Genomic DNA, 42,923 nt, shown 5'->3' with positions numbered 1-42,923 from the left:
GACCATGCTGCCGAACAACTTAAAAAAGGATTATTATAATGGATAGAAGAGTAGCATTAAAAAATATGGGGTTGGCGCTGGGATATACTGTGGCCACTCCTACACTATTAAGCCTTGTTCAGGGATGTAAAAATGCAGAAACAGTTAACTGGACTCCTGACTTTTTTACCAAAGAACAGGGCAACGTACTTCATAAACTAGTTGATATCATCCTTCCGAAAACGGACACGCCTTCTGCCTCGGAAGTTAATGTGCATATTTTCATAGATCGTTTTATTAACGAGATCATGGAAGATGTAGAACAAAGCATAACAAAATTATCTTTTGAAAAATTTATTGCTAAAGCCCTTAAAGATTCAGGGAAAGACGAAGCGAATGATTTAACTTCTGAAGACCTGGAACCCGTCTTGGCAGAAGCTCTTCAATTAAGTGAGGAAGAGGAGATCTTGAATGAGGAACTGGTTATTAAAAATCCCTCAGCCATGATTAAAGGGGAAAATGATGCGGTAGCAGATGAACCAGTTAGCTATAACTTTGCAAAGAATCTCCGCGATATGACAATTTGGGGCTACAAAACTTCAGAATATGTTGGAGAGGAAGTGCTCGCATACCTGCCGGTTCCCGGAGAATATATCGGTTGTGGTGATCTTAATGAACTCACAGGGGGCAAAGATTGGTCCCTATAACTAATTTAATTGAAAAGAAGAAGTTTTATAACTAAATCAGCTTGCGCTGCAAGCACCTTGTCCCTGACTGGGTTTTCTGCCTTAGGCTCTATTTCTAAAACACCTTTAAAGCATTCCTTTCATCTGAAATATGCACCTCATCTTGGTATGTTTAAACATAGTGCTGGTGAAGACCCAATAGCTCAACTTAATTTCATCGCAGACCAGGGCTTTACGGCTTTTGAGGACAATGGAATGATGGAGCGTTCGGTTACTTTACAGGAAGAAATGGCAAAGACCATGGCAGCCCGGAGCATTGAAATGGGTGTTTTTGTAGCGCATAAAATCTATTGGACTGAACCAAATCTGGCATCCGGAGAAACGGAGAAACGGGAAGAGTTTTTAGACTATATAAAGAAAGCCATTAGTGTAGCCAAGCGTGTAAACGCGAAATGGATGACTGTTGTGCCCGGACATTTAGACTTAGGCTTATCTATGGGATACCAAACCGCTCATGTTATTGAATCCCTGAAACAAGCCAGTGCCTTATTAGAACCACATAATTTAACTATGGTACTTGAACCCCTGAACTTCCGAAACCATCCCGGATTATTTCTTACAGGTTCTTCTCAGGCCTATGAAATTTGTAAGGCGGTTAATTCTCCTTCGTGCAAAATACTTTTTGATATTTATCATCAACAAATCCAGGAAGGTAACCTAATTCCTAATATTGAGGCCTGCTGGGATGAAATTGCGTATTTTCAAATTGGGGATAACCCTGGAAGAAATGAACCTACCACGGGTGAAATAAATTATAAAAATGTTTTTAAGTTCATTCATGCAAAAGGGTATAATGGGGTTATGGGGATGGAACACGGAAATTCCCGACCAGATCAAGAAGGTGAACTAGCTGTAATAAATGCCTATAAAACGGTGGATGCTTTTATTTAATCTTTCCTGCTTTTTTTGTTATTTCTATTAATTGTACTGCTGGAGTAAGTCTCTTTATAAAACGAATATGTGAATTGATTGTTTTTAGGGAATCAAATTGCTGATTTTAACATTTTTTATATGTTTTTTTTACAATTTGGTAATCTGAATATGATTTTGATGCGTATATCATATTGTTGAAAGTTTTATTTTTTCCCTAGCAATGGACAATTATTTTATCCTTTTATTGATTTACACAGCATTGATTATTGTTTCGTACAACGTTGTGAGACCTATTTTCAAAAAATAGAACAAAAGCCCTATTAAGATATTATTACTTAGGCTTAGAAGGGCGACTTACCCCAAAAAACAACTATTATTTATTAACTAGAGTATTGTTTCAGATCTATTGATATGGCTCTTATGCACTTTTCATATTGATATTCTGATTATTCTATATTCTTTAGTTCAGAAGTAATTTTATATACCTGGTAAATCCCGTTAAGCCCAAAATATAAAACATAAAAAACACCTGCTGATAGGTCCTTGAAATGGGGTAGACCTACCCGAGGTGTCTTTTAAACAATAAACACTATTACACTATAACTGAAACGATATAGTATAGTCAGCCAATTGCATTTCAGTATAGGTTACGTTCATGAACCGCACATCAGACAATCATCATCTGCTAGTCCTTCTTTGGAACGGGCGATCAATTCTTTCATTTCAGCTGCTGACATTGGTTTTACATCTGTTTCCTGTTGCTGAACAGGTGTGGTTTCAACCGGTAATGCCACGGCGGCTTCTGGCGATGCAGCCGCAACCTCCGCCTCTGCAGCTACGCTAATTGGGATCTCTTTTTTCTTTGTATTATCAAGAGTAAACTTAATAGCATCTACCGCAGCCTTTGTGCGCAGGTAATACATTCCTGTTTTAAGGCCACTCTTCCAGGCATAAAAATGCATAGAAGTAAGTTTTCCATAATTGGCATTCTCCATAAAGAGGTTTAGAGATTGGCTTTGGTCTATGAAATAGCCACGTTGCCTGGACATATCAATAATGTCTTTCATACTTAGTTCCCAAACGGTTTTATAAAGCTCTTTAATATCCTCCGGAATATTATCAATATGTTGAATGGAACCGTTGGCACGCATCAAGTCCTGTTTGAGATTTTCATTCCATAATCCTAGTTTAACAAGGTCTTCTAAAAGATGTTTATTAACGACAATAAATTCGCCCGAAAGTACTCTTCGGGTATAAATATTAGACGTATAGGGTTCAAAACACTCATTATTCCCTAAGATCTGTGAAGTAGAAGCAGTAGGCATTGGAGCAACTAAAAGTGAATTGCGCACACCGTGCTTTTCTATTTTCTTTCTCAATTTGTCCCAATCCCATCTGCCGGATAATTCTTCGTCCTGAATACCCCAAAGATTGTGTTGAAACTGACCCTGGGAAATAGGTGATCCGGCGTAGGTTGAATAAGATCCCTCTTCTATTGCCTGTTCCATTGAAGCAGTAACGGCGGCATAGTAAAGAGTTTCAAAAATATCCTGATTGAGTTGCTTGGCTTCATCACTTGTAAAAGGTAATCGTAACATTATAAAAGCGTCTGCTAATCCTTGTACACCTAAACCTATAGGCCGGTGTCGCATATTTGAATTTCTGGCCTCTTCTACCGGATAATAGTTTCGATCAATTACTCTATTGAGGTTTTTGGTGACTCGTTTCGTAACTTTAAAGAGTTCCTTATGGTCAAACTCTCCATTTTTTATAAACATTGGTAATGCAATAGACGCCAGGTTACAAACCGCAACTTCATCAGGGGAAGTGTATTCCAATATTTCTGTGCACAAATTGGAAGAGCGGATGGTACCTAAATTCTTTTGATTGCTCTTCCTGTTCGCTGCATCCTTATACAGCATATAAGGGGTTCCTGTCTCTATCTGTGATTCCAGGATTTTTTCCCATAATTCCCTTGCTCTAATTGTTTTTCTGCCTTTTCCTGCCGCTTCATAACCAGTGTATAATGTTTCAAATTCCTCACTGTGATGGGTAAATAAACCAGGGCATTCATTCGGACACATTAATGTCCATTCCGCATCGGCTTCTACTCTTTTCATAAAAAGATCGGGGATCCACATCGCATAGAAAAGGTCTCTTGCCCTCATTTCTTCTTTCCCATGATTCTTTTTAAGGTCTAAAAAATCAAAAATATCTGCATGCCATGGTTCAACATATATTGCAAAACTCCCTTTGCGCTTTCCACCTCCCTGGTCAACATAACGAGCCGTATCGTTAAATACTTGCAACATGGGTACAATTCCATTGGATGTGCCATTTGTCCCAGCAATATAAGATCCTGTTGCTCGTACATTGTGTATTGATAATCCTATACCACCTGCAGACTGAGAAATTTTGGCGGTTTGCTTTAGTGTATCGTAAATACCATCTATGCTGTCATCTTTCATAGCCAGTAAGAAACATGAAGACATTTGTGGCTTAGGAGTACCTGAATTAAATAATGTAGGAGTAGCATGTGTAAAGTACTTCTTGGACATGAGCTCATAAGTCTCTATTGCAGATTCCAAATCATCAAGATGAATCCCAACGGCAACACGCATTAACATATGCTGGGGCCTTTCGGCTATTTTCCCATTTAATTTTAAGAGGTAAGAGCGTTCCAAGGTTTTAAAGCCAAAATAATCATACCCAAAATCCCTGTTATAAATTATAGTAGAATCCAGCTCATCCGCATTTTCAGATATAACCTTAAAGACCTCATCAGATAATAATGGGGCTTTTTTTCCGGTTCTAGGATTTACATATTCATATAAATCCTTCATTGTTTCATAAAAAGACTTTTTTGTGTTCTTATGTAAGTTAGAGACAGAAATTCGCGCAGCCAATTTGGCATAATCCGGGTGTGCAGTAGTCAATGTGGCTGCAATTTCAGCTGCCAGATTATCCAGCTCGGATGTAGTTACACCATCATAAAGACCTTCAATTACCCTCATGGCAACTTTTACAGGATCTACCAGGTCGTTTAGACCATAACAAAGCTTGCGTACTCTGGCCGTGATCTTATCGAACATCATCGGCTCTTTTCTTCCATCTCTTTTTACTACATACATGTGGTTCTAATTGTTTTAAGTGCTATACTGGTTATTGAAAAGCTTATATAAGCGAAATACTCTAATTAAATGAACTAACAACCCCTATAGAAATAAGGTATAATACGTTATTCTATACTTTAGAAATCTGCGTCGAAACTGATTTTTTGCGCATCTACGTCTTTGTCTTTGTTAAGGACACCTGCTTTTTGGTATTCGGACACACGTTTCTCAAAGAAATTGGTTTTTCCCTGCAGAGAAATCATGTCCATAAAATCAAACGGATTTGTAGCGTTGTAAACCTTATCACATTCCAATTCAACCAATAATCTATCGGTAACAAATTCCAGATACTGCGTCATGAGTTTTGCATTCATGCCAATTAGGCTTACTGGTAGTGATTCAGTAATAAATTCCCGTTCAATATTCAAGGCATCTACAAGTATTTCTGTGATTCGTTTTTTTGGAACCTTATTAACCAGGTGTTTATTGTGGAGATGTACGGCATAATCACAATGCATTCCCTCATCTCTTGATATTAGTTCGTTAGAGAACGTAAGACCCGGCATTAACCCTCTCTTTTTCAACCAAAATATAGAACAAAAAGCCCCGGAAAAAAAGATCCCTTCAACCGCCGCAAAAGCAATTAACCTCTCTGCAAAACTTGGAGAATCAATCCATTTTAAAGCCCAATCAGCCTTTTTCTTGATGGCCGGAAAATTTTCAATTGCTTTGAACAAAATTCCCTTTTCCTTTTCATCTTTAACATAAGTATCTATTAATAAAGAATAGGTTTCAGAATGAATGTTTTCCATCATAATCTGAAAACCATAAAAGAATTTAGCTTCCGAATACTGAACTTCGTTCACAAAATTCTCCGCAAGATTTTCATTTACTATTCCGTCTGAAGCTGCAAAAAACGCCAGGATATGCTTAACGAAATACTTCTCATCATCACTAAGTTTATTATTCCAATCTGTTAAGTCTTCATGAAGATCTATTTCCTCGGCAGTCCAAAAACAAGCCTCACATTTTTTGTACCATTCCCATAAATCATGATGTTGTATGGGAAATATCACAAATCGATCGTCGTTTTCCTGTAAAATAGGCTCAAAGGCTGCAGTCATTTCTTTTCTTTTAATAGTGTTAATGTAGGATAGATTTTCCTAAGTGTTGGGGCTAACAAAGATTCAAAAATGTTATCAGATTTTAAAGGAGGTTTTATTAAATACTACCCAAAGTTTTTAACACCGTATGTTGAAATCTAGGTTCGCCAGTGATGTTTGCTGCCTTTTTAGAAAAGTAAATTTTTGTATAAAATTATGTCATAATGATGTGATAAAAATTAAACCAAAAAGTATAAAAAAACATACTTCTTGGTTTATTAAAGAAAGTAAAATCAAGCTTTACTTATTTAAACCCCTGCTCCCGGGCTAACTTGTACTAGAAATCCGTTTTTAATTTTCTGATATTGACATTCCGATATGTTATGATTCAATTTTGCATATCATAAATCTCAAAATTGTTGATTTCAATGACCCCTTCCATAGGGAATTGTTCTTCATCGCGTTTATTTACTTCGGTGTCTCCATTTACTCCTGAGCCTTTAAAGAACACAACAATTTTATGGTCAGATGCCTCTTTTAAAGTTATACTTCCCTTATATAGCATTTTTATATCTTGCATTGAAGCTTTTTTTTTAGGCAATAATATTTCTAATTTACCTTTGGTTTTACTATTACTTGCTTCTTCGGTAGAGAGCGATTCAATAATGCTATTTATAGTAAAAGGGAACTTATCCAGAAGCCCGGGTGCATACATGTTTACTAATACCGACCTATTGTTATTATCCAGGATCTTGAACTGTAGTCCATCTTTTAAAAAGACCACGGAGGTACTGTTTTTGGCATTAAACTCAGTAATTAAAAATTGTGTGTCGCCAATAACGGCTTCCACTTTACCATTTAAAACATTTGAATAGGTTTCAATTTTGCTATCATTAGCTTTATCCATATTGTATTTTGTCTCTCCCTTGCATGAAATTAATGCAGTGACAAACATGGCGATAACTGTAGCTATCATAGCTAAAAACACCAGGTTACTAGCTTTTATTCTTTGAGGTGTCATTTTGTTATTTTGTTAGTTAATAAGGTGATTTACTGAAAATCCATTTGGCATCATCCGGTATATCATTAACCACTGTGATTTTTTCTTCCTTATAATAGGAATGCTTATTGTTTTCTCCGTCTCCCCAGTCTACAAAAATACGAGGGCCCTCAAATTCACTTTTTACCAAGTTCCATCCAGGTTTTAATTGCACATCGTATCCGGTGGTTATATCAAAGTCTTTACCTTCCCCATATCTGTTTTCCTTAACACACCTACCATTAGCCGAAGTTTCTTCACTGGCATAGAACCATTCCAGTCGATATCCAGGAATATCATGATAATGATACTGCAATGGATTCCATCCCTCAATGAGCTCAATAGCCGACGCCATGTAAAGTCGACCAATAAGCTGATCATCTATCTCTATACTGATGTAACCAAGCATAACACCAGTATTAGAATTGCTATAGTCAATCTTGCCCTTACCCCCAAAATAGCCGCAACCCAACCATCTGTCATCTTTTATGCTGGAATGCGTTACAACTTTAACCGGTAGTTGTATGTCAAAACTTCCATCGGCTTTTACGATACCAATCTTTTGTTTATTTCCAGGATCATTTTGGTCACGAGTTAAACCTGTCATTACAATATCTGCTTCCCCAAAGGACCAATTAGCTAATTTTTTTATGTTGCTTTTACTTGTGATGTATTTATTGAAATCATTTTTTGGATTATTTGGTTGCTGGTTCTTTTTCTGATTTTCAGCCGTTCTTTTATCCCTGTCTATTTTAGCTTGTGCTTCGAATGCTTTAGTCTGCTCTGCTATTTTTTTCATCTGGGGAGTATTCACAATACTATCGTATTGCCGCTGGGCTTCCATGCCATTTTTCTGTATCTCTTCCATCATTTTTTTCTGTTCCGGGGTTTGGCCCTTACAACCCACACTGATTATTAAAAAGAGTAATCCTAAATAGAAATATGTTCTCATCTTACTGTGTTTTTAAAATTAATTCTCCTTTTTTATTGGAAATCACTTTCGCCATGGTCTTACCGAGCTCCAGACGATCTCCTGGAACAAAATGCTCTTGGAAAACAAAGCTGTCCCGTGGAAAAAATCGCCTGTTGGTATATATGGTAATAATGGCTCCCTTACCCAGCATCACATTTTTTTCCTTCAGGGTATAACTACCCTCCAAAAGACCGATATAGAATTTGGCGTCAGCATATTTTGTATAAACCTCTTTCTGTTTCATTTTTTGAAAAGTATTAAAGAGTTCTATATGCGTTATTTTTTCTGAATCTCCATTGACCACCAATACCACTTTGGTTTCTGTTGTAGTCAGGGATTGGGCACTGCCTAAAAATATACTCGCCATAAAAAACACCACTACCCTGGGTATTGACTTCATTGATTGCTGTTTATGGGAACAAACGGGATCATTCCCCCAATTCTTCCATTTTTAGTTGGTCTATAAAATGCCAGATTTCCGCAGCCGTTTCGGCGTTCGATTTTACCGATACTCCATAGTACTCCCTGAGCATAAACTTGATCATATATTGCCCAGCGGGCGGACTCAGGTATTCTTCCTTGGCCTTTATTCCTTTGCGTTCCAGAGTTTTTTCATAGCCGTATTCACTGGAATGGTCGCGTTGCAATCCGGCTATCTCCAAATGGTCACGGATCTCGGCCGTTCCTTTTTCGGTGCTGCCGTCAATAAGTTGAACATCCATCCATTTTTCGCCCTTTTCATAGCGTGCATTGGCCGAATACAATCCGGTTAATTTAAAGGGGTCTGTGACAAATCGTTGTAGCTTATAGCCCAAAAGCGCTTTGGGAGGTGACCAGTTTCGCCACGAATCCGCTTCCAAATAAACATCCGAATACTCGCTGGTGCTGACAACCGTACCACTTTTATTCTTAGAACGCTCATGCTTTTTTTCATTTGTGCCCATATTGCAGGCTACGGCAATACTCAGCAGCAATAGGCTAAAAAAAAGGCTTGTGATTGTCTCTCTGTGTTTTTTCATGGTGTTATAATTTCTTGGTAACTCTAGCCACTGCAACCCATAGCTTCCATTTCCTGTCCGATTTTTAGGGTCTGTGGAATGATATATCGCGGCCTAAAAAATTCAATCATATATTTTATAACATGGACCGGTGTATCAGGTGAGCCATCAAAAACCGATAGATCCCCGGCATCCTGTTGTTCCACCCCATCAAAAAATTTACTTATAATATAATATAGCTTTGTAAGAATTGGATGATGTTTGTCACCAATCCATGGGTTGTCACTAACCTCTGTAAATTGGTCAATGGCGGCCCAAAAATCATCGCCTATAGATTTCAATTCCTCGTCGCTAAGTTGTGCCATCTCCTCCGGGCAATACATAATGGTGGTAGAGCTTGCCATGGCCAACGCCTGCATTCCATACGCATCGCATGCTGACATCGAAATATCGCCAATTTTATGCTCATTTACTAGCTTCAAATATGCTTCAACATACAAAACCATAAGTGCTGTGCATTTCAGGTATTTGGTGTCCAGTGCATCCATTAGCTCCGCATTTTCTTCCTTTTTTTTCTCCCATTCGTCCATCCATTCTTGCTGTTCTTCCGTAAGTTCTTCCCCGTTTCCTTCAGCTTGCCCTTCATCCCCGGCATTTTCAAGGGCTGCAGCCGCTTCGATAAGAGCCCTTAGTGGGTTATCCTGGGCCAGGGCCAGACCGTTACAAAACAGGACCAGTAGTACTGCTAACTTAAATGTTGTTTTTTTCATGATTTTGGCTTCAAAGTTTCTTCACCTAAACCAAAACTATTTAATCATTGTGGAACATAATGCCACATATGTAACAATCTATGCAAGAGATGTAACAGGGTATTTAATCTACTATACGCCAGTAGATTGAAGGTATTCCGATGGGGTTTTTTTGTAGGCTTCCTTAAAACACTTTATAAAATAGGAGGGTGTATTAAAGCCTACCTCATAAGCCACCTCATTTATAGAGGCATCAGAGGTCTGCAATATATGAATGGCTTGTTTCAGGCGTTGCGAACGCAAAAATGCGGTAGTACTGAGACCGGTGTAAGCCAATAATTTTCTGTGCAGTTGCATACGGCTCATGCCCAACTCCCGGCAGAAGGCGGCCGCATTGAAAGCTGCATCGGATAAATGCTTGTCGAGTACTTTTTGCATCCGGTTTAAAAATACCTCGTCGGTTGGGGTAATGGCAATATCCTTTGCCCGTAGAACAACCTCCTGGCTATACCGGTTTCGCAGCGCCCTTCTGGTAGCAATAAGGTTCTCTACCCTTTTTTCCAGGATCCGCAGTTTGAACGGTTTTGTAATAAAATCATCAGCCCCGGACCTAAGTCCTTCCAGTTCATTTTCTTCCCCAATATGAGCGGTTAACAAAATAATTGGAATATGACTGGTTCGCTCGTCATTTTTTAAAGTGTTACAAAGTTCAATCCCATCACATAAGGGCATCCGCACATCGGAAATAATGACGTCAGGGACCTGTTCCAAAGCTTTTTCTATCCCCTGCAAGCCATTTTCTGCGGTATGGATCTGATTTTTTTTACCCAATTCAGTGGCAATAAATTGCCTTACATCTGCATTATCCTCCACAATCAGGATAATCGGGAGGTCAGCATTTTGTAAAGGAGCATTATTATTGGTTACCAGCTCCCCGTTTTCAGAAGCAGGAGCATCTAGTTTAGCATGCTGGTTTTCCAGGACCGGGATATTCCGACTTATAAAAAATTCCTTGTTAACAGGAAGACGTACCTTAAATACGATTTCGTCCCCGCTACCTTGTTCAACATCGATTTCACCTCCATACAATTTCACCAATTCTTTTACCAGGGATAGGCCCACCCCGGCGCCCGACGAAAATTCATCTTGCTGATAAAACCTGGAAAACAAATTTTCCATGGGGATGTCCGCAAGGTTGTTGACCGAATTTGCGACAATAATGGATACTGTATTATCCCCATTTTGGGCCTTAAAGTAGCAATCCCCATTTTCAGGGCAATACTTCATGGCATTGGAGAGCAGGTTCATCGTTATTTTTTCAATTACATCCTCGTCATACCAAAGCCCTTCCATTGGTCCAACTTCCGAAGTATAGGTTATTTTCTTTGATTCTGCCTGGTATTCAAAAGATGCGGAAATATTTCTCAAAAACAGGTCTAAATTACCCTGGATCAACTTAAATTTTAGTTTGCCTTCATCTACCTTAGCCAAATCCAATAATTGATCTACAAGTGATAACATCCGGTTAGTATTTCGCCTAATCATTGAAAAATTGGTTAGATCGGAATTTGTTAAACCCCCTTCGCTTAATTTAGATTCTATTGGTCCTGAAATCAAAGTCAGAGGGGTTCGGAATTCGTGTGATATGTCTGTATATAATTTTGATTTAAGCCTATTGAGTTCCTGTAACTTTTTTGTCTCGTCTCCTTTTAGGCGCAAGTTCAATTGCATTCGCCATCGCCATCTGAGATAGAGGATAACGCCATACACCAGGCCTGAAAATAGCAGTCCGTATATAATTTTTGCCCAAATAGTCCAATACCAAGGTTGAGCGATCGTAAAGGAAAAAGAGGTGGGATGCTCATTCCAAACCCCATCATAGTTGCTTGATTTTACTTGAAAAATATAATCATTTGGGGGTAATTGTGCATAACGCACAGTGTTGATATTCCCTGAATATACCCAATCCTCATCATGGTTGACCAATTTATATTGGTACTCATTTTTTTCCGGCAATGAATATTGTAAACTTGTAAAACTAAATGAAAGGGTATTTTGGTTATGCTTCAATCTTGTTCCGGAAAGCAAGGGATTTGATTCTCCCAAGACCTCAAAACCAGTAATCGATGTTTTAGGTAATATCTGATTTTCCCTAATGTCTTCAGGGCGAAACCAATAAAAGCCATCCAATCCCCCAAAATATAATGTGCCGTCATTATCTATATGATATGCCCCGGTATTGAACTCTGTGGCCAAACCATCATAATTGCTGTAATTCACAACCATCGGTACGGTGGACCTATTTTGGTTGGGTGTAAATTTGGTGATCCCTTTATTGCTACTTAACCAAAGATTACCTTGAACATCCGGTAAAATGGCATAAATTACATTGTTGGCTAATCCGTCGTCTGTTGTGTACATATAAAATATTTCCTCGGAAATATCCAATGCGTTCAGTCCACCTCCATTGGTCCCAATCCATAGGATGTCGTTAGGCGAAAAATATAAAGCTTTAATGCTATTCCTTATGTAAGAATTGCCGCTGGAGTCCTGATAAAAGCGTTTAAAAGTATTTGATGTTGGGTTATACCGTGCAACCCCATTTGCCTCCGTGCCGATCCATAAATTGCTCCTTGTATCTTCAGTGATTACTCGAATATTATTGCTGGGGGGTGAGTTAGTGTCTTGAGGGTCGAAAATAAACTTGTTGATTTCTCCCATATTTTTGTCAAATTGTATAAGGCCATTTTCCCTTGTGCCCAGCCAAATATTGTTTTTGCTATCTTTAAAAATGTTCCATATCGTATTGGCAGAGAGCGGTATTTTTGAGGTTGAATTATATTGATGAAAATCCCCTTTTGTATTTCTAAGGATTAGACCATCATCTTGGGTTCCTATCCAAAGATCGTCATCCCCATCAACCAATAAACTCATTATTCTATTTGAAGTAATGCCATTTTTACTCGCTGTACTGGCCGTAAATGTTTGCCAACTATTGTTTTCAGGTTCATATTGTGTAAGACCCTTGCCTGAAGTCCCTATCCAGACAGCACCTTTATTGTCTGTAGTGATCGAACGTACAACATCGATATTGATTCCCTCAGGAGTCTGGTTGTTGGTAAAAGAGTTAAACTTTTCCAGGAATTCATCAAAATAACTTATGCCTCCACCATCTGTTCCAAACCAAAGCGTACCGGAATTATCCTCGTAAATACACAAAATATCATTGTAATGAATGGCCCTTGGGTTATTTTTATCTGCATTGAAATGTGAAATTGAATTTTTCTCAAAATCCAACATATACAATCCTCGGCCATATGTGGCAAGCCATAGTCTCCCCTTTTTATCCAGATGGATATCCAATATATTAAGGTTTTCGGGAAGGGGATCGGTAAACGTCGAAATTGACACCCGTTGTAGTATTTTTTCCGATGCATCCCTAAAATAAAGACCGTCCCCAAAAGTGGAAATCCACAGCTTTCCTTGACTATCAGCTACCATGTCACTAAAATTTTCATCTATTTTATCACCATGGTAATTCTTGAAACTTAAATATGAAAAACTCTGTGATTTTTTATTGAATTCAATGATAAGTCCATTGGTGGCCAAAACAATGTTCCCTTTTTGAGCATCAAAAATGTTATATATGGGTCCGTTGATTTCTTTCTCTGAAAGCACTTTTTTCGGACTGCCTAGTTCAGGATTAAACTGATATAGCCCATTGGAATACGTACCAATCCAATAAACAAGGTCTTTGTCCTGAAATATTACACTAGCATCCTCTATACCGGGGAAAATTTCAAATGTATTTTCTTGGGGATTTAGTTTATACAGCTTTTTGTCTATCGGTATCGTCCAAAGGCCTCCTATTTCATCTTGATATATTTTACCCAAATTACTGTATTTGGTTTTAGTGATATCCAGAAATTTAAAAGGGTAAATATTGAACGCTCTTCCATCATATTTATTAAGACCATCCTGAGTAGCTATCCAAAGATATCCTGTACTGTCTTGAGCAATACTTACTGCACTATTCTGGGACATTCCGTCTTTTACGGATAATTGTCTGAAAGTTACTTGAGATTGGGAAAATATTGTGCCAGTATAAAGCACGCAGAAGAGCACATATAGCAATAAATTCTCAAAAAAAAATTATTTTTTAGGCGTATCATATGTCTTGCTAAAATCTTTCCGTATTTCTACCAAATAAGTTAGAAAAATGATAATGTCAAACCGTACGACTCAATAGATGTTTAAACTTTTAATTACCGCTTGGGTCTGCTGATCTAGGTAGTTCCCCCGAAACCTAAAAATCGAGCAAATTTCATGACCAACATGATTGGTATGGTTATCCAATTAGCAATTACACCTATGGGACTGCATTAAAGCAGTAGTATTTCTATAAAGACATACCCCCTTAGAGTCGTACATAATGGTTTGACAGTTTCATTTGTTCTTTAAAAATTAAAACTGTTATTCTTCTTCAATGAACCTAATATTGATAAACAAATTTATATCAATAAAATAATTAGTTCCAAATATTATTTTTTTAAGGCATTGAAATTACCATTAATTTCAATACTGCCTTTATTTGGATTTTCAAAAACAACATTTATACCCCCTTGTAATATATTATCATCAACTTTGTCGATAGTAATTGCACCATTTTTGGCGAAAAATGGTGATTCCCCAAATTGATTTATATTGGCAAACCCAAAAACCCCGTCAAAATAATTAAGAAATCCTTCAATATTCCCAGAGATTTTATGGCGACCATCTGCTATTTTCAATGATTGGTATGGTTTAGAAAGAAAAAATCCCAGCGAATGTCCGGGAAACTCCTGACCATCACTTAGGTTTAATTTTAATATGGTATACTCCTTACCTTTTGAAGAACGCTTTATCGCAGTTTCAAAATTAATTATCCCATGAAGCTGAAACGCACTTTCACCGACAACATTTAGCACATAACTGCCGCCTGCCAACACCATCTTATCAGACTTTAATTCCGTCGAATTATTAGAGGTGAAAATTAGGCACAAAATAACCAATAGACCAACCTTGAGGGATTTGATTAAAACATGTGGCATGGCAGATTATCTTATATTTTTATTCTGTACATAATTCTTCTATTTGGCCCTGTTCTTCCGCCAAAAGACTATCAATGTTATTCTCCATTAACACTACTTCATCTAACAGCTCAAAGCGTTCCTTATTATCCGTCAAAACTGCGAGCAGTAATGCTAAGATTAAAAGGGTAAAAAATAGAACACATTTTTTCATTGTTTGACATACACTTTACAAGCGTTCAGCAGTACTCTTTCTTCCAAATTATACTAGCACCAAATTATGTAGTAACAAATGATCTGCACAGTTCATTTGTATAGTTGGTATGGAATTATGTATAAATTGCCTTGCTAATTCTGCTTTTGAATGAAAATTTTTTGCCTTTTTAATATCAAATTGTTATAATTCTAACAATCTAATTTTTTTCTCAAAAAATGAAGACCACAATCGGAGAATATTTTCTTTGTAATGTAAACTTTAAGTGTTTAAGCACTAGTCATACACCAATTTAATCTATCTATACATATTTCAATAAGTCTTAATAGTAGTAATGCTAATTTTGTAACTTACGACTATATACTAAGGTAATGTTACAAGCTGTTATTGTAGATGATGAAATAAAAGCACTTCAAAGTCTTTCATGGGAATTGACTAATTTCAGTGATGAAATAAATGTAGTTGCTTCTTTTACGGACCCTTTTGAAGCCTTAAGTTATCTTAGCCAAAACACCCCGGACTGCTTGTTTTTGGATATTGAAATGCCTACCATGGATGGGTTTCAATTCATTCAAAAATTAAGCAATAAGGATTTTCCAGTTGTGATTACAACAGCCTATAATCAATATGCAATAAAAGCACTTAAGAACGAAGCTATTGATTATCTACTAAAACCAATTGATACGGACGACTTAAAAGATACTATTGTAAAAATTAAAAAGTTTAACGCAAAAAATTATACTGCAGATAGACTGGAAAAAATTCTGCTGAATTTTAATGCTAACGAAAAGCAAAAAAAAATTACTTTCAATACGGACGGGAAATTAGTATTCCTTGAAAGTGAACAGATACTATATGCCGAATCGGACGGCAATTACAGTACTATTTATCTTGTAGATGGACACAAGATTGTTCTTACCAAAAAATTAAAAGAAGTTAATGAATTGTTGCCAAGCGATTCCTTTTTCAGGATTCACAACTCTTATATAATTAACCTTACAAAAATTAAGGAGTTTCTCAAAACAGACGGATATGTGGTGCTTCAATCCAATCATAAAATACCTGTATCCCGTCAAAAAAAGTCTGATTTTTTGGATTTGTTATAATCAATTCGAAAATTACCTATGCTAAAGAGTTATAAAATCCCCCAAAGTCCTTCTATTATAGCTAATTATTTCTTGCTTTTTTGGGTTATTACAATGCTCTTTTTGCATAAGGCGAATGCGCAGGTGAGCGACAAAAGTTTCAAGGAAATAACGGGAAGCCTTATATCCAAGGCTCCTGAGACATACAATGATTTGGACATTGTGCTTAAGCCAATACAGAGAGATACCAGTTTGATGCGTTATTTTGCAAATGCTTCAGTTAAGGAAAACTACTATGCGGGTGCCTCCTACGCTTTAAATAAATTAGGTGTTTCTTACCGGGATTATGCACTATATAGTAAAGCCATCAAACTACACGAAATGGCTTTAGAGGCCGCCAAGGTAAATGACAATAAAGAATTTCAAATTTATAGTTTAACTATGTTAAGTACCGTCTATCGGCAAACAGAGGCTATCCCCTCAGCTTTAGACTGTGCCCAAAAGGTAATAGATCTAGCTCAGTCCCTAGAACAGCCTGATGAAAATATAAAAAGGAACCTAAATTTATCTCTGAGCAGTATTGCCCATATTTATAGAACTCTAGGCCAATACGATCTTGCTATTGCCAATTTCAAGAAATCAATAGCGCTAGAGGCCGAATTGGACAATTCCTACGGGCTTGCGATGAATTATATGGGAATTGCAGAATGCCTTGAAGCCCAGAGTAAGCTTGAAGAATCGCTTCAAAATTATGAAAAATCCAAGGTCTTTAATGAAAAGGTTGGATCAAAAAGAATCAACGTCATGTCAAATCTCGGAATTGCACATATATATGTTCATCAGGGGAAAAACAATGAAGCGCTTCAAATTTTTGAATCCATTCTTGAACTATCTAAAGATTTGGGCGACATGAGGATTGTTTCCGCAATTTATATAAATATAGGCTGGGCACAAATGCAAAATAATCAGTTTGAGGAGGCTCAACACAATCTAAATAAAGGGCTGGAAATAGCAAAGAAATATAACCTGCTTAGTGAGATGGAAGAGGCATACTCCTTCTTAGCCGATTTATGGGAATATAAAGATGATTTCAAAAAATCTAAAGAATTCTTTTTAGAAGCGGTAAGTGTAGAGGAAATAATTTCAAATGATCGTAATAGGCGATATTTAGCCGATTTAATTTCTCGTTCAGAGGCAGAAAAAAAGAACAATCAGATAGAAGTACTTGCCAAAGAGAATGAAATAATGAATTTAAAACTGCGCAGAAATCAAAACACCTTATTGATTGGCGCCTTATTATTGGCCTTGTTTACGCTAATGTTATATGTTTTATACAGACAAGCCCAGCTCAAAAACGATAAGAAGATGCTTACTCTTGAACAATCTATGCTCCGTAGCCAGATGAATCCTCATTTTTTATTTAATTCGCTAAATTCTATAAAGCTCTATATCATAAACAATGAAAAAAAGAACGCGGTCCATTATCTAAATAAGTTTTCGAAACTAGTGCGTAAAATACTTGAGGCCTCTTCTCTTAAGGAAATACCTCTGGCTGAAGAGTTAGAAACCGTAGAGTTATACATGAATATTGAAAATATCCGATTTTCCAATGAAATTCAGTTTAAAATAATGGTAGATGAAGGTATTGATACTCATATAGTTAAAATCCCTTCTCTTATTCTTCAACCTTTTTTGGAAAATGCATTATGGCATGGCCTTTCTTCAAAGGATGGTGACAAATCTATTTTATTACAGATAAGCAGAAAGAAAGACGGCTATATAGATATTTCTATAACCGATAATGGCGTGGGAAGAGAAGTTGCAGAAAAACTCAAGGAAAGCAAGATTTTAAAAAGAAAATCAGTCGGAATCAATATTACAAAAGAACGTTTGGAGAATTTTTCTAAAGATTATCAAAATACATTTAAGTTAGAAATTGTCGACCTTTTTAATAAGCAGGGTGCAGCCTCGGGCACCAAGGTAATATTGCATATTCCTACTATTTAGAGTTCTCCACCGCTATTTTTTCCAATTCCTGATACCATTCTTTCCCAAATTTTCTAATTAGTGCCTCTTTTACAAACTTATAAATGGGGATTTTCAATTCTTCTCCCAAAGAACATGCTGGATCGCAAATTTCCCATTTATGATAATTCACAGCTGTAAGCTCCTCATATTCGGTAATTCTTACCGGATATAAATGACAGGATACGGGTTTTTTCCATTTTATCGCTCCATTATTATAAGCTTCTTCCAGGCCACATTTCGCAATCCCTCTTTCTGAATAAATTACATATGCACATTCTTCTTTATTAATCAATGGGGTTTCCCATTCACCATCTGCACCCTTTATAAAGGCACCTTGTTCTTCTATAGCCGAAACCCCTTCCGCCCTAAGGAAAGGCTTAACATCCGCGTAAATATCCACTAGAATTTCAGTCTCTTTATCCTCCAAAGGAGCTCCTGCCTCTCCATCTATACAACAAGCACCCTTGCATGCAGATAAATTACATACAAATTCCTTTTCCAAAATATCGTCAGAGATTATGGCTTTACCGATTTCAAACATCTTGTAAAATTAAGGTCGTAAAGGTAATTATTGAAATTTACATATATAAAATATTTGTCCTTCTGTGATCTAAAAACCTTTGGTATGCGTAAATTTGCCAGCTTATTTAATTCAATAGTCCAATGAATTTTAACTTAAGAGAAATAGCCTCGGCAAGTATGATCCTTTTTGCCGTAATAGACATTATAGGCAGCGTCCCTATAATTATCAGTCTTCGAAATAAAGTTGGTCATATACAATCCGGGAAAGCCACTATTGTAGCAGCTTGTATTATGATAGCTTTTCTATTTATTGGCGAGGAAATTCTAAAGCTAATAGGGATAGATGTAAATTCATTTGCGGTGGCCGGAGCCTTTGTTTTGTTTTTTTTAGCTATTGAAATGATTTTGGGGATAGCACTTTATAAAGATGATGCGCCTGAAAGCGCATCTATAGTTCCCATTGCCTTTCCTCTTATTGCCGGTGCAGGTACTATGACCGCTCTCCTTTCTTTAAGGGCAGAATTTCATGTAGAGAACATTATTGTGGCTATTATTATAAATATTATTTTTGTTTATATAGTTCTAAAATCGTCAAAGGCAATTGAAAGGATACTTGGAAAGAACGGGATTAATATAATTCGGAAAGTTTTTGGAGTCATCTTATTAGCTATAGCAGTTAAGTTATTTACTTCAAATATTAACCAACTTTTTTAGAATAGATTGTTGAGAGGAAACAGGGTGAAAAACTAGAAACCACTAAAATGAATAAAACATTATCTATTGTACTTATAATCCTGGCACTTGTACTTATCACTTACAATGTTACTCTTATTGATTTTGATGAGCCCCTGAAAGGAAATAGTGTTGTTGCTTTAATTGGGATTGTGGCCTCTCTATGCGCAATTTTACTGCTATTAATATATCTGACTTCTAAAAAAATTCAGAAAAAAATAGAGGATAATTAGTTGTTGAATTCAATCTGCTTTTTTTCTTTTTGATGAATTGTGGGTAGATCCAATTCCATAACTTTTTGTAGCATGCTGTCTGAAGTTGCCTTTATTTTTGCATTGAGGTTTGAGGTAAATAACTGCTCTGCCAAAGCGCCTTTCAAGTAGAGTTTTATCTTATCTTCAAAATCATAATAATTAATTTTAATATTTCGATCTATTGAGTAGTCTACGAATTTTTCAAAAACTATGTCATCCACATTAAAATCCCGGAGAAACTCTGCTTCGGTATAATTGGTATATCTGTTTCTGTCTTCTTCTAAATGCTCAAATATAAACCTGGACATAAAACCAAGACTTTCCAGGCTTTCAACAGCTTCTTCTTCATTACTGCCAATCGGCACAAAAACATCAGGAATTATCCCGCCCCCTCCGTAAACCACTTTCCCCTTAGGCGTGGTGAACTTCAAAGAATCTGCTACTTTGATGCTATCAACAGAAATCAGCTCTCCGTTATGATAGCGATCTGTGAATTTTTGATAATAGTCCTTATTTCCATTTTTATAAGTCTTTTGAATTGAACGACCCGTAGGTGTGTAATATCTCGATACTGTCAGGCGAACGGCTGAGCCGTCTCCCAGTTCCATTTCTCGCTGAACCAATCCTTTGCCAAAAGATCTGCGTCCAACTATTGTTCCTATATCGTTGTCTTGCAAGGCTCCTGCTATTATTTCACTGGCGGACGCAGAGCGTTCATTTATTAGAACATAGACTGGTTTATCTTCGAAATTACCCTTTTTTGTAGCAAAGGTTTTTTCTATTTTCCCTTTTTTATTTTTAGTATATAAGATTAACTTCCCATCCTGCAAAAATTCGTCAGCTAACTGTTCTGCAATTCCCAGATAACCTCCGGGATTATCTCTCAGATCAAGAGTTAGCTTTTTTGCCCCCTGACGCTGCAATATCCGCAGTGCCATGTTGAATTCTTTATAAGTAGATTCGGCAAATCTGTTTATTTTAATATATCCTATATCAGGGGTAAGCATATAATATGCCTGAACGCTTTTTATTGGTATGCGGTCTCGCTTAAGATTTACCTTAAATAGTTTATCCTCAGATTTACGATAAACCTGAAGTTGAACTGACGAACCATTTTGTCCTTTCAATCTATCTACAATAACGTCACTTGGCAATCTCTTGCCATAAAGGGTATCATTTCCTGCCATCAGTATTCGATCTCCTGCCTTAATCCCTTTAAGAAAACTAGGCCCTTTTTCTACAGTTCGTATTACCGTGATAGTATCCTTATACATATAAAAATTTATCCCTATGCCAACAAAATCACCTTTCATATTTTCAGCAACCCGAGTCATTTCACTTTTGGGAATATAAACGGAATGAGGATCCAATTTATCCAGAATATTATTTACGGTAACATCTACTATACTATCCGTATTAATGTCATCAACATACTCATAATCAATATAATCTATAAGTCTGTTAAGCTTATCTTTTTTAGAATTGGTTGTAAATAATTTCTCTGGAGTATCATTAAAGTGAAGTTTCCCACCCACAAAGATTCCGAGGGACAAAGCCAGAGCTATGATTGTTGGCCATATATAATAACGTTTCTTCATTTAGTCTAATTATAATTTAAACAGCGCCTTCAATAACAGGAAGGTGCTGCAATTCCACCCCTGCCCTTTTTAGAAATTCTAATCCTGAATTATCTTTATACTCAATTTGATATACCACACGTTTTATGCCAGATTGGTGAATAAGCTTACTACATTCACGACAGGGTGATAGCGTTATGTACAAAGTAGCACCTTCACAAGACTGAGTTGAAGCAGCTACCTTGGAAAGAGCATTAGCTTCAGCATGTAAAACATACCATTTGGTATATCCTTCATCATCCTCACAAAAATTTTCAAATCCCGTAGGTGTGCCATTATACCCATCTGAGATAATCATCCTATTCTTAACCACAATAGCTCCCACCTGTTTGCGTTTACAATAGGACAATTTACCCCATTCATGAGCCATTCTTAAATAAGCTTTATCGTATTTTTCCTGTTTACTTTGTCTCACCAAAAAGAATCTTTGTATGCGCCATTTTATTCAGGTAAAGCACTAAGATACCTGCTTTGGGAAAGTCCCACAACCTTATATGGTTAATTTTTAATTAAAACCGTTGTCTGGTATATCTAATCTGTTAAAACATTTCTCCTCCAAACCAAAGTTGATTTAATAGATGAATTATTTTACCAGAGCCAACTATTTATCAGCATAGGTATTGTAAGTAATACTATAACCGAGGAAAATAATACCGTAAATACTACCCTTTTCATACCCAGCTTATTTTGCATTATAAAGGCCAGTATTAATATTGAAAATATTACAATGACCTGCGAAATTTCTATTCCGCCGGCAAAACCCAGTAGAGGTCCTATCTTTTCATCTTCATCACTCATTAACATATTGAAGTAATTAGAAAATCCAAACCCGTGTATTAAGCCAAAAAAAGTCGTGGCAAATTCAAGCAGGTATCCTTTGCTTTTAGCCTGGAACACAATAGTCCGCACTATGTTAAACAATGCAGTTAACAATATGGTTAACGGAATTAAAAATTCAACTAACTGGACGTCAACCTTAACAAATGAATAGGCAGATAAGAGTAAAGAAAGACAATGAGCGATGGTAAATAATGTCGCTAATACAATTACTTTCTTCCAGTGCTTAAATGTAAAAGGAGCCGTAAGGGCGGTCAGAAATAACACATGATCATAAGCCCCCCAATCTAAGACGTGGTGAATTCCAAGCTTGCAATAGAACCAAAAATCATACATGAATATTCTTTTTAAAAATAAAAGAGTTCAGCAATTAAACGTTAATGGACATGAACATCATTACAGGATTCCAAAATCTCATTAAATACCTCTTTCCTTTTGTATCTGTTCATAGGCTCTCTGAACTTCCTTGAACTTTTCCTCTGCCCCTTTTTTAATCGCCTCATTATCTGTAATCACCTTATCCGGGTGATACTTTTTGGCCATTTTCCGATATGCTTTTTTAACTTCATCATCTGAAACCGCCTTTTCTATTTCCAATATCTTATAAGCATTGTCAGCAGATTTTATAAACATTGCCTTAATACTTTCAAAATCATGGCTTCCCACCCTCAGGTAACCGGCTATTTCCTTTATTTTTTCGATTTCTAGATTACTCACCGCTCCATCAGCCTGTGCAATCCCAAAAAGAAAATGCAATAATTGCAACCGCACTTCATAGCGCGTGCGCTGATTCAGGTACGTACAGATTCGTTGAGCAGATATCTCTCTGTTTTTAATAACCTCATTAAATGTTCTAAAAATAGCATTGGCTTTTTCCTTTCCGTATGTGCTTAGAAAGTATTGTCTGACATAGTCTAATTCTCGCTGACTTACTTGTCCATCTGCTTTAATCACAATAGAACAAAGTGAAAGGAGGTTTAGTTCAAAATCTGCCGGGGACACCTTCTGTCTTGTAAAATCACTAAAGACTGTTCTTCCGCCAGAACTGCTATTTAAATTATCTATAAAACTGCCAACTAAAAAACCCAAAATAGCTCCAGGTAAACGGAAAAGAAAATAACCCAAAATTGCGGCGAACCACCTAATCATAACAGTAGTAAAATTTGCGCAAATATAGGATAATATGAATGAATCCGTTACTTAAAGAATGGTTAAGCTTTTGGTTAAGGATATTACAATTTCACTATCTTTGCCAATAATTTAATAAAAAAATGCTTATGTATCCTGAAGAATTAGTAAGACCAATGAGAGCAGACCTGGCTTCAGCCGGATTTGAAGAATTATATACCGCAGAGGCAGTTGAAAAGTCCATAAAACAGGAAGGTACTACCTTGGTAGTTGTGAATTCTGTATGTGGCTGTGCTGCTGCGAATGCCAGACCTGCTGCGAAATTAAGCCTGGAAAATGGCAAAAAACCAGACCATCTTATCACTGTTTTTGCAGGTGTAGATACGGAAGCCGTAGATGCGGCAAGAAATCTGATGATTCCATTTCCTCCCTCATCACCAAGTATGGCCTTGTTTAAAAATGGGGAATTGGTACATATGATAGAAAGACATCATATCGAAGGAAGACCTGCAGAATTGATTTCAGAGAACTTAATGCAGGCATACGAGGAATTCTGCTAACATTAGATGTGCCAGTTCTATAAATTCCCTGGAATTTATGGTAGGTTCATTGAGGTTCAAAGACTTCATTTAGAACAAATGTTTATTAGATAACATAAAAAATGGTAAAAAACCGCTTCTATAAAAGCGGTTTTTTATTTTTGTGTCATGCAAAAAATATTGGCTTATCCACTTACCGTAATATATTTTATCTTTTTTGGATTAGTCTTGGTAATATTTCATCCCATTCAATGGGTTTGCTTCAATCTTTTTGGTTATAATGCCCATAAAAAAAGTGTAAGCATCCTCAATTTATCACTGATAAGATGCACACATGTTCTGGGAACCAGGTATACCTTTACCAATCCCTACAAAATACCTAAAGACAGGCCCCTTATTATAGTTGCAAATCATCAAAGCATGAATGATATCCCTCCTATAATATGGTTTATGCGCGCACATCATCCCAAATTTGTGAGCAAAATTGAACTTGGGAAAGGTATCCCCAGCGTTTCATATAACCTTAGACATGGCGGATCTGTACTTATTGACAGAAAGGATGCCAAACAGGCCCTGATGGAAATATCCAAACTTGGTCGGTATATTGAAAAATACAACAGAAGTGCGGTTATTTTTCCGGAAGGAACCAGAAGTCGGAACGGACATCCGAAAAAGTTTCAAAGAACGGGCTTAAAAATTCTTATGAAACAAGCGCCCTCTGCATTAATTGTTCCTATAAGTATCAATAATTCATGGAAAATGCTTCGTTATGGTAAATTTCCATATGGGATTGGATCACATTTAACCTTTAAAATTCATCAGCCGCTTAATAATAGTGGAAATCCGGATGAATTAATTGATAAGGTAGAACAAGAGATAACTAACGGAGTAACTTCATTTTAATGAACCGGAAGGCCATTTTAAAAAAGACAAAAAAATTTGTCAAACAAAGGTTTAAAGGCGCTGAAGGAGGCCATGATTGGTTTCATACAAAAAGAGTTTTAGCCAATTCTGTTCATATAGCTAAAAAAGAAAACGCCAATCTATTTGTAGTTCAACTGGCCGCGCTATTGCATGATATTGCGGATGCCAAATTCCATGATGGTGACGAAACTGTGGGTCCTAAGGTAGCTTCTGAATTTATGATAGAACACAATGTGGATCAATTAAGCAGGGAACACATTGTTAAAATTATTGAATCTGTATCATTTAAGAATAGCTTTTCCAACACAGATAATCCTTTTAATTCTATTGAATTGCAGATAGTACAGGATGCGGACAGGTTAGATGCCATTGGTGCCATTGGTATAGCCCGGGCGTTTAACTATGGTGGTTTTAAAAACAGGGAACTTTATAATCCAAAAATTACCCCAAATAGGTCAATGAGCAAGGAAGAATATAAGAAGTCTGATTCCCCTACAATCAATCACTTTTATGAAAAATTGCTGCTTTTAAAAGAAAAGATGAATACGTCTACCGGTAAAAAGCTGGCAGAAAAGCGTCATGCCTTTATGCTCAGTTATCTGGACCAATTCTATCAGGAATGGGAGGGTATAAAATAACTTAATTTTGATTTCAATACATACGTTTATCTGAATTAACGAAACACATTCACTTTAAAGGGATACGTCCTATTTTTTTGTATATTCTGTCCTTATTTTAAAATCTACTCCACTATGAAAAGAAGAATATTTGTCAAAAAAGTAGCAGCATCTTCTACTGCTTTTTCAATTGTCCCCAGCTTTGTTTTAGGGAAAGGTCATGTGCCTCCCAGTGATACATTATATGTCTCAGCCTTTGGTGTGGGTGGCCGTGGTGCCGGGGTTATGAGGGGTCTTGATATGACAAATAAGGTAAAGTATGTTTCTTTATGTGATGTAGACGATCGCAGAGCGAAAAGTAGTTATGATAAATATCCAGAAGCAAAACGATATAAAGATTTCAGAAAGGTATTTGACAACCATTTAAATGATATAGATGCCATTATGGTGGCTACCCCAGATCATACACACGCGACTATTGCTTTGCCTTTTATGCGCGAAAAAAAACATGCCTATGTAGAAAAACCACTAACCCACAATATTAGGGAGGCCCGATTAATGACAGAAGTTGCCCGGGAAAATGGAATTGTTACTCAGATGGGTAATCAGGGGGCTTCCAGTGATGGAAGCCGGGAGGCGAAAGAATGGATAAAATCCGGGGTAATTGGCAAAATAGAAAGAGTTGATTGCTGGACGAACAGGCCTGTTTGGCCCCAGGGAGTTCCGGTACCTACCCAAATAGATCCCATTCCACAAGGACTCGATTGGGATTTATGGTTGGGTCCTGCGGCAATGCGTGATTATAATGATTCCTATCTCCCCTTTAAATGGCGAGGCTGGTGGGATTTTGGAACCGGAGCATTAGGTGATATGGGTTGTCATATCATGGAAACTCCTTTTGGAGTGCTGGACCTTGGATATCCTACAGAGGCTGAAGCTAGCTGTACTACAAATTGGGTAGGCGATTTTATTGAAGCTGATTATAGTGAATCCTGTCCTTCTTCTTCTTTGGTCAGGCTTAAATTTAATACGGCTGAGCATGGTGATATTGCCTTAAACTGGTATGATGGGGGTTTAATGCCTGATCTGCCTGATGAATTAAAAGATGATGAAAAAATTGGAGATACTGGTGGAGGTACAGTGTTTTACGGATCTAAAGGAATTTTAGTTTGTGATACATATTCCAGAAATGCCCGGTTGTTACCTTCTGAGAGGATGCAACAGATAAATGCACCTGAACCTTATTTGAAAAGAATAGCAGGGGATACCGGCGGGCATCAAAGTAATTGGGTGGAAGCTTGTTTAAATGGCTCTGAGACTTCCTCGGATTTTAAGCGTTCAGGACCTTTGACAGAGGCTGTTTTAATGGGTAACCTGGCTATCAAGTCTTTTCAGTATAAAGAACCAAATGAAAATGGCCGTGGATTTATATATCCGGGGAGACGCAAAATACTATGGGATGGTGAGAATATGAGGGTTACTAATTACGAAAAAGCCAACGAATGGGTAAAGGGGACTTATCGTAAGGGCTGGGAACTTAGTTAAGATGTAATTTTTCTTATCTTCTTTAATAAAACACAACACAAACCAGGTTTAGGTGAATAGTTTCCATTGACCCTGTTTATATTGTTCGTGTAATTCTCTGTTTAACTTGGAAAATGATCTTCCCTTGTAATATCTCAATTTAGCTAATTTGGCCATTTCCTGTATTTGATAAGCAATATGGCCTTCACCCTTGCTTCGCAAACCAAATCTGCTATCATTTAATGTGCCCCCATGACAAGATGCTATAAGGCCTAATACCTTTTCTGCCCTATCAGGCATGACTTTCCTGATCCAATCTGTAAAAATAAGGCCAATGGCGCCATTCAATCTAACTATAGTATAAGCAAAAGAAGACGCGCCATGGTCAGCTGCCGCCTTTGCTAAATTTATAATTTCATGACTGTTTATGCCCGGAATAATTGGAGCCAGCATGGCATTAACCGGGATTTTATTCTCAGCTAAAATGGCAATTGTTTCAAGACGTTTCTTAATAGTTGTTGTTCTGGGTTCTAAAATTCTTCGAGTATTTTCCGAAAGCGAAGTAATTGAGATATTTACTCCAATCAACCCGTGATAATTCAATTCCTTCAACAGGTCCATATCCCTTAAAATCAAAGAATTCTTGGTGATGATACCTACAGGATGGCGGTACCTCAAAAATACCTCAAGGCAAGCTCTCGTTATTTTAAATTCCTGCTCTGCGGGCTGGTAACAATCTGTATTTCCCGAAAGCACAATGGTAGCAGCTTTCCATTTATCACTTTTTAATTTAGCCTCAAGGAGCCTTGCAGCATCTTTCTTTACTAAAATCTTTTGTTCAAAATCTAAACCCGCACTTAAGCCCCAGTATTCATGGGTATTTCTGGCGTAGCAATATATACACCCGTGTTCACAGCCCTGATAAGGATTCATCGAATATTCCATCCCGACGTCGGGACTGGTAACTTTATTTACGATTGTTTTAGGGAAAACAGGTAAGTATTGTGTTTTCCTTTGTACGGCCTCTTCACCTTCCTTTCTGCAAAACTCAAGAAAATCTTGCTGTATTTCGTGAATGTGTTTAAGAAATTTGTTTGGAGTATTTTGCTGTGCTCCTCTTCCCCTAATAAAATTTTCTTTATTCAAAATGTGGATTTATTCCAAATTTATGGAATTATTCCTATTTAGACAATTTTATAAATTTAATTGATAGAGACATTCACTAATTGTTTTTTAGTTCCTCTTTTAGCATAAAACAAAACCGCGTTATCGTTGAAGTCCATTAGAGGTTTTGAAACCATAAGCGGCAAGCGAGCTTCTTTATCATCAATGATTTTTTCATAACTCATTTTACCATGTTTGTCCAATTGAATGACAAAAACATTTCTATTCCTGCTCATACCCTGTTTAAAAATTACACGGTCATTATTGAGTAATTGCGGATTTTCAGCTGAGCTACTTATAAAAAAGTAGGTATTATCATTTTTAGTATAGGAACAATAAGATGCATAGGCGCCGTCACCCTGTGTTACTTCCGATTTATTAATATTTCTGGCCCAAAGCATTTCACCTTTTAAATTGAGCTTGGCGCTCACTATATCATTGTGATGAAAACGTTCAACCCTTAGTCTGCCTCCGCTTGAATTGGCCTGTACACTTGATGTAACAAAATACTCCTCAGCATTAAAGAGTATTTCATCATCCTGAGTAAAGCTTACATTTTTAAATACCAGATTCTTTACCTGTTCAGCATCCTCCGTTCCAAACTTGTCTGACATAAATTGATTTGAAAAAGGATTGTATTTCCTTATTTGGATTTCAAGTGTTACTGGGTCTAATTTAAAATAACCCAATCCATTGTACCTGTTATCCTTACGATCGGCATAAAACCCAACACAAATAAGATTCCCGTTTCGGAGAATAGGCTTTAAAGCTTCAGAGAATTTACCAGGGCCGTCAAAATTTTGTGTAATGGCACCTTGTTTTGACAGCATAATAAGTTCATACTGAAATTTACGTTCTAAGGCGGTAAATCTTTTCTTCTTAAAATAAGCTTTCCCAATAATGTATACGCGTTCCATGTTTGGGGAGACCACTATATTTTCAAAAGCATAATTCTTATCCTCTATTTCATTGGAAAAATCCTGTTCGAATATCTTATTAAGCGAAGCATTAAATAAATATATATTGTGTTTATTAATCTTTCCCTTCTTAAAATGTGTGCTAATTATAAATGCACTTTTATCATCGTTAAATAATGCCGTTGTGGTAAAACCAGACGAAAAATTTCTGTTGTAATAGTTGCGGTCATATGGTTGTTGCACCTGATCTGACTGAATTGAGAGCAACTTTTCTTCGGTAAAATTGAAATTTAATATAGGACTGCGGTGAACTATATAGTCATATGACAAAGTTTCCCAATTATAGTCCAAAAACAGCAAATATAATTGTCCGTTTTTTAAGAAACCTTCTATAAGATCAGGTCCTTTTAATTTATAATTATATTCTGAGATCAGTTCAAGATCCTTATTATAATGCTCTATAAAATAACCCTTAGGTTTCAGGATCATTCCTGTATAGTAGGATCTAACCAAGACTGTTCCGCCTGTTCCATCCTCAGAAATAGAGACTAAATTAGAATACTTATATCGGTCGTCATATTTTTCTCCAAAATCATAGGAAATAGGCATTTTTTGCGCGTAGGTAAAGCCAGCAGTAAAAACCGCAAAAAATAATATAAAACGAATTTTCATGATAGATTAAGAATTTTAAGCGTATCAGGTTCCGGGAAATTCTGCTTTTCTTTTTTCTAAAAAGGCAGTAGTGCCTTCTCTAAAATCAGCTGTGCCAAAACAGCTTCCAAATGCATTTATCTCGGTTTCAAACCCTTTCGCATTATTCTTAAAACCCGCATTTACCGCTTTTATTGCATAAGAAATTGCAACAGGTGAGTTATTCGTTATTTTGCCTGCTATTTTAAGACATAGTGGTAAAAGTTCTTTTTGCGGAACCACATAATTTACCAGACCGTAGGATAGGGCTTTTTCTGCGTCAATCATTCCGGCCGACATTATAAGTTCCATCGCCCTACCTTTTCCGATTAATTGAGGCAGGCGTTGCGTTCCGCCATAACCTGGAATCACCCCAAGAGAAACTTCAGGCAGGCCCATTTTGGCATTATTACTGGCAATTCTGAAATGACAAGCCATGGCTAATTCCAGTCCGCCGCCCAGCGCAAAACCATTGACAGCTGCAATGACTGGAGTAGATAAGTTCTCTATAAGGTTAAAAAGAGCCTGTTGCCCTTTTGCTGCAAGTTCTTTGCCTTCCTTTACTGAATAGTTTGCGAATTCTGAAATATCCGCTCCGGCTACAAAGGCCTTTTCACCATTCCCGGTGAGTATTATAGCTCGTATCTTTTTGTCCTTGGCCAGAGCCTTAAATGCCTTACTTAAGTCCTTAATTGTTGCTCTGTTTAACGCATTTAATTTTTTTGGTCTGTTAATAATAACTGTTGCCAGGCTATTATTATGCTCTATCAGGATATTTTCAAAGTTCATCTATAGTTATTTTATTAATTTTTTACTCCTTTTGGAAACATAACAGTGAATACGGTTCCTTTTCCAAGTTGTGAAGTAAAATTAATACTCCCGTTATAGGTTTCAACAATATTCTTCACCATGCCAAGGCCTAAGCCCATCCCACTGGATTTAGTTGTAAACTTGGGTTCAAACACTTTATCTTTAAAGCCATCCTGAATTCCAATACCGTTGTCCGCCACTGATATTTTTACTTTATCTCCATGAGAAACTACCGAAACCAGTATTCTTGGTGATTCCACTTCCGGTACTGCTTGTATAGCATTCTTCACCAAATTAGTAATTACACGGATCAACTGGGTGCGGTCTAACTTTGCAATAATTTCCTCTTCATCAGCCATAAAATGTATGTATTTTTCATTAAAAATGTCCAATGCCAGTTTAACTATTTTTACTACATTCAAATTTTCATTCTGTTGAGCGGGCATTTCCGCAAAGCTTGAAAAAGCCGAAGCAATGCTGCTCATTGTATCTATTTGTTGAATCAAAGTCTTGGAATATTCCTTTACCTTGGTTTGTATATCCGGATCCTCAGGATTAAATTTTCTTTCAAAACTTTGAACACTTAAACGCATAGGAGTTAGCGGATTTTTTATTTCATGAGCTACTTGCTTGGCCATCTCGCGCCAAGCCTGTTCTCTTTCACTCCGTGCTAGTTTGGCTGCGCTTATTTCCAGTTCATCAATCATCTCATTATATGAATTAATAAGTTTTCCTATTTCGTGCCCCGGATTTTCAATAAAGATTTTTTCATTTCTTCTGGTAATGTCAGTCTGCGTAATTTTTTCGGAAATAGTTTGTAAAGAACGGGTGATGTATTTTGAAATGAAATAAGCCAAAATAATAGCAATAAGCAACATAAACAGATAGACAACACCCAGGCGCATCAGGAATTCCTTCAGTTCCATGTCGTTGAAGGAGTTATCCTGAAAATATGGTAGATTTAATATACCAATTGGTTTAAATTTATCATCAGTAATATAAGTATATGAAGCCTGATATTTATCCCCCGCAGCAGTATCGTCAAGCACATAACGCTTGTCCGCGGTATTTGATAACATATTAATTATTTCCGATCCCAAGTGAAGCGATATGGAGTCATTTCTGAATCTGGGTTTTGAGCTCTTGATTAAATTCCCCTTAAGGTCATAGATATTGAAGTTTACGTTTTGGACATCCGCAATCCGATAAATTTCATCTTTAAATATCAGTGCCAGATTTTCTGTAGTTACCGGATATGTAGTTTCCTGTAAAGTATAGGCAATACTCTGTTTAATCTGACCTTCCTTCCGCTCCAAACGGACCTGGTGATAATCTTTTGATTGCTCCCTGTATTGGTAAATAGTCACTCCGGCTATTAATACTGATGCTATAACCACCAGTAAAATCATAGTGACAAAAATTCGGGATCTAAGGGATAACTTTTTAAGCAAGGAGTCCTGATTTGAGTTTAAAGATAACAATAATCAAGCCAAAGCAGTCAACGAAATACCCCAAATTAAATGGGATTACGCATTGGGATTCTTATCTCTAATCCTTTTGTACAACCGTATACCAAGCATAAGAAGAATGCCAAGAACAATCAGCCCCAATACCCCAAAAATCCAGTTGAAAGTACCCTTTAATATTACTAAAAAGGTAACTGCAAACAGAATCACTGTGGCACCTTCGTTCCAGATTCTCATAAAATTGGAAGTATATTTTATTTCATCGCGCTGTAATTGAAGATATATCATATGTGTTTTCATATGATAAACAATAAGTAATACCACAAACAACAATTTAATATGCATCCATGGTTGCTCTAACCACCCCGGTATTAAGAATAACAACCAAAAAGCAAATATTGTGCATAAAACAGCCGAAGGCCATGTTATAATGTACCACAAACGTTTTGTCATTAGTTTAAGTTGATCAGAAAGTATTTCTTTATCCGGAGAAGGCTTATCAGTTGCTTCAATATGATAAATGAACAATCTGGGTATATAAAATAACCCTGCAAACCATGTTACTACAAATATGAGATGCAGTGCTTTAATATAATTATAGTATTCCTCCATTATTTATTATATCTAATTGCCCCGATACCGGCCTCCCACAATTTTTTATTAAAATCCGGCAGTTCTTTATCTAAAAATTCATTTCCACGCATTTTTAATAGCGACCATTCTTTATCTAATTCATTTTTTCGAGTCCTCGATGAAGTATTAACTCTTGGAATTTTACTGTTGGTTTCGTCTATCAAAAATAAATATTCAGCGGTAAATTTATTTGGAAAATTTTCCACATCGTCATATGCCTGGGATTTGCGTTGAATCATCTCCTCATCCCAAGCATTCAATTTGTTAAAGAGCGTCATCCCGGCCTTCTTAAGAGTAGTATCCTCAAGGTCATTTATGATATCTATAAGTTGCGTCTTTGCACTAAAAAGTGTATTTATCATCTGGTGCATTTGGGTAACATTTTGCTCCAATTCCGTCATAAATGCATCATAAACGGCATATTGGCCCTGCTGAGTTTCAAAACCTGGTGTTTCAAGAATTTTAGCTGTAGTATTTACAGTTTTATCACCCTGTTGTAATCTAATAGTATAGGTTCCCGGGGGTGCCTTATGACCCCGGAAATTAGCTTCAATATATACATCGGGGATACCTGGAATTATTGGATAAAGCATGTCCCATACAAATCTGTTTAATCCCTCTTCCTTAGAAAGAACCGGGGCCGGAGGCGGTCCTCCACCGTTATGCTTTTTATAATTTAGATCCCTTTTGGAATTAAACTTCCGGATAAGGTTTCCCTTGCTATTGAGTATTTCCAGAGAAATTTCGGTAGAATCAGAGCTCTTGGGTAATTCATAATACAGTACTACCCCATTAGCAGGGTTGACACCGGAAAAAGGGTCTGTCCCTTTAAAACTAGTCGAATTTTTATTTAAAGGGCTGTCCCAGGAACCATTATATGCATCCTCAGGCTCCATTATTTTTAAATCTCCATTTTTTGTTTTGTATTGAGCAAGTGCACCGAGGTCGTCTAATATCCAAAAAGATCTTCCTGAAGTAGCCACAATCAAATCGCCTTGATGCACCATGAGATCCGTAATTGGCGCTATAGGTAAATTAAGCTGAAACGGCTCCCATGAGATGCCTCCATTCCAGGAAATATAAACTCCCTTTTCGGTGCCTGCATACAGAAGATTTTTACGTGAAACATCTTCTCGAACCACCCTGGTAAATGACCCGTAAGGTATTCCGGAACTAATATTTGTCCAGCTTTTACCATAATCCGTGGTTTTGTATAATGCAGGTGTGTAATCATTAAACTTATATCGGGTAGTTGCAATGTAAGCAGTAGCCGGGTCATGTGGAGAAATGTCAATAGCGTTAACCAAACATTCTTTTAACCCTTTTGGCGTTACGTTTACCCAGGTAACCCCTCCATCCTTAGTTAAATGAACAAGACCATCATCACTTCCTGTCCAAAGCACTCCCTTTTCATGGGGCGATTCAATAATATGAGCTATTGTGCCATAATTTTCAGCGCCTACCGCTTCAACGGTATAAGGACCTCCTCCTTTGCCTTGTTTGTCGTCCATATTTCGTGTTAGGTCTGGAGAAATTTCTTCCCAGTTGAGGCCTTTATCCCTTGTTCGCAAAACCAATTGGGCACAATGATAAAAAGTGTCGGGTTCATGTTGAGATTTTATTATTGGGGCACTCCAGTTATATAGGTATTTCATATCCCTGGCAGCTCTTCCTAAATACTGAATGGGAGCTGCCATGATTTTTGTTTCTGACTTGGTATCCATATCCAGTATTTCGATAGTCCCTAAATAATTTCCGCCCATAACATACCTGGGGTTATCAGGGTCAAATGCCAGAAAAGCACTTTCACCACCTGCAGCATAAGTCCAATCGCGTTCAGTAATTGCCTCCCGGCCTAATGAGAGGCTGGCAATTTTTACGGAGGTATTGTCTTGTTGCCCACCATAGATATTGTAAGGAAAAAGCCTGTCTGCATTTATACGGTAAATTTGAGCAGTAGGCATTATATCCTGGGTAGACCATGTTTTGCCTTTATTATACGTGATTGCGGCACCACCATCGTCCGCTATAACCATGTTTTTTGAATTATCGGGATTGATCCAAAGATCATGGTAATCACCATGCGTTCCCGTTATTAATTCCCATGATTTTCCGCCGTCAATAGATCGAAATGCAGAAGCGCTCATAACATATACCGTATTTTCATCATTAGGATCTGGAAATACTTCAATATAGTACCAGGCTCGTTGCACCAATCTGTTATCACCACTTACCATGCTCCAGGAAATTCCGGCATTCTCAGACACAAACAATCCTCCCTTATCCTGCTCAGAATCACTTTCAATTAATGCATATACTTTATTAGAATTAGCGGGGCTTACGGCTATAGCCATCTTACCCTTTTCATCTGGTAGACCTTCATGTATTTCAAACCAATTTTCTCCTCCATCCACAGATTTATATAACCCACTTCCCGGGCCTCCACTAATAACTATATTTGGCTTCCTTTGATGATGCCACATTGCAGCGTAAAGCACCTCTGGTGTATTGGGATCCATTGAGAGTTCCGAACATCCGGTAAGTGTATTTACAAATAATACTTTCTCCCAGCTTTCTCCACCATTAATAGATTTATAAATTCCGCGTTCTTCATTAGGGGCATAAAGTGCTCCCTGAGCGGCCACATATACAATATTTGGATTGTTAGGGTGAATTACAATCCGCGAGATATGCTGGGTTTTACTCAACCCCATCTTTTTCCAAGTCTTTCCTGCATCAGTAGATTTATATACGCCATCTCCATAAGAAGTCATTACTCCTCTGGGTGCATGCTCACCCATACCGCAATAAACAACATTTGGGTCAGAGGCCGAGACGGCAACTGCTCCTACAGAACCGGTTTCAAAATATCCATCAGATATATTTTCCCAACGTTGACCAGCATCAGAAGTTTTCCAAAGGCCCCCTCCTGTAGTACCCATATAATAAGTTAAAGGATCTCCAATAACACCAACCGCTGTTACAGATCTTCCTCCACGAAATGGCCCTATATTTCGATACTTAAGTGGTTTAAAATAGGTTTGCGCATCCTGAGCAAAGCTCAGACTAACTGCAAATACAAAAACTAGCAATAGGTAAATTTGTTTCATAATAATGGTATGGGTTCTATTGTGTAAAAACTATTCTTCTATAAAGAGGTAATTCAGGTTTAAATCATTAAATGCTTTATTAAATTCTTTGATTTCCTTATCAACCATTGCATCAAAAGCTCTAAGTTGTGTATTAATCTTTGTGGTTAATTCATTTTTTACAGCAATATCCTGCTCGGTTGGTGGAAAATCATCTATTGAGGCCAAACTATTCAAATGGGCCAATTTATTGGTAAGCCGAATTGGAAAATTCAAAGGATCCTGACCGCTTCTGTTTTTTGTTTGGTATAAGGCTTTTTCAATCTCCTCAAAACCCTTCTTCATTTCCTTCGCTTTTTCCACTAAATCGGCGGTTGCGGAATTTCCTTTATATTGTTTCGTAAAAGCATCCAACTGGGATGTGATTTTGCGTATTTTCTTGATAGATTGATGTGCTTTATCGACAGTTGCATTTACATCACTGACAAAATCGTATTGCATTTGCATATCAGCGACAGTAACTTCGGCTCTTGGATCTGGCAAAATAGTAAAGGTTTCTGATATACTTGTGCCATTTCTGTTTAAATAAACTTTATAGGATCCGGGGACTGCCTTTGCCCCCTCCAGGTTTGCCGACCATAAAATCATCCCCTCTAGCTTTTCTGCTCCTTTGCCACGAGTATCCCACACATGGGTATTGCCTTCATTTTTAACTTTTAACTTTTTATCCTTTTTAGTACTATAAGTGCTAAAATTAGCCAAAGTATCGCCTGAGATAGACATGTAAGTTAGTGCTATGCTATCTTTCTTATCCCAGTCTTTTATGTAAAACTGAGTCACTACGCCCCCCGGATGGTTTTGCCCTTCTGTTTTTGAAGGTTCACTTGCAGCCCGCCCTTTGGTCCTGTATGCATCTTTAGGTTTATAAAGTATGGTAGCGGCATTTTTTTTCGACGTATCAACTTGATGCAGCACCGTAAGGTCATCTATAATCCACAAACTGCGCCCCTGGGTTGCTACTATAAGATTGTCATCCTTGATAGTAAGATCCGTTACAGGGACTATGGGCAAATTAAGCTGAAAAGCCTCCCAGTTTTGCCCATCATTAAAGCTAATATACATGCCGGTTTCGGTTCCAGCATACAACAGACCCTTTCTTTTTGGGTCTTCCCGAAGAACTCGCGTAAAGTGTTCTTTATTTATACCGTTCGTTATTTTTATCCAGGTTTTTCCAAAATCATTGGTTTTGTACAAGTACGGCTCAAAGTCGCCCAACTTATAGCGTGTAGCCGCCACATAACATGTGCCCTCATCAAAAGCAGAAGGCTCAATACTGTTTATCATACTCCATTCGGGCATCCCCGAAGGTGTGACATTTTCCCAGCTTTCACCACTGTTGCGCGACACATGAATTAGGCCGTCATCACTCCCAACCCAAAGCAGACCTTCTTTCAATGGACTTTCATTTGCTGCAAAAATGGTGCAATAATACTCAACACCGGTGTTGTCCTGTGTAATTGGTCCCCCGCTCGACAGAAGTTTATCCGGATCATTTCTGGTTAAATCCCCACTCAATAGTTTCCAGCTTTGTCCCTCGTTCTCACTCATGTGTACATGATTGGAAAAGGTGTATAATTTCTTTGGATTATGTTTGCTAAAAATAATAGGGAAATTCCATTGAAAACGGTATTTCATTCCTTCGGCTCCGTAACCCATTGGATTATCGGGCCACACATTCACTCCGCGAATAGTTCCGGTCTTGTGATTTACTCTGGTTAAAAAGCCTCCATAACTTCCTCCATAGACAATATCATTATTTAAAGGATCTACAGCAATGTGGGCTGATTCACCTCCGGCTGTATTTTCCCAATCATCTTCACTGATACTTCCACCATCACTGCGATGTTTAATCCGGACCGTTGAATTGTCCTGTTGGGCTGCATAGATTCGAAAGGGAAAATCATTATCCGTGGTTACCCTGTAAAACTGTGCGGTAGGTTGATTGTAATACGTACTCCATGTTTCACCTCCATCATACGAAATCTGAGCTCCCCCATCATCTCCAATAATCATCCGTTGTGAATTTTCAGGTGCTATCCACAAGTCGTGGTGATCCCCATGCGGAGCATTAAAAGTATTAAAAGATTTACCTCCATCTGTTGACTTATGGTAACGTACATTTAGAACATACACTACATCTTCGTCCTCAGTATCGGCATATAAACGGGTATAATACCACGCCCTTTGTCTTAGCTTTCTTTCGCTATTAACCTGTGTCCATTTTTTACCTCCGTCTTCACTTCTATAAAGACCTCCTTTTTCCTTTTGTTCAACAATGGCCCAAACACGTTCAGAGTTTTTAGGTGATACGGTTACACCTATAATTCCCAAAGTATCCGTTGGGAACCCCTCATTTTTTGAAATTTCACTCCAGGTTTCTCCACTATCTGTACTTTTCCATAAAGCAGAACCATCACCACCGCTGCTTAGGCTATAAGGTGTTCTTTTTGCTCTCCAGGTAGATGCATACAAAATTCGCGGATTGTTCGGATCCATAACCAGGTCAACCGCACCCGCCTGCTCATTTACAAAAAGGGTATTACGCCATGTAGTACCCCCGTCTGTACTTTTAAAAATACCCCGTTCTTGAGTTGGTTTATATATATTTCCTAATACTGCAGCATATAAAATATCTGGGTTATCCGGATGTATTCGAATACGCGGTACATGTCTGCTTTTTTTGAGGCCTACTGACTTCCATGTCTTACCGGCGTCCTCAGTTTTCCAGACACCGTAACCAGAAGATACATTCCCGCGTAAAGTTTTTTCACCGCCGCCAACGTAAATAACATTAGGATCACTTTTCGCAACTTCCACTGCGCCTACACTGCCTCCAAAAAAACCATCTGAAATATTCTCCCAACTCCTGCCACCATCCGTTGTTTTCCAAACACCACCTCCGGTGGAACCAAAATAAAATAGATTTGGCTCTCCAGGCACTCCGGTGACTGCAGCAGAACGCCCACCGCGAAAAGGACCCACCAATCTATATTCAAGACTTGAATATAATACTTCCGGGTATTCGGTTTGGGTATTAGAATTGGTGCGTTTTTTTTGAGCGTTTGTAAGGGAGATGAAAGAAAAAACAGCCAAAATTATAAGTCCGGCTTTCGAAGTAATGATCTTCATATTAAACTTATTTGAATTAATGGCTAAATGTAGGAAAAAAGTAGGGAATTGAGAATGTAATATCCGAACAGATGATTTTATTTGAATAAACTAATTCTATCCATCTTTTTAAGTATTGAATGTTCCTAATTAGAAGTGATTTGGATTCTTTGTGCAGAAATATTCCCTAATTTTAGGTATTGGAAATTTATTAGAAAATTCAACATGCTAAGACAAGCTGATTTAACGATCACAGGCTTGTATTTCAAAGATCAAGAAAGAAGTAAGTATAAAGAAATAGCCAATGATATTAGAAAAGAGAATACCATTAAAATATTGGTTCAAAGAAATAAAATGGGATTTGCTTATTGTCAGTGTGTTTTCGGTACTCATCTATTTTTTTAAACTTTATGTAGTTAACCTGGACATTCCTTTAGGTATAGGAACATTTTTAGGAACAGCTATTGCCTTGTTATTGTCTTTTAAGTTGTCACAATCCTATGACCGTTGGTGGGAAGCCCGAAAAATTTGGGGGGCCATTGTCAATGATTCAAGAACTTTTGTGATTCAACTAAAACAGTTCATTAAAGAACCCGAGAGCAGTATTGTGAAAACTATGGCTTATAGACAGATCGCCTGGTGTTACGCACTCGGGCAACATTTGCGAAAGCAGGATGTGCTTGGTAAATTAGAAGACTTCCTTTCTAAGGATGAAATAATATCTATAAAGCACAAAAACCATGTCCCTCTGACTTTACTGGACCATCATGGACAAAATGTAAGAAACCTTCATAAGGAAAAATCACTCAATGACTTCCAACAAATTCAGTTAGATACCACAATTTTGAAACTTACAGCCTCTATGGGCATGGCTGAGCGTATAAAAAATACAGTGTTTCCCAGAACGTACAGAAATGTGCTGCACTTTTTTATCTATATCTTTTTGTTATTGCTGTCTTTGGCACTTGAAGATGTCTATGGGTTTTTAGAGATCCCGTTATTAATTTTTATTTCCATCCCTTTTTTTATGCTCGAAAAAATTGCCTTTGTCATTCAGGATCCCTTCGAAAACTTTCCGACTGATACCGCTATGACTAGCATTTCACGTAACATTGAGATCAATATTAAAGAACTTCTAGGGGAAAAAGAATTACCTGAACCTTTAAAGAATAAAGGATTTTATATTATGTAAATGTTTTCTAATTCTGTTATAAAATGTAAATCTTATGTTTTTATACTTATTTAAAAAGTTAGCCCAAAAGATTAATTGTCTTAACAATTTACTCAGTAAAACGTATTCAATATTTGGAATTTTCATTGTTCTGGGTGTTCTCTTAAGCTGTAAGGGACAGCCTGGTTCAGAAGATACCACATCCACAGCAATAGTATACCTCACTTCACTCGACCAATCCCAATTATTAAACAAAGTCGCAATTAAAAAGAGTGCTGTTTCTGCAACCTCCCCTGTTGAATCGACAATTACCGTGGACCCTTCTACCTCCTATCAGATAATGGATGGTTTCGGATATACGCTTACTGGTGGTAGTGTATTGCATTTACAAAAGATGACTGCTCTCTCCAGAGGCAAGATATTAGAAGAACTATTTGGCAAAGGTGATAACAGTATTGGCGTGAGTTATTTAAGAGTAAGTATTGGCGCCTCGGATCTGGATGAATTTCCCTGGTCCTACAACGACCTCCCTTCTGGCAAATCTGATCCTGATCTGAAACATTTTTCAATGGCCTACGATACACTTTATCTGATCCCTACTTTAAAGGAAATACTTAAAATATCACCGCAAATAAAAATTATGGGCTCCCCCTGGTCACCACCGGCATGGATGAAGGATAATAAAGATACACGCGGTGGCAGCCTCATAAAAGAATACTATCCCGCCTATGCCAATTATTTTGTAAAATATATAAAAGCCATGGAAGCTGAGGGTATCCCAATTGATGCTATTACCGTTCAAAATGAACCTTTGCATCCGGGTAATAATCCAAGCCTCTTAATGTTAGCCAAGGATCAGGGGGAATTCGTAAAAAATCATCTGGGACCTGCTTTTAAAGAAAATGGAATTGAAACTAAAATTATCCTGTATGACCATAATGCAGACCGGCCAGACTATCCTATTTCTATCCTGGACGATCCGCAAACTGCACAATATGTAGACGGCTCAGCATTTCATTTATATGGGGGCACCATAGATGCCCTATCCAAAGTGCATAATGCGCATCCTGAGAAACATCTCTATTTTACTGAACAATGGATAGGTGCTCCCGGCAATTTTGAGGAGAATCTTAGTTGGCATATAGAAAATCTTATTATTGGTGCGCCCAGGAATTGGAGCCGAAACGTATTACAATGGAATCTTGCAGCTGATGAAAATCAAAAACCACATACAGATCGGGGTGGTTGTACTCGTTGTCTTGGAGCTATTACGATAAAAGGTGATAGTATAATTAGAAATCCGGCCTACTATATTATTGCTCATGCTTCCAAATTTGTACCCCCTGGTTCTGTTAGAATAGATTCTAACCAGGAAGAGAACCTACTTAACGTAGCCTATAGCACTCCAGAAAATAAAACAGTAGTAATTTTGCAAAATAAGAATAATGAGACTATTGCTGTTGAGCTCAATAAAGAAGGGGAAAAGTTAATAATTACTTTAGGTGGTAAGGATATAGCTACATTGGTTTGGGAATAATAGATCTCAGACTAGTGTCTTTTTGATTTCTTTTCTTAAATAAAGCCCGGTAACTAAGGTTGCTAATACATCTGCTATGGGAAAAGAGATCCATACACCCAGTTCTCCTAAAAAATTTGGTAAGGTCAGGATTAAAGGAATAAAAAAGAATCCTTGCCGCGTTAAAGTAAGGAGCAAAGCGGGAACCGCTTTCCCGACAGCCTGAAAGTAGGCAGCTCCTATTAGCTGGAGTGCAATAATGGGTGTTGCGGCAAAAACCCATCGCATTGCGGAAGGAGTATGTTCCATTACAAAAGCATTTGTTGCTATTTCCAGAGCGGGCATATCAGGTTTATCGCTTAAAAATAAAGATGTAATCTCTGCAGGAAAAATCATAAGAAGGACAAATACCAGGGTAGCTACAGAAGCGGCATATATAATAGCTGTTTTAATTGATATTCTTACCCTATCATACTTTTGTGCCCCATAATTATAGCCTGCAATAGGAAGGAACCCTTGAGTAACTCCAAATACAGGGAAAAGAGCAAACATTAGCATTCGTCCAATAATGGCGTATACGGCTACCATTGGTTCACCCCCAAGGGCAAATAAAATATTGTTCATAAGTAAATAGGTGATACTTGTTACCGCCTGACGCGAGAGGGTTACAAATCCCAGGCCCCCTATTTCTTGTAAAATATCTCTATCTAATCCAAAATGAGACCAATTAATTTTTAATTCAGAATTTTTGGATCTGAAAAAATAAAAAATATAGGCAAAACACATAAGGTAGCCTGCCGTAGTTGCCCAGGCTGCTCCTGCCATTCCCCAATCAAAGACATAAATGAATAGGTAGTCCAATACGAGATTTCCTATTGATGGTATAATCATGGCAATCATGGCAAACTTAGGTTTCCCTTCAGCGCGAATAACCGTATTACCCATCATACAAAGAGCCAAAAAAGGTACTCCATATAAAACTATAGTATAGTAAATCTTTGCAGGATCAAATATAGCACCCTTGCCTCCGAATGCAGGAATTAAACTGTCTACATAGTAGAGACCTAGAACCACCATAGAAATGGTGACCAACAATGTGAGCGTGATCTGATTTCCAAAGGTTTTTAGTGCCTTTTCATTATGATCTGCGCCAAGAGCACGAGAAATAATACTGCTTCCCCCAATTCCAATTGCCATTCCCAATGCTGCAATAAAAAAAGAAACCGGCAGAACTACATTAATGGCCGCTATGGCAATAGAACCAATCCAGTTCCCCACGAATATAGTATCTACTAATATATTGAGTGACATCACAAGGATGCCAATCGAAGCAGGCACTGCTTGCCTTATAAGAAGTCTTCCAATGGGTTCGGCCCCTAATTGATCTGAGGAGACTCTAGCCATTATAGTGCAATGATTATGAAAATATACATATACTATTAGATGATTTCACCTTTTACAAGTCCAACGATAATAAATGAATGCTAATCATTAAACCGGCAGAGTTTCATTGCTATGCCAATGGTTTATCCACTCCGCCATTAAAGCTACCCAGGAATCACTCTCATTTAAGCAAGGAATATGTATATAACCCTCACCGCCTGCTTCCATGAATT

The 42,923-nt window shown here is 37.5% G+C and carries 35 protein-coding genes; 12 read left to right on the top strand and 23 right to left on the bottom strand.

The window, feature by feature from the left end; translation table 11 throughout:
- The first annotated feature begins 38 nt into the window (after positions 1–38).
- Together WBM60_RS10050 and WBM60_RS10045 are read left to right on the top strand one after the other, a co-directional pair.
- The gene (locus WBM60_RS10050) at positions 39–686 is read left to right on the top strand and encodes a gluconate 2-dehydrogenase subunit 3 family protein (protein WP_424277646.1); all 648 of its coding nucleotides are present in this window, start codon (positions 39–41) and stop codon (positions 684–686) included.
- A gap of 9 nt (positions 687–695) precedes the next feature.
- Positions 696–1,616, top strand: a complete 921-nt coding sequence (locus WBM60_RS10045; RefSeq protein WP_424263417.1) for a hydroxypyruvate isomerase family protein — start codon at positions 696–698, stop codon at positions 1,614–1,616.
- 635 nt (positions 1,617–2,251) lie between these two features.
- Here the strand turns inward: WBM60_RS10045 and WBM60_RS10040 are convergent.
- From WBM60_RS10040 to WBM60_RS09995, 10 genes are all read right to left on the bottom strand, one after another.
- Positions 2,252–4,729, bottom strand: coding sequence for a ribonucleoside-diphosphate reductase subunit alpha (locus WBM60_RS10040; RefSeq protein WP_424263415.1), 2,478 nt, complete (start codon positions 4,727–4,729; stop codon positions 2,252–2,254).
- Positions 4,730–4,848: 119 nt separating this feature from the next.
- Positions 4,849–5,835, bottom strand: coding sequence for a ribonucleotide-diphosphate reductase subunit beta (locus WBM60_RS10035; RefSeq protein ID WP_424263413.1), 987 nt, complete (start codon positions 5,833–5,835; stop codon positions 4,849–4,851).
- Between the two features lie 367 nt (positions 5,836–6,202).
- Positions 6,203–6,835 (bottom strand): hypothetical protein, encoded by a 633-nt coding sequence (locus WBM60_RS10030; protein WP_424263411.1) that lies wholly within the window; start codon positions 6,833–6,835, stop codon positions 6,203–6,205.
- A 16-nt stretch (positions 6,836–6,851) separates the two neighbouring features.
- Positions 6,852–7,805: a hypothetical protein gene (locus tag WBM60_RS10025; protein WP_424263409.1), complete on the bottom strand. Its 954-nt coding sequence runs from the start codon at positions 7,803–7,805 to the stop codon at positions 6,852–6,854.
- Position 7,806: 1 nt separating this feature from the next.
- Positions 7,807–8,226, bottom strand: a complete 420-nt coding sequence (locus WBM60_RS10020) for a hypothetical protein (protein WP_424263407.1) — start codon at positions 8,224–8,226, stop codon at positions 7,807–7,809.
- A gap of 28 nt (positions 8,227–8,254) precedes the next feature.
- The gene (locus tag WBM60_RS10015) at positions 8,255–8,845 is read right to left on the bottom strand and encodes a hypothetical protein (protein WP_424263405.1); all 591 of its coding nucleotides are present in this window, start codon (positions 8,843–8,845) and stop codon (positions 8,255–8,257) included.
- A gap of 23 nt (positions 8,846–8,868) precedes the next feature.
- On the bottom strand, positions 8,869–9,594 hold the full coding sequence (locus WBM60_RS10010; protein ID WP_424263403.1) for a hypothetical protein: 726 nt from the start codon (positions 9,592–9,594) through the stop codon (positions 8,869–8,871).
- Positions 9,595–9,705: 111 nt separating this feature from the next.
- Positions 9,706–13,617 (bottom strand): hybrid sensor histidine kinase/response regulator transcription factor, encoded by a 3,912-nt coding sequence (locus WBM60_RS10005; protein ID WP_424277555.1) that lies wholly within the window; start codon positions 13,615–13,617, stop codon positions 9,706–9,708.
- Between the two features lie 497 nt (positions 13,618–14,114).
- The gene (locus tag WBM60_RS10000) at positions 14,115–14,564 is read right to left on the bottom strand and encodes a hypothetical protein (RefSeq protein ID WP_424277556.1); all 450 of its coding nucleotides are present in this window, start codon (positions 14,562–14,564) and stop codon (positions 14,115–14,117) included.
- Between the two features lie 118 nt (positions 14,565–14,682).
- Positions 14,683–14,856 carry a hypothetical protein gene (locus WBM60_RS09995; RefSeq protein ID WP_424263575.1) on the bottom strand — a complete coding sequence of 58 codons (174 nt, stop codon included), beginning with the start codon at positions 14,854–14,856 and terminating at the stop codon, positions 14,683–14,685.
- A 371-nt stretch (positions 14,857–15,227) separates the two neighbouring features.
- On the opposite strand from WBM60_RS09995, the gene WBM60_RS09990 reads away from it, so the two are divergent.
- Complete coding sequence (locus WBM60_RS09990) at positions 15,228–15,962, top strand: LytR/AlgR family response regulator transcription factor (protein ID WP_424263577.1); 735 nt, start codon at positions 15,228–15,230, stop codon at positions 15,960–15,962.
- Positions 15,963–15,980: 18 nt separating this feature from the next.
- Positions 15,981–17,948, top strand: coding sequence for a tetratricopeptide repeat-containing sensor histidine kinase (locus WBM60_RS09985; RefSeq protein ID WP_424283034.1), 1,968 nt, complete (start codon positions 15,981–15,983; stop codon positions 17,946–17,948).
- Here the strand turns inward: WBM60_RS09985 and WBM60_RS09980 are convergent.
- Positions 17,941–18,510 carry a DUF3109 family protein gene (locus WBM60_RS09980; protein WP_424263581.1) on the bottom strand — a complete coding sequence of 190 codons (570 nt, stop codon included), beginning with the start codon at positions 18,508–18,510 and terminating at the stop codon, positions 17,941–17,943. The two genes, WBM60_RS09985 and WBM60_RS09980, sit on opposite strands and share 8 nt — an antisense overlap.
- Positions 18,511–18,632: 122 nt before the next feature.
- On the opposite strand from WBM60_RS09980, the gene WBM60_RS09975 reads away from it, so the two are divergent.
- Positions 18,633–19,205: a MarC family protein gene (locus WBM60_RS09975; RefSeq protein WP_424263583.1), complete on the top strand. Its 573-nt coding sequence runs from the start codon at positions 18,633–18,635 to the stop codon at positions 19,203–19,205.
- A 47-nt stretch (positions 19,206–19,252) separates the two neighbouring features.
- Positions 19,253–19,456 carry a hypothetical protein gene (locus WBM60_RS09970; RefSeq protein ID WP_299159888.1) on the top strand — a complete coding sequence of 68 codons (204 nt, stop codon included), beginning with the start codon at positions 19,253–19,255 and terminating at the stop codon, positions 19,454–19,456.
- Here WBM60_RS09970 and WBM60_RS09965 read toward each other — a convergent pair.
- The 4 genes from WBM60_RS09965 to WBM60_RS09950 form a co-directional block, all read right to left on the bottom strand.
- Entirely contained in the window at positions 19,453–21,075 is a 1,623-nt protein-coding gene (locus WBM60_RS09965) for a S41 family peptidase (protein WP_424263585.1), read from the bottom strand. The genes WBM60_RS09970 and WBM60_RS09965 overlap by 4 nt on opposite strands.
- 16 nt (positions 21,076–21,091) lie before the next feature.
- Positions 21,092–21,529 (bottom strand): deoxycytidylate deaminase, encoded by a 438-nt coding sequence (locus WBM60_RS09960; protein WP_424263587.1) that lies wholly within the window; start codon positions 21,527–21,529, stop codon positions 21,092–21,094.
- Between the two features lie 173 nt (positions 21,530–21,702).
- On the bottom strand, positions 21,703–22,287 hold the full coding sequence (locus WBM60_RS09955) for a HupE/UreJ family protein (RefSeq protein ID WP_424263589.1): 585 nt from the start codon (positions 22,285–22,287) through the stop codon (positions 21,703–21,705).
- A gap of 81 nt (positions 22,288–22,368) precedes the next feature.
- Complete coding sequence (locus WBM60_RS09950; protein WP_424263591.1) at positions 22,369–23,100, bottom strand: TerB family tellurite resistance protein; 732 nt, start codon at positions 23,098–23,100, stop codon at positions 22,369–22,371.
- Positions 23,101–23,228: 128 nt separating this feature from the next.
- Here WBM60_RS09950 and WBM60_RS09945 point away from each other — a divergent pair, with 128 nt between their 5' ends.
- The 4 genes from WBM60_RS09945 (at position 23,229) to WBM60_RS09930 (ending at position 26,704) form a co-directional block, all read left to right on the top strand.
- A complete protein-coding gene (locus WBM60_RS09945; protein WP_424263593.1) occupies positions 23,229–23,639 on the top strand; it encodes a BrxA/BrxB family bacilliredoxin in 411 nt (136 codons plus the stop codon).
- A 147-nt stretch (positions 23,640–23,786) separates the two neighbouring features.
- A complete protein-coding gene (locus WBM60_RS09940) occupies positions 23,787–24,521 on the top strand; it encodes a lysophospholipid acyltransferase family protein (protein ID WP_424263595.1) in 735 nt (244 codons plus the stop codon).
- On the top strand, positions 24,521–25,180 hold the full coding sequence (locus WBM60_RS09935) for an HD domain-containing protein (protein ID WP_424263597.1): 660 nt from the start codon (positions 24,521–24,523) through the stop codon (positions 25,178–25,180). Before WBM60_RS09940 ends, WBM60_RS09935 begins: the two co-directional genes overlap by 1 nt.
- Before the next feature lie 114 nt (positions 25,181–25,294).
- Positions 25,295–26,704, top strand: a complete 1,410-nt coding sequence (locus tag WBM60_RS09930) for a Gfo/Idh/MocA family protein (protein WP_424263599.1) — start codon at positions 25,295–25,297, stop codon at positions 26,702–26,704.
- A 48-nt stretch (positions 26,705–26,752) separates the two neighbouring features.
- Here WBM60_RS09930 and WBM60_RS09925 read toward each other — a convergent pair whose 3' ends face one another.
- The 7 genes from WBM60_RS09925 to WBM60_RS09895 form a co-directional block, all read right to left on the bottom strand.
- Positions 26,753–27,829, bottom strand: a complete 1,077-nt coding sequence (locus tag WBM60_RS09925) for a PA0069 family radical SAM protein (protein WP_424277558.1) — start codon at positions 27,827–27,829, stop codon at positions 26,753–26,755.
- Positions 27,830–27,885: 56 nt separating this feature from the next.
- Positions 27,886–29,436, bottom strand: coding sequence for a hypothetical protein (locus tag WBM60_RS09920; RefSeq protein ID WP_424283033.1), 1,551 nt, complete (start codon positions 29,434–29,436; stop codon positions 27,886–27,888).
- 24 nt (positions 29,437–29,460) lie between these two features.
- Positions 29,461–30,243, bottom strand: a complete 783-nt coding sequence (locus WBM60_RS09915; RefSeq protein WP_424263605.1) for an enoyl-CoA hydratase/isomerase family protein — start codon at positions 30,241–30,243, stop codon at positions 29,461–29,463.
- A gap of 14 nt (positions 30,244–30,257) precedes the next feature.
- Positions 30,258–31,673: an ATP-binding protein gene (locus tag WBM60_RS09910; protein WP_424263607.1), complete on the bottom strand. Its 1,416-nt coding sequence runs from the start codon at positions 31,671–31,673 to the stop codon at positions 30,258–30,260.
- A gap of 117 nt (positions 31,674–31,790) precedes the next feature.
- A complete protein-coding gene (locus WBM60_RS09905) occupies positions 31,791–32,342 on the bottom strand; it encodes a CopD family protein (RefSeq protein WP_424263609.1) in 552 nt (183 codons plus the stop codon).
- Positions 32,342–35,473: a VPS10 domain-containing protein gene (locus tag WBM60_RS09900; RefSeq protein ID WP_424283032.1), complete on the bottom strand. Its 3,132-nt coding sequence runs from the start codon at positions 35,471–35,473 to the stop codon at positions 32,342–32,344. Before WBM60_RS09900 ends, WBM60_RS09905 begins: the two co-directional genes overlap by 1 nt.
- Before the next feature lie 30 nt (positions 35,474–35,503).
- Positions 35,504–38,641, bottom strand: coding sequence for a WD40/YVTN/BNR-like repeat-containing protein (locus WBM60_RS09895; RefSeq protein ID WP_424277560.1), 3,138 nt, complete (start codon positions 38,639–38,641; stop codon positions 35,504–35,506).
- 283 nt (positions 38,642–38,924) lie between these two features.
- Here WBM60_RS09895 and WBM60_RS09890 point away from each other — a divergent pair, with 283 nt between their 5' ends.
- Positions 38,925–39,812: a bestrophin family protein gene (locus WBM60_RS09890; protein ID WP_424259883.1), complete on the top strand. Its 888-nt coding sequence runs from the start codon at positions 38,925–38,927 to the stop codon at positions 39,810–39,812.
- Between the two features lie 34 nt (positions 39,813–39,846).
- The gene (locus WBM60_RS09885) at positions 39,847–41,328 is read left to right on the top strand and encodes a glycoside hydrolase family 30 protein (protein WP_424283031.1); all 1,482 of its coding nucleotides are present in this window, start codon (positions 39,847–39,849) and stop codon (positions 41,326–41,328) included.
- 6 nt (positions 41,329–41,334) lie between these two features.
- Here WBM60_RS09885 and WBM60_RS09880 read toward each other — a convergent pair whose 3' ends face one another.
- Positions 41,335–42,711, bottom strand: a complete 1,377-nt coding sequence (locus tag WBM60_RS09880) for an MATE family efflux transporter (RefSeq protein WP_424283030.1) — start codon at positions 42,709–42,711, stop codon at positions 41,335–41,337.
- Positions 42,712–42,923: the final 212 nt, after the last annotated feature.

This window comes from Eudoraea sp., from assembly GCF_049669105.1.
Classification (GTDB): domain Bacteria; phylum Bacteroidota; class Bacteroidia; order Flavobacteriales; family Flavobacteriaceae; genus Eudoraea.
The sequence above is the reverse complement of the archived record's forward strand: the minus strand, read 5'-3'. Positions and strand labels throughout refer to the sequence as shown.

Bases quoted from the DNA above. Each gene is read 5' to 3' on its own strand.
- WBM60_RS10050 (WP_424277646.1), top strand. From the start codon at position 39: ATGGATAGAAGAGTAGCATTAAAAAATATGGGGTTGGCGCTGGGATAT.
- WBM60_RS10040 (WP_424263415.1), bottom strand. From the start codon at position 4,729: ATGTATGTAGTAAAAAGAGATGGAAGAAAAGAGCCGATGATGTTCGAT.
- WBM60_RS10035 (WP_424263413.1), bottom strand. From the start codon at position 5,835: ATGACTGCAGCCTTTGAGCCTATTTTACAGGAAAACGACGATCGATTT.
- WBM60_RS10030 (WP_424263411.1), bottom strand. From the start codon at position 6,835: ATGACACCTCAAAGAATAAAAGCTAGTAACCTGGTGTTTTTAGCTATG.
- WBM60_RS10025 (WP_424263409.1), bottom strand. From the start codon at position 7,805: ATGAGAACATATTTCTATTTAGGATTACTCTTTTTAATAATCAGTGTG.
- WBM60_RS10020 (WP_424263407.1), bottom strand. From the start codon at position 8,226: ATGAAGTCAATACCCAGGGTAGTGGTGTTTTTTATGGCGAGTATATTT.
- WBM60_RS10015 (WP_424263405.1), bottom strand. From the start codon at position 8,845: ATGAAAAAACACAGAGAGACAATCACAAGCCTTTTTTTTAGCCTATTG.
- WBM60_RS10010 (WP_424263403.1), bottom strand. From the start codon at position 9,594: ATGAAAAAAACAACATTTAAGTTAGCAGTACTACTGGTCCTGTTTTGT.
- WBM60_RS10005 (WP_424277555.1), bottom strand. From the start codon at position 13,617: ATGTCCCAGAATAGTGCAGTAAGTATTGCTCAAGACAGTACAGGATAT.
- WBM60_RS10000 (WP_424277556.1), bottom strand. From the start codon at position 14,564: ATGGTGTTGGCAGGCGGCAGTTATGTGCTAAATGTTGTCGGTGAAAGT.
- WBM60_RS09995 (WP_424263575.1), bottom strand. From the start codon at position 14,856: ATGAAAAAATGTGTTCTATTTTTTACCCTTTTAATCTTAGCATTACTG.
- WBM60_RS09990 (WP_424263577.1), top strand. From the start codon at position 15,228: ATGTTACAAGCTGTTATTGTAGATGATGAAATAAAAGCACTTCAAAGT.
- WBM60_RS09985 (WP_424283034.1), top strand. From the start codon at position 15,981: ATGCTAAAGAGTTATAAAATCCCCCAAAGTCCTTCTATTATAGCTAAT.
- WBM60_RS09980 (WP_424263581.1), bottom strand. From the start codon at position 18,510: ATGTTTGAAATCGGTAAAGCCATAATCTCTGACGATATTTTGGAAAAG.
- WBM60_RS09975 (WP_424263583.1), top strand. From the start codon at position 18,633: ATGAATTTTAACTTAAGAGAAATAGCCTCGGCAAGTATGATCCTTTTT.
- WBM60_RS09970 (WP_299159888.1), top strand. From the start codon at position 19,253: ATGAATAAAACATTATCTATTGTACTTATAATCCTGGCACTTGTACTT.
- WBM60_RS09965 (WP_424263585.1), bottom strand. From the start codon at position 21,075: ATGAAGAAACGTTATTATATATGGCCAACAATCATAGCTCTGGCTTTG.
- WBM60_RS09955 (WP_424263589.1), bottom strand. From the start codon at position 22,287: ATGTATGATTTTTGGTTCTATTGCAAGCTTGGAATTCACCACGTCTTA.
- WBM60_RS09950 (WP_424263591.1), bottom strand. From the start codon at position 23,100: ATGATTAGGTGGTTCGCCGCAATTTTGGGTTATTTTCTTTTCCGTTTA.
- WBM60_RS09945 (WP_424263593.1), top strand. From the start codon at position 23,229: ATGTATCCTGAAGAATTAGTAAGACCAATGAGAGCAGACCTGGCTTCA.
- WBM60_RS09940 (WP_424263595.1), top strand. From the start codon at position 23,787: ATGCAAAAAATATTGGCTTATCCACTTACCGTAATATATTTTATCTTT.
- WBM60_RS09935 (WP_424263597.1), top strand. From the start codon at position 24,521: ATGAACCGGAAGGCCATTTTAAAAAAGACAAAAAAATTTGTCAAACAA.
- WBM60_RS09930 (WP_424263599.1), top strand. From the start codon at position 25,295: ATGAAAAGAAGAATATTTGTCAAAAAAGTAGCAGCATCTTCTACTGCT.
- WBM60_RS09920 (WP_424283033.1), bottom strand. From the start codon at position 29,436: ATGAAAATTCGTTTTATATTATTTTTTGCGGTTTTTACTGCTGGCTTT.
- WBM60_RS09915 (WP_424263605.1), bottom strand. From the start codon at position 30,243: ATGAACTTTGAAAATATCCTGATAGAGCATAATAATAGCCTGGCAACA.
- WBM60_RS09910 (WP_424263607.1), bottom strand. From the start codon at position 31,673: ATGATTTTACTGGTGGTTATAGCATCAGTATTAATAGCCGGAGTGACT.
- WBM60_RS09905 (WP_424263609.1), bottom strand. From the start codon at position 32,342: ATGGAGGAATACTATAATTATATTAAAGCACTGCATCTCATATTTGTA.
- WBM60_RS09900 (WP_424283032.1), bottom strand. From the start codon at position 35,473: ATGAAACAAATTTACCTATTGCTAGTTTTTGTATTTGCAGTTAGTCTG.
- WBM60_RS09895 (WP_424277560.1), bottom strand. From the start codon at position 38,641: ATGAAGATCATTACTTCGAAAGCCGGACTTATAATTTTGGCTGTTTTT.
- WBM60_RS09890 (WP_424259883.1), top strand. From the start codon at position 38,925: ATGATATTAGAAAAGAGAATACCATTAAAATATTGGTTCAAAGAAATA.
- WBM60_RS09885 (WP_424283031.1), top strand. From the start codon at position 39,847: ATGTTTTTATACTTATTTAAAAAGTTAGCCCAAAAGATTAATTGTCTT.
- WBM60_RS09880 (WP_424283030.1), bottom strand. From the start codon at position 42,711: ATGGCTAGAGTCTCCTCAGATCAATTAGGGGCCGAACCCATTGGAAGA.